Source organism: Chromohalobacter moromii (genome assembly GCF_023091865.1).
Lineage (GTDB): Bacteria > Pseudomonadota > Gammaproteobacteria > Pseudomonadales > Halomonadaceae > Chromohalobacter > Chromohalobacter moromii.
Window position 1 is genome coordinate 112885 of sequence record NZ_JAHXDI010000002.1, and the last position, 57319, is coordinate 170203.

53 protein-coding genes and 1 pseudogene (2 of these 54 running past the window's edge) are annotated in these 57319 nt (G+C 62.1%); 32 read left to right on the forward strand and 22 right to left on the reverse strand.

Features of this window, described 5'->3' with window-relative positions; genetic code table 11:
* Together coaD and KZO83_RS06935 are read right to left on the reverse strand one after the other, a co-directional pair.
* Positions 1-145: the 5' end (the start) of a pantetheine-phosphate adenylyltransferase gene (gene coaD / locus KZO83_RS06930; protein WP_247620254.1), read on the reverse strand. 359 nt of this gene lie to the left of the window's left edge; only the first 145 of its 504 coding nucleotides appear in the window; it begins with the start codon at positions 143-145; the stop codon falls past the left edge of the window.
* Positions 146-229: 84 nt separating this feature from the next.
* A complete protein-coding gene (locus tag KZO83_RS06935) occupies positions 230-2170 on the reverse strand; it encodes a beta-ketoacyl synthase (protein WP_247620255.1) in 1941 nt (646 codons plus the stop codon).
* A gap of 250 nt (positions 2171-2420) precedes the next feature.
* Here KZO83_RS06935 and trmB point away from each other — a divergent pair, with 250 nt between their 5' ends.
* The 3 genes from trmB to dacB all read left to right on the forward strand — a co-directional run bounded on the left by trmB (position 2421) and on the right by dacB (position 5058).
* Positions 2421-3104, forward strand: a complete 684-nt coding sequence (gene trmB / locus KZO83_RS06940; RefSeq protein ID WP_247620256.1) for a tRNA (guanine(46)-N(7))-methyltransferase TrmB — start codon at positions 2421-2423, stop codon at positions 3102-3104.
* Positions 3105-3136: 32 nt separating this feature from the next.
* Positions 3137-3469, forward strand: coding sequence for a DMT family transporter (locus KZO83_RS06945; RefSeq protein ID WP_175575822.1), 333 nt, complete (start codon positions 3137-3139; stop codon positions 3467-3469).
* A 110-nt stretch (positions 3470-3579) separates the two neighbouring features.
* Positions 3580-5058, forward strand: a complete 1479-nt coding sequence (gene dacB / locus KZO83_RS06950) for a D-alanyl-D-alanine carboxypeptidase/D-alanyl-D-alanine endopeptidase (RefSeq protein ID WP_247620257.1) — start codon at positions 3580-3582, stop codon at positions 5056-5058.
* Between the two features lie 13 nt (positions 5059-5071).
* Here dacB and KZO83_RS06955 read toward each other — a convergent pair whose 3' ends face one another.
* Positions 5072-6049 carry an MDR family oxidoreductase gene (locus KZO83_RS06955; RefSeq protein WP_247620258.1) on the reverse strand — a complete coding sequence of 326 codons (978 nt, stop codon included), beginning with the start codon at positions 6047-6049 and terminating at the stop codon, positions 5072-5074.
* Positions 6050-6277: 228 nt separating this feature from the next.
* Between KZO83_RS06955 and KZO83_RS06960 the strand changes: the two genes are divergently transcribed.
* From KZO83_RS06960 to KZO83_RS06990, 7 genes are all read left to right on the forward strand, one after another.
* Complete coding sequence (locus KZO83_RS06960; RefSeq protein WP_075367703.1) at positions 6278-6652, forward strand: diacylglycerol kinase; 375 nt, start codon at positions 6278-6280, stop codon at positions 6650-6652.
* 56 nt (positions 6653-6708) lie between these two features.
* Positions 6709-6888, forward strand: coding sequence for a hypothetical protein (locus tag KZO83_RS06965; protein ID WP_247620259.1), 180 nt, complete (start codon positions 6709-6711; stop codon positions 6886-6888).
* 2 nt (positions 6889-6890) lie between these two features.
* Positions 6891-8369 (forward strand): sodium:solute symporter family protein, encoded by a 1479-nt coding sequence (locus KZO83_RS06970; protein ID WP_247620260.1) that lies wholly within the window; start codon positions 6891-6893, stop codon positions 8367-8369.
* 97 nt (positions 8370-8466) lie between these two features.
* Positions 8467-11499 carry a bifunctional [glutamate--ammonia ligase]-adenylyl-L-tyrosine phosphorylase/[glutamate--ammonia-ligase] adenylyltransferase gene (gene glnE, locus KZO83_RS06975; protein WP_247620261.1) on the forward strand — a complete coding sequence of 1011 codons (3033 nt, stop codon included), beginning with the start codon at positions 8467-8469 and terminating at the stop codon, positions 11497-11499.
* Between the two features lie 215 nt (positions 11500-11714).
* Entirely contained in the window at positions 11715-13295 is a 1581-nt protein-coding gene (locus KZO83_RS06980) for a peptide MFS transporter (RefSeq protein ID WP_247620262.1), read from the forward strand.
* Between the two features lie 3 nt (positions 13296-13298).
* Entirely contained in the window at positions 13299-15116 is a 1818-nt protein-coding gene (locus KZO83_RS06985) for an aminopeptidase P family protein (protein ID WP_247620263.1), read from the forward strand.
* A gap of 141 nt (positions 15117-15257) precedes the next feature.
* Entirely contained in the window at positions 15258-16064 is an 807-nt protein-coding gene (locus tag KZO83_RS06990) for an ion transporter (protein WP_247620264.1), read from the forward strand.
* A gap of 266 nt (positions 16065-16330) precedes the next feature.
* On the opposite strand, the gene KZO83_RS06995 is transcribed toward KZO83_RS06990, so the two are convergent.
* From KZO83_RS06995 to KZO83_RS07015, 5 genes are all read right to left on the reverse strand, one after another.
* A complete protein-coding gene (locus KZO83_RS06995; protein WP_247620265.1) occupies positions 16331-19174 on the reverse strand; it encodes a valine--tRNA ligase in 2844 nt (947 codons plus the stop codon).
* 102 nt (positions 19175-19276) lie between these two features.
* Complete coding sequence (locus tag KZO83_RS07000) at positions 19277-19729, reverse strand: DNA polymerase III subunit chi (RefSeq protein ID WP_040243008.1); 453 nt, start codon at positions 19727-19729, stop codon at positions 19277-19279.
* A gap of 175 nt (positions 19730-19904) precedes the next feature.
* Positions 19905-20645, reverse strand: coding sequence for an SDR family oxidoreductase (locus KZO83_RS07005; protein ID WP_247620266.1), 741 nt, complete (start codon positions 20643-20645; stop codon positions 19905-19907).
* 109 nt (positions 20646-20754) lie between these two features.
* Positions 20755-21855: a branched-chain amino acid aminotransferase gene (locus KZO83_RS07010; RefSeq protein WP_247620267.1), complete on the reverse strand. Its 1101-nt coding sequence runs from the start codon at positions 21853-21855 to the stop codon at positions 20755-20757.
* A gap of 163 nt (positions 21856-22018) precedes the next feature.
* Entirely contained in the window at positions 22019-23542 is a 1524-nt protein-coding gene (locus tag KZO83_RS07015) for a leucyl aminopeptidase (protein ID WP_247620268.1), read from the reverse strand.
* A 208-nt stretch (positions 23543-23750) separates the two neighbouring features.
* Between KZO83_RS07015 and lptF the strand changes: the two genes are divergently transcribed.
* A complete protein-coding gene (gene lptF, locus KZO83_RS07020) occupies positions 23751-24833 on the forward strand; it encodes an LPS export ABC transporter permease LptF (protein WP_247620269.1) in 1083 nt (360 codons plus the stop codon).
* Entirely contained in the window at positions 24830-25894 is a 1065-nt protein-coding gene (lptG, locus tag KZO83_RS07025) for an LPS export ABC transporter permease LptG (RefSeq protein ID WP_247620270.1), read from the forward strand. The genes lptF and lptG overlap by 4 nt, the downstream gene beginning before the upstream one ends.
* A 110-nt stretch (positions 25895-26004) precedes the next feature.
* Here lptG and KZO83_RS07030 read toward each other — a convergent pair whose 3' ends face one another.
* Together KZO83_RS07030 and KZO83_RS07035 are read right to left on the reverse strand one after the other, a co-directional pair.
* Positions 26005-26811 (reverse strand): hypothetical protein, encoded by an 807-nt coding sequence (locus KZO83_RS07030; protein ID WP_246941234.1) that lies wholly within the window; start codon positions 26809-26811, stop codon positions 26005-26007.
* Positions 26812-27083: 272 nt separating this feature from the next.
* Complete coding sequence (locus KZO83_RS07035) at positions 27084-28046, reverse strand: AraC family transcriptional regulator (RefSeq protein ID WP_178999208.1); 963 nt, start codon at positions 28044-28046, stop codon at positions 27084-27086.
* A 225-nt stretch (positions 28047-28271) separates the two neighbouring features.
* Between KZO83_RS07035 and exaC the strand changes: the two genes are divergently transcribed.
* Together exaC and adhP are read left to right on the forward strand one after the other, a co-directional pair.
* Positions 28272-29792 (forward strand): acetaldehyde dehydrogenase ExaC, encoded by a 1521-nt coding sequence (exaC, locus tag KZO83_RS07040; RefSeq protein ID WP_040242999.1) that lies wholly within the window; start codon positions 28272-28274, stop codon positions 29790-29792.
* Positions 29793-29925: 133 nt separating this feature from the next.
* Positions 29926-30954, forward strand: a complete 1029-nt coding sequence (adhP, locus tag KZO83_RS07045) for an alcohol dehydrogenase AdhP (protein WP_178999209.1) — start codon at positions 29926-29928, stop codon at positions 30952-30954.
* Positions 30955-31083: 129 nt separating this feature from the next.
* On the opposite strand, the gene fabF is transcribed toward adhP, so the two are convergent.
* Positions 31084-32349 carry a beta-ketoacyl-ACP synthase II gene (fabF, locus tag KZO83_RS07050; protein ID WP_178999210.1) on the reverse strand — a complete coding sequence of 422 codons (1266 nt, stop codon included), beginning with the start codon at positions 32347-32349 and terminating at the stop codon, positions 31084-31086.
* Positions 32350-32462: 113 nt separating this feature from the next.
* Here fabF and KZO83_RS07055 point away from each other — a divergent pair, with 113 nt between their 5' ends.
* Entirely contained in the window at positions 32463-33110 is a 648-nt protein-coding gene (locus KZO83_RS07055) for a TetR/AcrR family transcriptional regulator (RefSeq protein WP_247620271.1), read from the forward strand.
* Between the two features lie 127 nt (positions 33111-33237).
* On the opposite strand, the gene KZO83_RS16465 is transcribed toward KZO83_RS07055, so the two are convergent.
* The gene (locus KZO83_RS16465; RefSeq protein ID WP_261508393.1) at positions 33238-33612 is read right to left on the reverse strand and encodes a site-specific integrase; all 375 of its coding nucleotides are present in this window, start codon (positions 33610-33612) and stop codon (positions 33238-33240) included.
* A 222-nt stretch (positions 33613-33834) separates the two neighbouring features.
* Here KZO83_RS16465 and KZO83_RS07060 point away from each other — a divergent pair, with 222 nt between their 5' ends.
* From KZO83_RS07060 to bfr, 10 genes and pseudogenes are all read left to right on the forward strand, one after another.
* Positions 33835-34602 (forward strand): hypothetical protein, encoded by a 768-nt coding sequence (locus KZO83_RS07060; RefSeq protein ID WP_247620272.1) that lies wholly within the window; start codon positions 33835-33837, stop codon positions 34600-34602.
* Positions 34603-34689: 87 nt separating this feature from the next.
* Complete coding sequence (locus KZO83_RS07065) at positions 34690-35361, forward strand: hypothetical protein (protein ID WP_247620273.1); 672 nt, start codon at positions 34690-34692, stop codon at positions 35359-35361.
* 125 nt (positions 35362-35486) lie between these two features.
* Entirely contained in the window at positions 35487-35927 is a 441-nt protein-coding gene (locus KZO83_RS07070) for a DUF6082 family protein (RefSeq protein WP_247620274.1), read from the forward strand.
* Between the two features lie 138 nt (positions 35928-36065).
* Positions 36066-37103, forward strand: coding sequence for a hypothetical protein (locus tag KZO83_RS07075; protein ID WP_247620275.1), 1038 nt, complete (start codon positions 36066-36068; stop codon positions 37101-37103).
* 123 nt (positions 37104-37226) lie between these two features.
* On the forward strand, positions 37227-37835 hold the full coding sequence (locus KZO83_RS07080) for a hypothetical protein (RefSeq protein ID WP_247620276.1): 609 nt from the start codon (positions 37227-37229) through the stop codon (positions 37833-37835).
* 103 nt (positions 37836-37938) lie between these two features.
* A complete protein-coding gene (locus KZO83_RS07085; protein ID WP_247620277.1) occupies positions 37939-38355 on the forward strand; it encodes a nucleotide triphosphate diphosphatase NUDT15 in 417 nt (138 codons plus the stop codon).
* Positions 38356-38490: 135 nt separating this feature from the next.
* Positions 38491-38670: pseudogene (locus tag KZO83_RS07090) on the forward strand (LysE family translocator); the annotation flags it as partial.
* Positions 38671-38842: 172 nt separating this feature from the next.
* Positions 38843-39391, forward strand: coding sequence for a nucleotidyltransferase family protein (locus tag KZO83_RS07095; protein ID WP_247620278.1), 549 nt, complete (start codon positions 38843-38845; stop codon positions 39389-39391).
* Positions 39392-39676: 285 nt separating this feature from the next.
* On the forward strand, positions 39677-39880 hold the full coding sequence (locus KZO83_RS07100) for a (2Fe-2S)-binding protein (protein WP_040243348.1): 204 nt from the start codon (positions 39677-39679) through the stop codon (positions 39878-39880).
* Between the two features lie 313 nt (positions 39881-40193).
* Positions 40194-40673: a bacterioferritin gene (gene bfr, locus KZO83_RS07105; protein WP_040242989.1), complete on the forward strand. Its 480-nt coding sequence runs from the start codon at positions 40194-40196 to the stop codon at positions 40671-40673.
* Positions 40674-40754: 81 nt separating this feature from the next.
* On the opposite strand, the gene KZO83_RS07110 is transcribed toward bfr, so the two are convergent.
* The 5 genes from KZO83_RS07110 to KZO83_RS07130 all read right to left on the reverse strand — a co-directional run bounded on the left by KZO83_RS07110 (position 40755) and on the right by KZO83_RS07130 (position 44310).
* Positions 40755-41849 (reverse strand): 5-(carboxyamino)imidazole ribonucleotide synthase, encoded by a 1095-nt coding sequence (locus KZO83_RS07110; protein ID WP_247620279.1) that lies wholly within the window; start codon positions 41847-41849, stop codon positions 40755-40757.
* On the reverse strand, positions 41850-42359 hold the full coding sequence (gene purE, locus KZO83_RS07115) for a 5-(carboxyamino)imidazole ribonucleotide mutase (RefSeq protein WP_247620280.1): 510 nt from the start codon (positions 42357-42359) through the stop codon (positions 41850-41852). It lies immediately after the preceding gene.
* 99 nt (positions 42360-42458) lie between these two features.
* Entirely contained in the window at positions 42459-42689 is a 231-nt protein-coding gene (locus tag KZO83_RS07120; RefSeq protein WP_247620281.1) for a DUF1653 domain-containing protein, read from the reverse strand.
* Positions 42686-43510 (reverse strand): tRNA cyclic N6-threonylcarbamoyladenosine(37) synthase TcdA, encoded by an 825-nt coding sequence (gene tcdA, locus KZO83_RS07125; RefSeq protein ID WP_246895728.1) that lies wholly within the window; start codon positions 43508-43510, stop codon positions 42686-42688. Before tcdA ends, KZO83_RS07120 begins: the two co-directional genes overlap by 4 nt.
* A 14-nt stretch (positions 43511-43524) precedes the next feature.
* Positions 43525-44310, reverse strand: a complete 786-nt coding sequence (locus KZO83_RS07130; protein WP_246895729.1) for a pseudouridine synthase — start codon at positions 44308-44310, stop codon at positions 43525-43527.
* Positions 44311-44375: 65 nt separating this feature from the next.
* On the opposite strand from KZO83_RS07130, the gene KZO83_RS07135 reads away from it, so the two are divergent.
* The 6 genes from KZO83_RS07135 to KZO83_RS07160 all read left to right on the forward strand — a co-directional run bounded on the left by KZO83_RS07135 (position 44376) and on the right by KZO83_RS07160 (position 51433).
* The gene (locus KZO83_RS07135; protein WP_097022125.1) at positions 44376-45263 is read left to right on the forward strand and encodes an EamA family transporter; all 888 of its coding nucleotides are present in this window, start codon (positions 44376-44378) and stop codon (positions 45261-45263) included.
* 58 nt (positions 45264-45321) lie between these two features.
* Positions 45322-46050, forward strand: a complete 729-nt coding sequence (locus KZO83_RS07140; protein ID WP_246939965.1) for an SIR2 family NAD-dependent protein deacylase — start codon at positions 45322-45324, stop codon at positions 46048-46050.
* A 100-nt stretch (positions 46051-46150) separates the two neighbouring features.
* Complete coding sequence (locus KZO83_RS07145) at positions 46151-47101, forward strand: bile acid:sodium symporter family protein (RefSeq protein WP_075368352.1); 951 nt, start codon at positions 46151-46153, stop codon at positions 47099-47101.
* A 55-nt stretch (positions 47102-47156) separates the two neighbouring features.
* Complete coding sequence (locus tag KZO83_RS07150) at positions 47157-47939, forward strand: tRNA-uridine aminocarboxypropyltransferase (RefSeq protein WP_246939968.1); 783 nt, start codon at positions 47157-47159, stop codon at positions 47937-47939.
* Between the two features lie 122 nt (positions 47940-48061).
* Positions 48062-49615, forward strand: a complete 1554-nt coding sequence (locus KZO83_RS07155; protein WP_246919363.1) for a BCCT family transporter — start codon at positions 48062-48064, stop codon at positions 49613-49615.
* Between the two features lie 264 nt (positions 49616-49879).
* A complete protein-coding gene (locus KZO83_RS07160; RefSeq protein WP_247620282.1) occupies positions 49880-51433 on the forward strand; it encodes a BCCT family transporter in 1554 nt (517 codons plus the stop codon).
* Positions 51434-51553: 120 nt separating this feature from the next.
* Here the strand turns inward: KZO83_RS07160 and KZO83_RS07165 are convergent, their stop codons facing one another.
* The 4 genes from KZO83_RS07165 to KZO83_RS07180 form a co-directional block, all read right to left on the reverse strand.
* A complete protein-coding gene (locus KZO83_RS07165) occupies positions 51554-52414 on the reverse strand; it encodes a glycine betaine ABC transporter substrate-binding protein (protein ID WP_247620283.1) in 861 nt (286 codons plus the stop codon).
* 123 nt (positions 52415-52537) lie between these two features.
* A complete protein-coding gene (locus tag KZO83_RS07170) occupies positions 52538-53551 on the reverse strand; it encodes a 2OG-Fe(II) oxygenase family protein (protein ID WP_247620284.1) in 1014 nt (337 codons plus the stop codon).
* Positions 53552-53587: 36 nt separating this feature from the next.
* On the reverse strand, positions 53588-54865 hold the full coding sequence (locus KZO83_RS07175) for a M24 family metallopeptidase (protein WP_247620285.1): 1278 nt from the start codon (positions 54863-54865) through the stop codon (positions 53588-53590).
* An 85-nt stretch (positions 54866-54950) separates the two neighbouring features.
* Complete coding sequence (locus KZO83_RS07180; RefSeq protein ID WP_247620286.1) at positions 54951-55883, reverse strand: HalD/BesD family halogenase; 933 nt, start codon at positions 55881-55883, stop codon at positions 54951-54953.
* A gap of 124 nt (positions 55884-56007) precedes the next feature.
* Between KZO83_RS07180 and KZO83_RS07185 the strand changes: the two genes are divergently transcribed.
* Positions 56008-56904, forward strand: a complete 897-nt coding sequence (locus KZO83_RS07185) for a LysR family transcriptional regulator (protein ID WP_247620287.1) — start codon at positions 56008-56010, stop codon at positions 56902-56904.
* A 276-nt stretch (positions 56905-57180) separates the two neighbouring features.
* On the opposite strand, the gene KZO83_RS07190 is transcribed toward KZO83_RS07185, so the two are convergent.
* A protein-coding gene (locus KZO83_RS07190) for a LysE family translocator (RefSeq protein ID WP_247620288.1) crosses the window boundary here: on the reverse strand, positions 57181-57319 show its end. It continues 575 nt past the right edge of the window; 139 of the gene's 714 nt are visible here — the last part of the coding sequence; its start codon lies off the right edge, out of view; it ends in the stop codon at positions 57181-57183.

Below are 57319 nucleotides of genomic sequence, written 5' to 3' on the forward strand. Positions count from 1 at the left end.
TCGCCAGCGACAATGCGGGCTGCTTGCGTGGACTCGCGGCCACCGCCACCACGACCTTGTCGAACATGCGTGCGGCGCGCTCGATCAGGTCGTAATGACCATGGGTGACGGGGTCGAAGGTGCCGGGGTAGACCACGATATTCATGGATACATCCTGTGCCGAGATACCAACAGGGTAGTGGTTGCCCAAGGCTGGCGGCAATCGTGTCGCCAGCCTTGGGCGAGCCTATTACAGTCGGCCGTAGGGGTTGTCGACCGCCAGCGAGACCGGCTGATCGAAGCCAGGGATATGCAGCGTGTCGCGCGTCATCGAGAGTTCCGGTCCTTCGAGAACGCCTTCGCCGAAGCGGTAGGTGACGTCGAAGTGGCCGCTGTCGGATGTCGCCAGGTATGCCTCGGAAGCGGCTAGGGTCGTCTCGCGACGCTGCTTCCAGTCGTCGATCGCGCGCTGGCCGTGGCGCTGGGTCAGTAGGCGCTCGGTGGCGGCTGGCGAAATGACTAGGCCGGTGGCGTTATTGCCGCCGAATCCCTTGGCATTGATGAAAGCCGCATCGGCCTCGAAAGGAATCGGGTCGCGGAAGAAACGCAGGCGCTCGGCGAAGACATCATCGGCCACCGCATCGAGGGTGAAGATGCCGGGAAGGATGCCGTGGGCGAAGGAACCCAGTGCGCTGGCCATCTGATCGCCCGCCGCGCCGCCTTGTGAGTGACCGACGAAGGCCTTGACGGCGGTCACCGGCCACGACTCGATGCCATGCGCGCGCGCCACCATGTCGAACACATGCGACTCGGTCGTGCGGTTCTTGGGCGTGCTGGTGCCGTGCGCATGTAGATAGCTGCGCTGGCGCACCGTCTCCTCGCCGAGCATATCGCTGGCAAGACTGACCGCCTTGGCCAGGGTAATGTAATTGCCGATGCCCGGTGCGGAGATCGAACGCTTCCAGCCGTCGGCGTTGACGAAGACACCCGGCACGGCGCCGAGGATCTGTGCGCCGGTTTCCAGAGCCAATGCGTCATCCATCAGCAGCAGGAACTGGGTCGACTCGGCGATGGTGAAGCCGCAGTTGCGCGCGAAGGGGCGGCACGCGCGCTGATAGTCACTGTCGGTGAGCAGCGTGAGGGCATCGAGTGCCTTGAGGCTTTCATCGTCGGCAAGCGCCCCCATGGTGCGGAAGCCCTCGACGATCTCCGGGGTGATCGGGGCATCGCTGGTGCCCACCATCACCACCCGGCGCCGGCCACTGCGAATGTCCTCGAGGCCCAGGCGCAGGTTGTACAGAAAGCTGGCGCAGGCGCCGAGTGCTGCGCCGGTAGCGCCGACGCTGCCCAGCACATAGGCGTTGAGGAAGTCGGCGGGCATTTGCCCGTAACCCAGCGGCATCTGCTTGGAGGTGGCGCGCGCACCGCTGACGAAGCTTTGTAGCAGACCGCCCCAGCCTTCATTGTCGAGCTGGCCGATGGAGTTCCCGGCGTACACGGCGATGGCGTCCGGATCGAGACGGTTGCGCAGCGCCGCCCAGTCGAGACCGCTCTGGCCGAGACAGTCGGAGGCGCCAAAGATCGTCATCGCCAAGCCGCGCGGATGGTGCACGCTGCGATACAGCGTGTCCGGCGAAAATCCGCTGGGTAGTTGCCCGGCCGAGCGTACCTGAGCGCTGCGACGTTCGGGGAGCAGCACGTCCAGCGCGCCCGGCGGGACAACGACCTCGACCATGCGTTTGTCGATCTCGCGTACCTGCCAGGTGGCCGGCACGTCGTTGGGAAGCTGGCGACGGCGCACGCGAAAGGTCAGCTCGGTATCGAGATTGAGTTGTGCGGCGCGATTGGCGGGAATGCCTTCGCTGCCGAAGCGTTCGTCCTCGATGCGGCGAATCAGGGTATGATCGAGCACATGTTGGCGATAGCGTGCGACAACATCGGCGTCGTCGAGAATCTCGCCTTGAGGGTCCTGCCAGCCGCCGCTTTCTACGCGCGAAACGAGCTGCATCATGGCGGCCAGGGCGAGAATGGTTTGTGCCTGAAGGGTATCGGGCAAAGCGTCGAGAATCGTTCGGCGATAAGCTTGGTGGCCCGAGGTTCTGCCGGCGGCGTTAACACCGCCCATGCCGACGATCACCGGTAACTGTGACAAGCCGCGTTCCTCGTAATGCTGTGGATGACGATGCGTCATGATTCATGACCGGCACGCGTCGGCCGGATATGTAGCGCCCTCCCGCGCGATATAGGAGATAGACAGGGCGCGTGGCGTCTTAATGAGTCTGGGAATGATAGCACCCGGGTGCGAGCGACGTCATGCGAACACTGTCCGATAAAGTGGAAACGCCGCCAATTACGATCCTCCAAGGGGGATGTCGTGACGCTCGGTCAGCCTGGGCAGTCTGCTAGAATGGCGTTTCGTTCAGTCGTTTATAGAGTCGCCCATGCATGCCAACTCCCGTGCCATCGTCACCCAGCAGACCGCGCCGCATGAGGATCTCTCGCGGCGTGTGTCGCGAGCGCTGACGCATCCCTGGCAAAAGCCGTTGGCATCGCACACGCGCATAGCGTTCGGCGCGGCGCGAACATGGCTCCATGAGCAGGACAAGCCGCTGATTCTCGACGCGGGCTGTGGCGTAGGGCTTTCCACCCGACGTCTGGCCGCGCGTTTTCCCGATCATGCGGTGATCGGCATCGATCGCAGCGCCGACCGTCTTTCCCGGGAGCACGGCGAACTGCCCGACAATGCCTTGCTGATACGTGCCGACCTGGTGGATTTCTGGCGTTTGGCGCTACAAGAAGGATGGCAGCCGGCACGTCATTATCTGCTCTATCCCAATCCGTATCCCAAGCCAGCGCATCTCAAGATGCGCTGGCACGGCCACCCGGTGTTTCCGGCCCTGGCGGGGCTCGGCGGCGAACTGGAAGCGCGCTCCAACTGGCGGCTCTATCTCGAGGAATTGGCCTTGGCGCTGGCGCAAGCCACGGGGCGCGAACCGTATCTCGAGCCCTGCGAGCCATCGGGTGAGTATCTCACGCCTTTCGAACACAAATACCACGCCAGCGGCCAACCACTATGGCGACTGACGGTGACGCTGGCGCACCGTCCCGCGTTGTTGCCCACCTAGCGGATCAGGCAGCACGGGCTTTCAGGAGACCGATTATGGTGTATGTATTTTTGGCCATCGCGATCATCGCCGAGGTCGTGGCCACCAGCGCGCTCAAGGCGTCCCAGGAATTCACTCGCCTGTGGCCGAGCGTGACCGTCGTCGTGGGCTATGCATTGGCGTTTTATATGCTCACGCTGGCGCTTCGCGACTTGCCGGTGGGCATCGCCTATGCGTTCTGGGCGGGACTTGGCATCGTGCTGGTGACATTGATCGGGGTGGTGGTGTATGGCGAAAAACCCGATCTGCCCGCGATTCTCGGTCTAGGAATGATCATCGCCGGGGTTGCCATCATTCAGGTGTTTTCGCGTATGTCCGCGCATTAGGCGCTATCAGCAACGTGCCTAATACGCGCTCTTATGTCGCTATCGCACTCGATTAGGAGCCCTGCTAGCCTGGCGGACGATGTACGTTCGTCCAGGGAAGGAAAAATCTCATGCTGAGTAAGCTGTTTCATTACCGGCGTTGGCGCTCCTCGCAGCGTGCCGGACGTCGTGTGCTCGCGCTTCTAGTTTTGATGAGTTTGCCGTTGGCGGCACAGGCCGAGGGCTTCGATAATCTTGCCACGTTGGCCGACAAGGGCTTCGTGATCGGCGCACAGGCGCAGCTGTTGGGGAGCGGCGAAAGCCTGGGTGCGATGCACCCCACACGGCGGCTATCTCCGGCCTCGGTGACCAAGCTCTACACCGCCGCCGCGAGCCTCGACCGTTGGGGACCGCAGCATCGTTTCACCACGCAGTTGATGGCCACCGGCAATGTCGATGCCCAGGGCGTGCTGCATGGCGACCTGGTTCTCGACGGCGGCGGCGATCCGGCCCTGACCAGCGAAAACCTATGGCGCCTGGTGCAGCGCTTGCGCGAACGCGGCGTGCGTGCCGTCGATGGCCAATTGGTGGTTAGCCAATGGCGCTTCGGTCCGGTGACCTGTGTGACCACCGACCGCTGCGAGGCGCGCACGCGCTCCGACAATGCCTATAGTGCCTCATTGTCATCGGCGGCGGTGAATTACGGCAGTTGGTGTAATCGGGTCAAGCCTGGCGCGGCTGTGGGCGACGCGGCCGCCATTAGCGATTGCGCGACGGTGACACCTCTCATACGCCTCGATAATCAGGTCAAGACCGTAGCGCACGGTAGGGACTCGCGCCTGAGTGCCGAGCGCATCAGCAGCGAGCGCGGCGACACATTGCGTGTCAGTGGTCAGATCGCACGCGATAGCTACTCGCGCGAAATCTATCGCGGCAGTTCCGATCCCGCCGAACAAACCGCCAAGACCTTGATGGCGTTGCTCGGGCAGGCAGGCGTCGAGGTCAAGGGCTACGCAACCAGCACGACACCGCCGCCGACCACTGCCAAGCGCTTGGCGGCGGTGGATGGCAAGCCATTGCAGGAATTGCTGCTGCGCATGCTCAATTATTCCAATAACTTCATGGCCGATACCCTGGCACTGGATCTCGTCGCCAAGCCGCGTGCCGAGTTACAGGACGCCGGTAACGCCCTGATGCGTTTCGCTCAGGAGCTACCGGGCCACGGCGTCCCGACGCTCGCCAGCGGCAGTGGCCTGACCCCCGAGAACCGTGTCTCGGCGCGTGATCTCAATGCCTTGTTGTCAGCGATGTATCAGCGCTCGGCGCTGTTTCCGACCTTTGTGGCCGGCCTGCAACTGCCGACCAACGGGCCCATGCATTTCATTCGCCGAGGCAGCGACACCTTCCAGCAGAGCGTCATGCTCAAGACCGGCACGCTCAACGAGCCGGTTACGGTGCGTGCGGTGGCCGGCTATTTCCGTACCCAAACCGGGCGTTGGGGCAGCTTCGCGGTACTGGTCAACGGCACCTCGCAAACGCCGTATCTCGCCTGGCGGCAGGTATTGCCCCTGGTGGCGGCGGATTTGACGGAGATGATCGAGGCCCACTGAGAGATCATGCCCGTTAGCGCCGTGGGTCGATGAGCACGCGCCCGTGGGTGCGGCCTTCGAGCATGGCCTGGGCTCGGTCGGCCACGTCGTCGAGGCCGATCTCCTCGACCTGCATGTGCGACAGCAGGGCGTTGGGCAGGGCGGCGATGCGTTGCCATGCCGCGCGGCGCCGCTCGAAGGGGATATACACGCTGTCCACACCGAGCAACGATACGCCGCGCAGGATGAACGGCATCACCGTGGTCGGTAGTGCGGCGTCGCCCGCCAGCCCCACGGCGGCGACCTTGCCTGAGTAGCGCATTTGCGCCAGGAGGTTAGCCAGGATCTGGCCACCGACGGTATCCACGGCGCCCGCCCATTGCGTCGATTCCAGCGGCCGGCCGCGTGATTCGAAGTCGGCGCGGGGCAGAATGGCGTGGGCACCCAGCGCCTCGAGCCAGGCATTCTGCTCGGGCTTGCCGGTGATGGCGTGAACCTCGAAACCTTCATGGGCGAGGATCGACACGGCCCAGCTTCCCACGCCGCCGCTGGCGCCGGTCACTACGACCGGTCCATCGCCGGGACCAAGCCCCGCGTCTTTCAGTCGCATGACACTGAGCATGGCGGTGAGTCCAGCGGTGCCGAAGAGCATTGCCTGACGCGTGCTCAGCGGTTGCGGGCAGGGCACTAGCCAGTCGGCATCGACACGCATGGATTCGGCGAAACCGCCCCAATGACGCTCGCCGACGCCCCAGCCGGTAAGGATGACGCGGTCATCGGCGGCGAAGCGCGTATCCGTGGAATCCGTTACCGTGCCGGCGAAATCGATCCCTGGCACCAAGGGATAGTCGCGCACGATCTTGCCCTGGCCGGTGACCGCCATGGCGTCCTTGTAATTGAGGTCCGAATAATCGATTGCGACATGCACTGCGCGTTCCGGTAGCTGGCTTTCATCGAGCATTTCGAGGCGGGCGCGGGGAGCGTCGTCGTGGAGCATGAGTGCACGGGGCATGGAGGACTCCTGCGAATTCGGGTGAAGGCGCTGCGGCGAGCGCGAGATTATTAGCCTAGCGTTGAGCCACGAGTGTCGACAACGAGACTTTTGCGGGATACCGTCCGTCATTCGCGTGGCGTTGCCTGGGGCTACCCCTTTGTTACCATCTCAAGTCGCCGTGTGCGTTACCGTCCTGGCCGTTGCGTGATCGGCCATCGAGAACTCCTTCACTGAGGAAAAAGCGCGATGAAATCCCGCCAGACCACCGGCTTGCGTCACTTGACCGACTCCACGCACTATTCGCTCAAGGGACTGCGCGCCGCGTTTCGCAATGAAACGGCGTTTCGCCAGGAGGTCGGCATCTGCGTGGTACTCTTGCCCTTGGCGTGGTGGATCGGCGCTACGCCAGTGGAATGGCTGCTGCTGGTGGGCAGTTGTGCGCTGGTGCTGATCGTGGAATTGCTCAACAGCGCAGTGGAAACCGTGGTCGATCGCATCGGCCCCGAGCATCACGAGCTGTCCGGTCGGGCCAAGGATATCGGATCGGCGGCGGTGATGATCTCACTGATCATGGCGGGCCTGACCTGGATCTTGCTGGCCTGGCAGAAATTCCTTGGCTGACCCGTACTGTCGACGGGATCGGTTTTTCCACATTCGACCCTCATGCGAGGTGCCCCATGTTCCGACGCGTCGGTTTTGGATTGCTCGGCGTGCTGGTGGTGGCTGCCGTGATTGTCCCCTATACCCTGCTGCGTGATGTTCAGGCCTGGTACGGCAGTATGCTCTTCTGGGGGCTGGTCGGTCTCGCCGTGATCGGTCTCAACCTGCTCGTCACCGCCGATTTCAAGGAGAAGTGAGCATGTCGTCGACGCTCGTGTGGACGTCGGTGCTGGTGTATGTCGTCGTCGCGTTAGGGGTGGCATGGCGCTCGCGCGAGCGTGTTCCCGGTGGGGCGACCGACATGGCGCACTATTTCCTTGGCGGGCGGCGCATGGGCGGATTGGTGTCGGCGCTCAGCTACAGCGCGACGACCTACAGTGCCTTCATGATGGTGGGGCTGGCGGGGCTGACGTACGCCGGTGGCGTCGGTGCGTTGGGCTTTGAAATCGTCTACTTCGCCGGGGTCTCGTTGGTAGCCATCTTCGGGCCGCGCTTCTGGGCGGTGGGCAAGGCATTCGGTTTCGTCACACCCAGCGAGATGCTGGGACACCGCTACGCGAATCGCGGCGTGGCCGTCGCCACGGCGCTGGTCAGCAGCCTGTTTTTGATCCCTTATGCGGCGGTGCAACTGGCGGGCGTGGGGTATCTGCTGAGCGGTATGACCGACGGTGCGATCGGCTTCACCACCGGCGTGGCGGTCGCCACCGTGCTGGCGTTGGTATTCACCTTCATCGCCGGGATTCGCTCGGTGATGTGGACCGATGCGCTGCAGGCGCTATTGATGATCGTCGCCTCGACGGCCGTGGCGCTGCTGGTGGTGGCCTCGCTGGGCGGTTTCGAGACGCTGTTCGCGACCCTCGCCGATGAGCATCCCGAGGCGCTTACCGTGCCGGGCTCGGGCCTGTTCACGCCGGTGACCTTCCTCGGCCTGACGATTCCGTGGTTCTTCTTCAGCCTTTCCAACCCTCAAGTCAGCCAGCGCCTCTTCATGCCGGCTTCGCTCCAGGCCATGCGCCGCATGTTGTTGGGCTTTCTGTGCTTCGGCTTGGTCTATACTGCCGTCTCGGTGCTATGGGGCTTTTCGGCGCTGATTGCCTTCCCCGAGCTGGAAAATTCGGACCTTGCCACGCCGACCTTGTTGGCCTCCGCGCACGTGCCGCCGTTACTCGGCGTGCTGGTGATGGTCGGCATCTTGGCGGCGGCGGTCTCGACCATCGACTCGATCATGCTGACGCTCTCGTCGATGCTGTCGCGGGATGTCTACGCGGTGGCCCGCCAAGGAAGCGACGAACGCCGCCAACTGTGGGTCGGCAAGGCCGTGTTGCCGCTGATCGCGCTGTTGGCGCTGGCCTTCGCCGAATTGCGCCTCGACCTGATCGCGGTGCTCTCGGTCGCCGCTTCGACTGGCCTGGTCGTCACCGTACCGGCGCTTATCGGCGCCTTCTTCTGGCGGGGCGGCAGTGCGGCGGGCGCCCTGGCGAGCATCCTCGGCGGTGGCGCCTGGGTCGTGGCGCTGTATATCACCGGCGCCAAGCCACTAGGCTGGCCACCGGGCATCTGGGCGTTGCCGGTGGCGTGCGTGCTGTTCGTCGGTATTAGCCTGATCACGTCATCGCCGCGCCGCAACGCCGAGGCGTTCATCGCCGCCGCCGAGCGTGGTTTGCCGTGGCGGCGATGAGGGGCGCTTGCCTGTAGCTTCCAAGCGAGCGGCTCCGCTAAGCTGGGGCCATCATGCTTGCCCGGCGTCGAGTGCCGGGACGTTCCAGGAGAGTGTCATGGCCCTGCCCGAAGGATTCCTACCCGACGCCGATATTCCCGCACCGTTGCACGAGGCGCTGGGTGAAGCCACCGAGCGGCTCGACGATGCGCTGTGCCTGGCCGATCGTGTCGCTCAGGCGAAGCGGTCGTCGAGCGAAGCGGATGTTGATGCCGACGAGATGCCGAGTGCTACCTGGCTGGCGCTCTCGAACGTGCGCCGCGCCGAACTGGCGCGGGTCGTAGCGCTTTCCGATTTCGCCACCGAGACGCTGGCGCGCGACCCAGGCTGGTTACCGGTGCTGGATGCCGAGGGCGAACTGGATGAGTCGCCGCCGCGCGAGGCCTGGGAGGCGGAACTCGCCGAGCGCCTCGAAGCCGCCGAAGATGAGGCGGCCATGCAGGCCGCGATACGCCGTTTCCGGCGGCTGCGCATGCTGGGCATCGTGTGGCGTGATCTATGCCGCGCGCCGCGCGGTCAGGGCGGTGAGGCTGGCATGTGGGGCACCGCACGTGATGTCAGCAGCCTGGCGGAGGTCTGCCTCGACGGGGCGCTGAGCTGGCTCGAGCACCACTATGCGCCGCGCTGGGGACGGCCGGCTCTCCGGACTGACGGCACACCGCAACGCTTGGTGGTGCTGGGCATGGGCAAACTCGGTGCGGGCGAGCTCAATCTATCCTCGGACATCGACTTGATCTTCGCTTTCGCCGAAGAGGGCGAGACCGAAGGCGGTCGGCGGACACTCTCGCATCAAGAATATTTCACCAAGCTGGGCCAGAAACTCATCGGTGCGTTGGACGCGGTGACCGACGAAGGCATGGCGTTCCGTGTCGACATGCGTTTGCGCCCACTCGGCGATGGTGGGCCGCTGGTCGGCAACTTTGCCACGCTGGCCAGCTACTATCAGGATCAGGGGCGCGAGTGGGAACGCTACGCCATGCTCAAGGCGCGTCCGGTGGCTGGCGATCTCGAAGCGGGCGCCGAGCTGCTCGCCTCGCTGCGGCCGTTCGTGTATCGCAAGTACCTGGATTTTGGCGCCATCGAATCGCTGCGCGAGATGAAGCGACTCATCAATCGCGAGGTCAAACGCAAGGGCATGGCCGACAACATCAAGCTCGGCTCTGGCGGTATCCGCGAGGTGGAGTTCGTGGTCCAGGCGTTTCAGTTGATCCGTGGTGGGCGCGATACCGAGCTTCAACTGACCTCGCTGGCGGCGGCGCTGCGCTGTCTGACGGACCTGGAGCTTCTGCCGGGCGAGGTGACCGATGCCCTGCGCAGCGATTACGCTTTTCTGCGCGATCTCGAGCATGCCTTGCAGGCCCAGAAGGACCGCCAGACCCAGACCCTGCCGGAAGATAGCTTGGGGCGCGAGCGCTTGGCGTTGGCGCTCGACATGGCCGACTGGCCGGCGCTCGTGGCGCGTTTGGACGAGGCGCGAGGGCGGGTGCGTGAACATTTCGACGCCGTCATCGCGCCGCCCGAGGAAGAAGACGATGAGCGGAACACCGCCGAGGACGCCTCTCATGAGGAATTGGGCGCGCTGTGGCGTGAGGAGCTGACCTTGGCGGAAGCCCGCGAGACGCTGACGACGCTGGGTTTCGAGACGCCCGAGGCCACCTTCAAGCGGCTTGCTGGTTTGCATCGTTCGCGCGCCGTGGCGACCATGCAACGTATCGGTTTCGAGCGTCTCGATGCTTTGATGCCGCTGCTGCTCGAGGCCGTCAGCGAGAGTCACGCGCCGGATGTCGCGCTCGAGCGCGTATTGCCGCTGATCGAGGCAGTGCTACGGCGGACCGCGTACCTGGCATTGCTGCGCGAGAATCCCGATGCGCTGCGTCAGTTGATTCGGCTGTGCGCTGCGAGTCCGTGGATCGCCGAGCAGTTGGCGCGCCATCCCGTGCTGCTCGACGAATTGCTGCATCCCGCCACACTCTATTCGCCCGCCGACAAGGACGAACTCGCCGATGAACTGCGCCAGTCATTGGCGCGGGTGCCTGAGGATGACGAAGAAGGCCAGCTCGACGCGCTACGTATCTTCAAGCATGCCCAGGTACTGCACGTCGCGGCCTCGGATATCGTCGGCGCGCGGCCGCTGATGAAGGTCAGCGATTACCTCACCTTCATCGCCGAAGTGATTCTCGAACAGGTACTGGCGATGGCCTGGAAGCAGGTGACGCGCAAGTACGGCCGCCCCTCGGGCCATCCCGGCGAGCGCGAGAGCGACGAGGCCAATTTCGCGATCATCGGTTACGGCAAGCTGGGGGGCATCGAATTGGGCTATGGTTCGGACCTGGACCTGGTGTTTTTGCACGATGCCGACCCCAAGGGCGCCACCGACGGTGCCAAGGCCCTCGATAATGCGGTTTTCTTTACGCGTCTCGGTCAGCGCGTCATCCATTTGCTGACGGCCATGACGCCCAGCGGCGCGCTGTACGAGGTGGACATGCGCCTGCGTCCTTCGGGTAACGCAGGGCTACTGGTGACGACGCTCGACGCCTTCGCCGACTATCAGCACCAACAAGCCTGGACCTGGGAGCATCAAGCGCTGGTGCGCTCTCGCGCCATTGCGGGCAATGCGGCGTTATGCGAGCGGTTCGAGGTGGTGCGCCGAGAAGTGCTGGGGCAGCCACGCGAGCCTGAAAAACTGCGCGACTCGGTCGTCGCCATGCGCCGCAAGATGCGCAACCACCTGGGTAGCAGCGATCAGGCCGGCCGCCAGGGAACGTTTCATCTCAAGCAGGATCCCGGTGGCATGGTGGATATCGAGTTCCTCTGCCAATACGCGGTGCTGCGGCTGGGCGATGAAGCGCCGGAAATGCTCGCCTTCAGCGATAACATGCGCATTCTCGAAACGCTGGAGGAAAGCGGCCGCCTTCCCGCCGATCAGGCACGCGAACTGCGCGAGGCATACCTCACCTATCGCGGCATCAGCCATCGTGCCTCGCTGGCCAAGGCCGGGAGCCAGGTCGAGATCGCCGATATCGACGATCATCGCCGCCGAGTTCGCGCCATTTGGGCACAATGGATGCAAGAGGACGATGCCTCGCGATGAACTGTGCTGGAAACACATTGTTACTTTTCGTGCTCACGATAACTCGGTGAATGGTTAGTACGACAAAAGTTGGGTATTGATCATTCGCGTGGAAACTTTATAGTCCGCCTCCGGCGATGGCATACGTGCCATCGCCGTTTTGTTTCGCCGCGCGCTCACAAGGCATGGCGATCGTCGGGCACAACCTGAAAGTTCTCAACGAGGCAGATACTCCAATGCGCTCTAACACGGATGTAGCATCGCCCCGCTCCCAAGAGGACCGGGGTTTCGCCGGTCACCCGCGGGCGCTGGGGCCGTTATTTTTCACCGAAATGTGGGAGCGTTTTTCCTACTACGGTATTCGCCCGCTTCTCGTACTGTTCATGGCCGCCACGGTCTTCGAGGGTGGGTTGGGCTTCACGCGTGAAACGGCCTCGGCCATCGTCGGTATCTACGCGGGCGCCGTCTATTTGTCGGCCTTGCCCGGCGGCTGGCTGGCGGACAACTGGCTGGGCCAGCGACGCGCCGTCTGGTACGGCTCGGTCCTCATTGCTTTGGGCCATCTTTCTATCGCGTTTTCTGCCGTCTGGGGCGCGACCTGGTTTTTCATCGGGCTGGTGCTGATCGTGATCGGCTCGGGGCTGTTCAAGTCATGCATCTCGGTCATGGTGGGCAGCCTCTACGACCAGGGTGACGTGCGTCGCGACGGCGGTTTCGCCATCTTCTATATGGGCATCAACATCGGCGCCTTGCTGGCCCCGCTATTCACTGGCTTGCTGATGCGCGAGTACGGCTGGCACTGGGGCTTCGGCATCGGTGGGCTTGGCATGTTGGTGGCCTTGCTGATCTTTCGTTTGTCGGCCATTCCCTCCATGCGCCGCGCCGACAGCCTGCGGGGCCGCGCCGCCAGTTGGGATGCGCCGTCCGTACACCGTCGCGGCGTGGGGTATTACGTCGCCGGATTGGCGATCGCGCTGGCGGGTTTCATCGCGCTGGTGGCAAACGGCGTGATCACCTTGAACGCCGTGGTGATCGCCGAGGCCATGACCACGATCATCATCGTCTGTGCGCTTGGCTATTTCGTCTTTCTCTTCGGTTTTAACGGGCTCGATAAGCAGGAGCGGGCGCGCATCGTCGTGTGTTTCATCCTGATCATGGCGGCGGCGTTTTTCTGGGCGTCCTTCGAGCAACAGCCGACGTCCTACAATCTGTTCGCGCATGACTATACCGACCGCATGTTGTTTGGCTGGGAAATTCCCACTGTGTGGTTTCAGTCGTTCAACCCGGTTTTCATCATACTGCTGGGGCCGCTCTTCGGCTGGCTGTGGCCGGCACTCGGCCGCCGCCGTCTGGAGCCCGGCAGCCCAGTGAAATTCATCCTCGGCCTCTTGTTCGCGGCCGGTGGTTTTGCCTTGATGATGTTCGCCGCGATGCGCGTGGCCGGTGGGATCGATCAGGTCTCGCCGCTGTGGATTACCGCCAGCTTGCTGCTGTTGACGATCGGCGAGCTGTGTCTGAGCCCGGTGGGGCTTTCAACCATGAGCGCGTTGGCGCCGACCAAGCTGCGCGGTCAATTGATGGGGTTGTGGTTCACCGCCTCGGCGCTGGGGAACCTGGTCGCCGGGCTGATCGGTGGGCATGTGAATGCCGAAGAGCTGGAACAGTTACCAGAGCTATTCGGTCGCTGCGCGGTGGCGTTGGTGCTATGTGCCATCGTGTTGGCGCTGCTGACGCCGTTCATCAAGCGTATGCTGAAGGGTAATCCCACCGTCGATCCCGCCGGTGCTTCGTCTTCTAATGCCACCACCGGAGCCTGAGTCATGCCGCTGAGTGAATCTCCCCAAACACCCGCCGCCCGCCTGGCCGCGCTGCGCGATACCATGCGTGAACAGGCCGTCGACGCCTGGTGGCTGCCATCGTCCGACCCACACAGTTCCGAATATCTGCCGCATCACTGGCAAGGTCGCGCTTGGCTTTCGGGCTTCGATGGTTCGGTGGGCACGCTGGTGATCACCCAGCAGGCGGCCGGTCTATGGGTGGACAGTCGCTACTGGGTACAGGCGGAGCAGCAGTTGGCCGGCAGCGGCATCGAGTTGATGAAACTCCAGCCCGGCCAGGCGCAGCACCCCAAGCAGTGGCTTGCCGAGCAGCTTCCGGAGGGCGCCACGGTGGGCTTCGACGGCGCCGTGGTGTCGGCGGCCAGCGTGCGTCAGATGGAGGCGCATCTGGCGCCGAAGGGAATCCGCTGGGAAGGCCATCGGGATCTGCTCGATGCCATCTGGCCGGACCGCCCTGCGTTGCCTGAGGCGCCGGTGCGTGCCCACCCGAGCGCTTACGTGGACATCTCACGGCGCGATAAGCTGGCGACGTTGCGTCAGGAAATGGAGGCTCAAGGCGCCGATACGCATCTGGTGTCGACCCTCGACGACATCGCCTGGCTGACCAATCTGCGCGGATCGGATGTCGACTTCAATCCGGTTTTCCTGTCGCATCTGCTCGTCGAGGCGACGCGCGCAACCTTGTTCGTCGCTCCGGGCAAATTGGATGACGCCTTGGTCGGCGAACTCGCCGACGACGGCATCGATGTTGCCGACTACGCGTTGGTGGCGGAGCGTCTCGCGGGGCTGTCTGCCGACGCGCGCCTGTTGGTCGATCCGGCGCGGGTCAGCCTGGCGCTGACGGAGGCCGTGCCGGAGAGCGTGACCGTCGTCGAGGCCTTCCAACCGAGCACGCTTGCCAAGAGCCGCAAGAGCGACCGCGACATCGCGCATGTGCGCCATGCCATGGAGGAAGACGGTGCCGCGCTATGCGCGTTCTTCGCCTGGTTGGAAGACGCATTGGCCAGCGACGAGGCGGTGACCGAGCTGAACGTCGACGAGCGTATCACCGCCGCACGCGCTGAGCGCGACGGCTTCGTCTCGCGGAGTTTCGCGACCATCGCCGCCTTCAATGCTAACGGCGCGCTGCCGCATTATCACGCTACTCCGGCGGCGCATTCCGTGATCGAGGGCGATGGTTTGCTGCTGATCGACTCGGGGGCCCAATATCTGGGCGGTACCACCGACATCACCCGTGTGGTGCCGGTGGGCGAGATCGACGCGGCGCACCGGCGCGATTTCACCCAGGTGCTCAAGGGCACCATCGCGCTGTCGCGTGCCCAGTTCCCGCGTGGCATCCCATCGCCGCAACTGGACGCCATCGCCCGCGCGCCGCTGTGGGCCGCGGGCATCGACTACGGGCATGGCACCGGGCACGGTGTTGGCTATTTCTTGAATGTCCACGAGGGGCCGCAGGTGATCGCGTGGTACGCATCGCCGACGCCGCAGTCAGCCATGCAACCCGGTATGATTACCTCGATCGAGCCGGGCGTCTATCGGCCGGGGCAGTGGGGCGTGCGCATCGAGAACCTAGTGGTCAATCGTTCGGCTCAGCCCAGCGACTTCGGCGAGTTCCTGCACTTCGAGACGCTCACGCTGTGCCCCATCGATACCCGAGCCATCGATATTGCGCTGCTCGATGATGCGGAAATCGCCTGGCTCAACGCCTACCATGACGAGGTTCGTCAACGCCTGATGCCCAAGGTCGACGGCGAGGCCCGCGACTGGCTCGAGCGGCGTACGGCGGCCATCGCCCGCTAAACGCTTGCCGCACGTTGAAAAATGCCGGGCCCATGGGCTCGGCATTTCTCTTACAGTAGCCTCTCGGTGGCCGATGCTCGAGAATGGAAAGGGCGTATCGCGTCCATCACCATGAGCTATCCGGGCACCAAGGAGACTCGTATGCCGGTCAGTCAGGAACGTATCACGCCCTTTCAACTCGTCGTGCTGGTGCTGTCGTTCTATGTGATTGGCGCCTTGTTGGCGGATCTTTTCCTGACCCTGCCCGCGGAAGTCTCGCGCCTTCTAACGTACATGGACTGGGTGGTGTGCGGGTTCTTCTTCGTGGACTTCTGCCTGCGCTTGCGTGCCGCTCCCGACAAGTGGCGCTACATGCGCTGGGGGTGGCTCGACCTTCTGGCCTGTATCCCGCCGGGGCCTTTCCAGGGGGCGCGATTGTTCCGTGTCGTGCAGATGCTGCGGGTGATCCGTGCGCTGAAATCCCTGCACATGATCTGGCGGGTTCTGTTTCGCAATCGTGCCGAGGGGGTATTTGCTTCGGCGGCGACGGCCACGTTGCTGCTGGTGGCGTTCGGGGCGATCACCATGTTGCTGGTCGAGTCACCGCATCCACAAAGTCCCATCGACACCGCAGAGGAAGCGCTGTGGTGGGCCTTCGTGACGGTGACCACGGTGGGCTATGGCGATTATTACCCGGTCACCACCCTGGGCCGAGTCGTGGCGATCTTTCTCATGGTCGGCGGTGTGGGGCTATTCGGGAGTTTCGCGGCGTACATCGGCTCGTTGGTGGTGTCCGATGACAGCGAGCATGAATCGCGACAGCACAAGGCGGACCGCGAGATGATGCGGCATCTTTCCCGACAGATCGAAAGCCTGAACGCCGAGGTTACGTCCCTGAGGACGCTGCTGGAAGCGCGGGACTCGGAAGGCGCCACGCCTCGGGCACCGGCGACGCGCGACAAGGATTGAAGAGAACTATCGCTATCATGCTAACAATTTATTGGTGGCATGAGACGCGTAGGGATAAAGTAAGCGGCATCTGGTGCTCATCAGATGTTCCATCCCTGCATCGTTTCGCGATGCACCCCTAGTAGTACCCTGCCTCGACCCGCGCAGCCCCCTGGCGCGGGTTTTTTTATGTGCCGTGCCCCTGACATGAAAACGCCCATGCGGTGTGAACCGCATGGGCGTTTTCGGTTTGCGCCGGCGTTGTCCCGACGTTGTGACAGCGGCGCTTACAGCGCGGCGATCTTGTCGCGTTGCTCGCTGAGGTGCTGACGGCTGGCCTGGGCGTCGGCGAGCTTGGCGCGTTCTTTCTCGACGACCTCGGCGGGGGCCTTGCTGATGAAGCCCTCGTTGCCGAGTTTCTTCTCGATGCCGCCGATGAACTTGTCCTGCTTGTCGATTTCCTTGGCCAGACGGGCCAGTTCGGCGTCTTTGTCGATCAGCCCCGCCATGGGCACCAGCACTTCCATGTCACCGACCAATTGGGTGGCGGCGAGCGGAGCCTGGTCGGGATCGTCGAGCCAAGTAATGCTCTCGAGCTTGGCCAGCTTGGAGAGGAACAGCCGATAGGCTTCCAGGCGTTCGTGATCGGCTTCTGCGCCCTTGGTGAGCAGTGCCTCGAGCGGCTTGCCGGGGGCGATGTTCATCTCGGCGCGGATATTGCGCACGGCGATGATCACGCCCTTGAGCCATTCGATATCGCGCGTGGCGTTCTCGTCGATGCGGCTCTGGTCGGCCTGTGGCCAGGGTTGGGCCATGATCGAGTCATCGCCGCCTTTATGGGTGCCGGCAAGGGGCGCGACGCGTTGCCAGATCTCTTCGCTGATGAACGGCATCATCGGATGCGCAAGGCGCAGGACGGTTTCCAGCACCCGCACCAGCGTGCGGCGCGTGCCACGCTTGGCGGCGGCAGTGGCGTTGTCGTCCCACAGCACCGGCTTGGAGAGTTCCAGGTACCAGTCGCAATACTCGTTCCAGACGAAGTCGTAGAGCGCCTGCGAGGCGTGGTCGAAGCGGAACTCCTCCATCGCGCGGGTCACCTGCGCCTCGGTCTGCTGCAGGCGCGAGACGATCCAGCGGTCGGCCAGCGACAGCTCCACTTCTCCCTCGAGGCCGCAGTCCTCGCCCTCGGCGTTCATCAGCACGTAGCGCGAGGCGTTCCACAGCTTGTTGCAGAAGTTGCGGTAGCCATCCAGGCGGCCCATGTCGAACTTGATGTCGCGTCCGGTGGTCGCCTGCGAGAGGAAGGTGAAGCGCAGCGCGTCGGTGCCGTGGGGCTCGATGCCGTCGGGGAACTCGCCACGGGTGGCCTTGGCGATGGCCTTGGCCTTCTGCGGCTGCATCATGTTGCCGGTGCGCTTGTCGATCAGCGCGTCCAGGTCGATGCCGTCGATCAGGTCGATGGGATCGAGCACGTTGCCCTTGGACTTGGACATCTTCTGACCCTGGGCATCGCGCACCAGGCCATGCACGTAGACCTTCTTGAAGGGCACCTCGCCGGTGAACTTCAGGGTCATCATGATCATCCGCGCGACCCAGAAGAAGATGATGTCGAAACCGGTGACCAGCACGCTGGACGGGTGGAAGGTCTCGAGTTCCGGCGTCTGTTCGGGCCAGCCGAGGGTGGCGAAGGTCCACAGCCCGGAGCTGAACCAGGTGTCCAGCACGTCTTCGTCCTGGGTGAGGGCCGCGTCGGCGGCGAGGCCGTACTTGTCGCGGGCTTCCTCGGCGCTGCGCGCGACATAGACGTTGCCATCACCGTCGTACCAGGCCGGAATGCGATGCCCCCACCACAGTTGGCGCGAGATGCACCAGTCCTGGAGGTCGCGCATCCAGGCGAAGTACATGTTCTCGTAGTTCTTGGGCACGAACTCGATGTCGCCGTTCTCCACCGCGGCGATGGCCGGCTTGGCCAGTTCCTCGACGGCCACGAACCATTGATCGGTCAAGAGTGGCTCGATGACGTCGCCGGAGCGGTCGCCATAGGGCAGGGTGTTGTTGACGGTTTCGATCTGCGCCAGCAGCCCGGCGGCCTGCATGTCGTCGACGATGGCCTGGCGCGCCGCGAAGCGGTCGAGCCCGACGTAGGCGGACGGCAAGGCGGTGTCGATCTCGCCGAGCGGGCGGCCCTGGATATCGAAGGCTTCGGCGCGCGGCAGGATGCTGGCGTCCGGGGTGAAGACGTTGATCAGCGGCAGTTGCTGGCGGCGACCGACCTCGTAGTCGTTGAAGTCGTGGGCGGGGGTGATCTTCACGCAGCCCGAGCCCTTGTCCATGTCGGCATGCTCGTCGGCGACGATCGGAATGCGACGCCCAACCAGCGGCAGTTCGACGAACTTGCCGATCAGCGAGGCGTAGCGCGGGTCCTCGGGGTTGACGGCCACGCCGGTGTCGCCGAGCAGCGTCTCGGGACGCGTGGTGGCGACGATGAGGTGATCTTGACCGTCATCGGTGGTCACGCCGTCGGCGAGCGGATACCGGAAATGCCAGAACTGGCCCTGCTGGTCCTTGTTCTCGACCTCCAGGTCGGAGATCGCGGTGTGCAGTGTGGGATCCCAATTGACCAGGCGCTTGCCGCGATAGATGAGTCCCTCGTCGAACAGCCGCACGAAGACTTCCTGCACCGCCTTGTAGAAGCCGTCGTCCATGGTGAAGCGCTCACGCGACCAGTCGACGCTGGCGCCCATGCGGCGCAACTGCCGCGTGATATGGCCGCCGGATTCGTGCTTCCATTCCCAGATCTTGTCGGTGAAGGCCTCGCGCCCCAGGTCGTGGCGGCTCTTGCCGTCTTCCGCCGCGACCTTGCGCTCGACCAGCATCTGCGTGGCGATGCCGGCGTGGTCGGTGCCTACCTGCCACAGCGTGTTGTATTGCTGCATGCGCCGCCAGCGGATCAGGGTATCCATGATGGTGTCCTGAAAGGCGTGGCCCATGTGCAGGCTGCCGGTCACGTTGGGCGGCGGAATCATGATCGAGTAGGGCTCGCCCTGGCCGGCGGGCGCGAAATGATTGGCGTCTTCCCAGCGCTGATACCAGCGGGTTTCGATCTGATCGGGTTGGTAGGTCTTGTCCATGGGCGTCGGTCGGCTCTTGAAATACGGTCAGCACGGCGCATGGCCGTGGCGAAAAATGCCGACAAGTATAACCCCGCAAGCGGGGTGACGTCATGGCGGGGCTTAGCCCGCAGCGTTGCGTGAGGTGTTGGTGAGGTCGTTGGCTTTGACGGGGTAGCCGCGCTTTTTATAGGTCTGCCAGCAGGCGCGCTTGGCGGTCAGCACGTCCTGGTGCTGATTGATGATCTCGGCGACGCGCTCGAAGCGCGAGAACCATTCCGGGATCTCGGGATGCAGGTTGAGCATCGCCTCGACGCCGGGCGCCGGCGGCGCTTCCCAGCCCAGAGTGACGGGAGGCAGGGGCTCGACCTCGTCGGCCAGCACTGCATGGGGCAGGTAGCTTTCGGGCTTGAAGGTCCACAGCCGATCGTCGAGGTCACGCGCCATGGCTTCGTCCTCGGTGTGGATATGCAGCCGATAGCCCTTGCGGTGGATGGTCTCCGCCAGCCGGCACGCGAAGTCCAGCCGCGCGCCGAGCGTGGTGTCGGGCAAGATGTAGAAATCGACTTGAGTCATGGGCCCCTTCGGGGAGTCGTAAGTTGTAAGAGCGGCGCTACGCGCCTGGAAGCTGGAAGAAAGACAATCCCGGCTACGAGCTACGAGCTACGAGCTACGAGCTACGAAAGGTAGATTATCTGATTCTTTGGCTTACAGCCCAACACCCGGGCGATGCGCAGCCAATCGATGGCGACTAAACGCCGCCGTCGATATCGATCAACGCCCCGGTGGTGAAGCCGGCCTCGGCCAGCCACAGCACGCCGTTGGCGATTTCCTCGGGCTCGCCGATGCGGCCCATGGGAATCACCGAGCCGGCGACATCGGGCTTGTCGGGGTTGCCGCCACTGGCGTGAATGGTGGTGCGAATCACGCCGGGGCGCACGCCGTTGACGCGGATGCCTTCGCCGGCGACTTCCTTGGCGAGGCCTTCGGTCATGGTGTCGATGGCGCCCTTGGAGGCGGCGTAATCGACGTATTCGCTGGCACCGCCGAGGTGCGAGGCCGCCGAGCCAACGTTGACGATGGCGCCGCCTTGCCCGCCGTGCTGGGTGGACATGCGCTTGATCGCCTCACGGGCGCAGACGAACGGGCCGGTCACGTTGATGCGCATCATGCGGTCGACACGTTCGAAGCTCATCGCGTCGACGCGGCTGATCTGGTCGACGATGCCGGCATTGTTGACCAGCACGTCGAGGCGCCCCAGCTCACGGTCGACGGTTTCGAACATGGCAACGATATCCGCCTCGTTGGCGACATCGGCCTGAATGGCGATGGCGCGTCCGCCCGCCGACTCGATGTCACTCACGACACCCTCGGCCGACGCCTTGTCGCTGCGATAGTTGATGGCTACGGAATAGCCTGCTTGCGCGGCGTGCTTGGCAGTGGCGGCACCGATGCCGCGACCGGCGCCGGTAATCAGCATCACTTTCGTCATCGTGACCTCTTTGCCGAAAAAAAGCGGACGACACGGCCAGGCCGTGCCGTCGTATGAGGGACTCTTGTCAGGCTGATTCAGCCGAACCGATTCAGTCAGCCTAGACGTCTCAGGCCAGACGCGTCAGCCAGTTGCGCGTATCTTCGCTGCGGCCGTACTGCAGGTCGAGCAGTTCCTTGCGCAGGCGCTTGCCGACTTCGCCGCCGCTATCCGCCTTGAGACGAATGCTCTCGTCTTCGCTGCGTAGCTCGCCGACCGGGGTGATGACGGCCGCCGTGCCACAGGCGAAGACCTCGGTGATCTCACCGGAGGCAGCGCCGTCGCGCCACTCGTCGATACTGATGTGACGTTCCTCGGGCGTCAGGCCCTGGTCGCGGGCGAGCTCCAGGATGGAGTCACGGGTGACGCCTTCGAGGATGGTGCCGGTCAACTTGGGCGTGACGATGCGCCCGTCCTTGTAGACGAAGAACAGGTTCATGCCGCCGAGTTCCTCGATCCACTTGTTCTCGGCGGCGTCGAGGAAGGCGACCTGGGCGCAGTCGTGCGCTTCGGCTTCTTTCTGGGCTGCCAACGAGGCGGCGTAGTTGCCGCCGCACTTGGCGAAGCCTGTACCGCCGGATGCGGCCCGCTTGTAATGCGAGGACAACCAGATGGAGACCGGATTCACCCCACCCTTGAAGTACGCCGCCGCCGGCGAGGCGATGACGTAGTAGTCGACCTCTTTGGAGGGCCGTACACCGAGGAAGGTCTCGCTGGCGATCATGAACGGACGCAGATAAAGGCTCGACTCCTCGGCGGCACTGGCCGGCGTTGGCACCCAGGTATTGTCTTGGGAGAGCAACGCCTTGAGTGAGCCGATGAAGTCCTCGTCGGACAGCTCGGGCAGTGCCAGGCGCCGCGCGGAAGCGCGGAAACGCTCGGCGTTCTTCTCGGGGCGGAAGGTCCATACCGAACCGTCGGCATGACGGTAGGCCTTGATGCCCTCGAAGATTTCCTGAGCGTAATGCAATACCGCCGCTGCCGGGTCCAGCGTCAACGGTCCGTAGGGGCGGACTTCGTGGCCATGCCAGCCGACATCGCTCGTCCAGCGGATATGAGCCATGTGATCGCTGAAATGACGACCGAAACCGGGGTTCTCGAGAATCGTCTCGCGCAGGGCGGCATCCTTGGGATGCGCGTTAGGCCGTATATCGAAGCCTGAAGGGGTCACTGAAGTTCTCCGTTACATCTAAGCGCTCGGCGAAAGACGCCGGTTGAAAAGCCGTCAAATTCGGCGATTGGTTGGATGCCGAGAATGACACAGGCGCGTCGGACGAGGAAAGGCCGGCGCGCCTGCTACTTACGTTAGCATGCAAATTGTTTGCTGCGAAGGGTCACTCGACGCTGGGGCGCGTCTCGTTGGCCTCGGTTTCGCGGTCGAGCAAGTATTGGGTCAACAGGCCCACGGGGCGGCCGCTGGCGCCTTTCTTGTCACCCGAAGTCCAGGCGGTACCGGCGATATCCAAGTGCGCCCAGGGATAAGCATCGGTGAAGCGCGACAGGAAGCAGGCCGCCGTGATGGTGCCGGCGGGGCGACCGCCGATGTGGGCCAGGTCGGCGAAGTTGGAATCGAGCTGGCTCTGGTACTCGTCCCACAATGGCAGATGCCAGGCACGGTCCCAGGCGTTCTCGCCGGCGTCGAGCAGGTCCAGCGCCAGATCGTCGTCGTTGGACAGAAGTCCCGAGGCATGATGGCCCAGGGCGATGACCGCCGCACCGGTCAGGGTGGCGATATCCACCACGCTGGCAGGCTTGAAGCGCTCGACGTAGCTCAGCGCGTCGCACAGCACCATACGCCCTTCGGCGTCGGTGTTGAGGATCTCGACGTTGAGCCCCTTGAGAGTCTTGACGATGTCGCCGGGCTTGAAGGCGCGGCCATCGGGCATGTTTTCGGCGCTTGCCACCACGCCGATGATATTGATCTTGGGCTTGAGCGCGAGCACCGTCTTCATGGTACCGAAGACGCTGGCGGCGCCGCACATGTCGAACTTCATCTCGTCCATGCCGGCCCCGGGCTTGAGCGAGATGCCGCCGGAATCGAAGGTGATGCCCTTGCCGACGAGGACGTGCGGGGCTTCGTCCGGGTCCTCGGCGCCGCGATACTGCATGATGATCAGACGCGAGGGTTCTTCGCTGCCCTGACCGACAGAGAGCAGGGCGTTGGCGCCCAGCGCTTGCAAGGCCTCTTCGTCGAGGATCTCGACGTTCAGCGCGCCGTCGGCGTCTGCTGCCAATGTTTGCGCCTGCTCGGCGAGGTAACGCGGCGTGCAGACATTGCTGGGCAAGTTGCCCAGGGTACGCGTCAGCGCGACCCCTTCGCCGACGGCGGAACCGATGCGCGCGCCTAGCTCGGCCTGAGGCGTTTCGTCCGCATCGCTGACCAGCAGCGTCAGGCTCTTGAGGCGCGGTGCGGGGGCCGGCTGCGACTTGAAGTCGTCGAAGCGATAGCAGGCGCGATGCGCGGCTTCCAGCGTGACGCGTGCCTTCCAGGCGGTGTCGCGTTCGCCGACCGGTACGTCGGTGAAGGCGGCGGCCACGTCGTCGAGCGGCAGTTTGATGACGGTAGCGAAGGCGGCATCGAGGGCCTTGATGAGTTGGCCTTCGCCAAACTTGGCGCGCTCGCCGAGGCCGACGAGCAGCAGACGCTCGGCACCGAGCCCCGGCGCGAAGGGAATCAATTGCACATTGCCGAGGCTAGGGTCGAAGTCGCCCCGGTCGAGAAGCTGGCCGATCAGACGTTCACTGGCGTCGTCGAGTTTGTCCGCCGCCGGCAGCAGATCCCCATCCTGGAAGACGGGCACGATCAGGCATGCCGTTTCGACCTTGGCCGGGTTGACGTTGATTACGGGGGATTCCATGAAGTCTCCACACGACTGAGCTGACATGACTTGTCTCGTGGCGAGACAAGTGTCCGGGTATTCTGGATAATGCCGACAAGGATGCCGGTGCTGAACGTACTCCAGTGTACGCAAAGCCGGAACGCAATGCATGGGGAGGGTGGTCGAAGGCTGCATTGGGCCCGCAAGGGGCCGTCGTGGACCAGGGAACCGACCCGGGAGAAAACGCTTGATCGTATTCCGCTATCTGACGCGCGAGATCCTCGCCACCATGGCTGCCGTGGCCGGTGTGCTATTGCTGGTGATCATGGGCAGTCGCTTCATTCGCTATTTCGGCGATGCCGCGCAAGGGGATATTCCCGCCAACATTCTCGGCACCCTGATGCTTTTCCACTTGCCCGGGTTCATGGAGCTGGTGCTGCCGCTGTCGTTCTTTCTCGGCATTCTGCTGGCGTTCGGGCAGCTTTATCTCAATAGCGAGATCACCGTGCTGGTGGCTTGTGGCATCAGCCCCAATCGGCTATTGCGGGTGACGCTGTGGCCGGCAGTGCTGGTGGCCATCCTGGTGGCGGTATGCAGCCTGTGGCTGACCCCAAGCGGTGCTCGCCACAACGAGATGGTGCTCGAGGAACAGAAAAGCCGGCTCGATTTCTCGGTGCTGCAGCCGGGGCGTTTCCAGGAGTTCGGTAGTGGGCGCACCGCTTATACCGAGAGTCTCAGCGATGATCGCTCGCGGATGGAAAACGTGTTCATCAGCGAGCGCCAGCCACGCAACGATGGCACACCGGAGACGGTGGTCACCCGCGCCGACGGAGGCTATCAGACCGTCGACGAGGATACCGGCAGCCGGTTCCTGGTGTTGACCGATGGTGAGCGTTACAGCGTCGAGCCAGGCAAAAACGTCGCCGAGCGGGTGCAGTTCGACACCTATGCGGTGCGTCTATCGCGCGCCAGCGAGCGGGTCGACCTCGATGCCGCCGAGCTGACCTCGACCCCGCAGCTCATCGAGCGCGGCGATAACGAAGCTTGGGCCAATCTGCAGTGGCGGCTTTCCATGCCGTTGATGGTGCCGATCCTCACCTTGCTGGCGCTGCCGTTGTCGCGCGTCAATCCACGCCAAGGGCGTTTCGCCAAGCTGATGCCGGCGATTTTCCTACACATCAGTTACTTGAGTTTATTGCTGGCGGCTCAGGACGCCATCTCGCGTGGCTCGCTGGCGCCCTCCATCGGCATGTGGCCGATTCACTTGGGATATCTACTGTTGGGGATCTGGATGACACGCCGTGATCAGCGCCGGGGGGGCCGCACATGATTTTCGACCGTTTCGATCGCTACATCGCGCGCAATGTGCTGGCGGCCATGCTGGTCGTGCAGGTCATGATCCTGGGGCTGGACCTTGTCATTTCCTATATCAACGACCTCGGTGACGTCGAAGGTAACTACGGCGCTCTGGACGTCTTTGTGTATCTGCTGATGCGCCTGCCGTGGCGGTTTTATCAGTATGCGCCGGTCGGCGTGTTGATCGGCGCCTTGATCGGCCTGGGCAGCATGGCATCGAGCAACGAGCTGACGGTGATGCGCGCCTCCGGGCGTTCGCTGGGCCGCATTCTGTGGGGCGCCATGAAGCCGTTAGGTCTCGTGATCATCCTGACCATGGCGATCAGCGAGTGGGTCAGCCCGGTGACAGAGCAGTACGCGGAAGCCTGGCGTCTGGAACAACTCGAAGGCGAGGGCGCGATTCTCTCCGAGCGTGGCGGCTGGCAGCGCGAGGGCGACGATTTCTATCGCTTCGGCACCATACGCGCGGATGACGTGGTCATCGATGTCACGCGCTACCACTTCGATGGTACGCAGTTGGTGAGTACCACGCATGCCGACCGTGCGGTATGGGAAGAGGGGAGCTGGCAATGGCAAAACATCGAGGAAACCCGCTTCGAGGACGGTCAGACCGTCGTCGATACCACTGACAAGCGTACCTGGGAAACCTCGTTCACCCCCGAACAGCTCAATCGCCTGTTGCGCCCGCTGGAGAGCCAGTCGCCCAGCGACTTGTGGCGCTACGCCAGTTACCTGGGCAATCAGGGGCTCGAGGCGACGCAGCCGCTGCTGTACTTCTGGCAGAAAATGCTGCTGCCCTTCACTCTGGCGGGCTTGATGCTGGTGGCTGCATCGTTCGTGTTCGGTCCGCTGCGCACCGTGGCCGCCGGTACGCGAGTGTTCTACGGCATCATCGTCGGTGTCTCGTTCAAGTACCTGCAGGACCTGCTGGCGCCGGCGTCGATGTTGTTCGGCTTCTCGCCGGTGTTCGCGGTGCTCGTACCCACTGTGGCCTGCTATGTGCTGGGCATCGTATTGCTCAGACGCACCGGCTGACGGAAACGACACGCAGGCCCCAACGCATCGCCCCCGGCGCCGTAAATTCGGCACCGGGGGCGTTTTCGTTCATTGACGCGCGTGTCGCACAGGCCGCTTTCGTAAAAAGCCTAGTCGGCGAGCGCGCGATCCAGGCGTGTGAGGATGGTGTCGACCTGGCGTGCCGGAACCACCAGAGCGTCGTCCAACGACGCCAGCGTCTCGATGCGGTGCGGTAGTTGCGTGATCGCCAGCCCCATGCCCTCGTGGCATTCCCCATGTTGATAACGCACGAAGGAAAGCTCTCCGAGGGCGTCGCGGCCACCGAGATCGAGGCGCGCCAGCTTGCTGAAAGCATCGACGCTATCGAACACCGGTGCGCGTGTCAGCGGTAGATGGGTCAAGTGCCAGGCCAGCCAGCCGTCGCCGAGGCGCTCGGCATCGTCGCGCAGGGCGCGAAACCAGAGCTGAACCTGTTCGAGGCGATAGCGTGCCCATGCGGGCTTATCCATCCACAGCACGTCGGTGCTCTGGGTCGTGGCGGCATCGAGCTGGCCGGGCATGTACACCCATGACTCGGTGAGCTGTGCCAAGCCGGTGGGCAGTGGTTCCTCGAGCATGCGCTCGCCGAGCGAGTCCAGCGCCGAGTCGAGCTGGCTGGGCGCTTCCGAGTAGCCAACGTTATAGCGCCACACGCGTCCGGAAATCTCTTGAGTGACGATATGGTCTTCGTCGAGTGCCATATGGCTCATCAGGTCGCGAGCCTCGAGCGATGCATCCGCGAGGCCGGCGCGGCGCGCTTCTATGCACAGGCGCTTGAGCATCGGGTTGAGTGGCAGGCGGTGGTAGTCGCCGTAGCACTGGCCGTCTTCCTGAAAGGGAGTGAGGTCGAGGTGCAATCGCGGAGCGTCGCCGCTTTCGGCGTGACGTAATGTCATGATGTCTCTCTTGTGAACACTAGGCATTGTCTATGTGCATCGCGGCGCGATGCAGGAAATGCCTACCCCGGTCACGAATTCCGCGTGACACTCATATTGCCTAGTACTTATGGCTTAGTACTATGAACGTGCATCACGAGGAATTCTTGCCTTGCGCGGGTAGAATAAAATTTCGTTATCTACTTTATCGGATTGACGCTGAAATGCAAGCACACTCCTTGAGGAGGCGCTGATAGAAGATGCGTTTTAAGCGTCTTTGGGGCGCCGCGCGCTCAGGCGATGAGTAGACGGCGATAGTCGCCCGGTGTGAGCCCATAGGCTGCCTTGAAGCGCCGCGTGAAGTGGCTGAGGCTGCGATAGCCCAGCGAGTAGCAGATTTCGGTGATGGGGGCGTCGGCCTCGCGCAGCCACTGCCGGGCGCGTGCCAGGCGCAGGCGCTGCTGGTACTCGCCGGGGGTATAGCCGACCTCGCGCTGAAACAGCCGGTACAGGCGCGCTTTGCTCATGCAGGCCTCGCGGGCCAATTGCGCCCCATCCAGAGGCAGCTCGGGGTGGCGTTCCAGCCAGGAAAGCGCCGCCGCGAGCCCGTGACGCGGCGGCGCCTGGCGGGCGTCGGCGAGCAGCAACTCACGCGATTGGGTCCGCAGCAAACGTACGATCAACTCGTCGATGCCCAGCCCGATCAGCGCGTCGCGGTCGGGGTGATTCTCGCGGAAGAGCCCCATCAAGCGTTCGATAAGCGCCTGGGTGGTTGGACTGTGCGGTACGTGCAGTGCCTGGGGATGATAGTGCCACTCGCCGAGCTCCCGCTCGCGTGGCTGGGTCTGGTTGAGGCGTTCGCTAAGGGCGTGAATGCGCGCGGGATCGAGATCGATGGTCAGGCAGGTAGTGGGCGCATCGGGGTGCGCATCGGGGAAGTCGATGCGCACTTCCTGGTGCGGCGCCAGTACGAAGCTCTCGCCTGGCAAGAAAGTTTCCGGTCCTTCGGTGGCGCCATTCATGACCTTGCGCCCTTGCAGCATGCCGCAGTAGAGCACCCGCTCGGCGCTCAGGGCGACATCCTGCGCGGGCCACCAGGTGTCGTAGATCGAAAGCTCCGCATGCGGGCCGGCATAACAGATGCGATTCTCGATCAAGCGCCGTGTGCGGGGCGTGTCCGCCAGTTGCTCGAGCGCGCTGGCGTTGTCCACTTGGGATGCCCGGGAGCGCGAATCGGGAGGCGTGACAGCGTGCATGGCGAACTCCTCAGCGGTACCGACGGTATGGGCGTGGATGACGCCCGTTACCTTGCAGTGTAGGCAAATTCAGTATCTGAGACTGGCAGACAAACGTCGGAGACTGGCAGGCAAACCGACGCCTGGCTGACAGGCCATGCTGAGGGCGATGCGTACTCATTTTCCAAGGGGCAGGGTCGCACACCAGACGATTCGCCCCGGCGCATTCACCCAAGGAGACACGCCATGATTCATGCACGTCCCGGCACCCCGGGTGCCGTCGTCGACTTCAAGTCGCGTTACGAGAATTTCATCGGCGGCGAGTGGGTGGCGCCCGCTGATGGTCGCTATCTGGACAACATCACCCCGGTCACCGGTGAAGTCTTCTGTCAGGTGCCGCGTTCATCGGCAGCGGATATCGACCGTGCGGTGAAGGCGGCACAGAAAGCCGCTCCGGCCTGGGGCAAGATGCCACCCGCCGAGCGCGCCAAGGTGCTGCTCCAGATCGCTGACCGTGTCGAGCAGAACATCGACAAGCTCGCCGTGGCCGAAACCTGGGACAACGGCAAGCCGATCCGCGAAACCAGCGGTGCCGACATCCCGTTGGTGGCGGATCACTTCCGCTATTTCGCCGGTTGCTTGCGTGCCCAGGAAGGCACCATCAGCGAAGTCGATGAGAACACCGTCGCTTATCACTACCACGAGCCCTACGGCGTGGTGGGCCAGATCATTCCCTGGAACTTCCCCATCCTCATGGCGACCTGGAAGCTGGCGCCCGCGCTTGCTGCCGGCAACTGCTCGGTGCTCAAGCCGGCCGAGCAGACCCCGGCCTCGATCAACATCTTCCTCGAACTCATCGCCGACCTGGTGCCGCCGGGCGTGATCAACGTCGTGCATGGCCTCGGTGAAGAAGCCGGCGAGGCGCTGACCACGCATGAAGGTGTCGCCAAGATCGCCTTCACCGGTTCCACGCCGGTAGGCAGCCATATCATGGCCAATGCCGCCAAGCGCATCGTCCCGGCCACGCTGGAACTGGGCGGCAAGTCGCCCAACGTCTACTTCGAGGACGTGCTCTCGCATGGCGACGCCTTCGCCGAGAAGTGCATCGAAGGCCTGCTGATGACCTTCTTCAACCAGGGCGAAGTGTGTACTTGCCCCTCCCGCGCGCTGGTCCACGAGTCGATCTACGACGAGTTCATGGCCCGCGCCATCGAACGCGCCAAGACCATCCGCCAGGGCGATCCGCTGGACACCGAAACGCAGATCGGCGCGCAAGTCTCCAAGGAGCAGTACGACAAGATCCTCTCGTACATGGACATCGGCCGCGAGGAGGGCGCCGAATGCCTGCTGGGCGGCGGCAAGACCACGCTCGAGGGCGAGCTGGCCGGTGGTTTCTACGTGCAGCCCACCATTCTCAAGGGCCGCAACGACATGCGCGTCTTCCAGGAGGAAATCTTCGGCCCCACGCTTGCCATCACCACCTTCCGTGACGAAGAAGAAGCGCTGGCCATCGCCAACGATACCGAGTTTGGCCTGGGCGCCGGGGTCTGGACCCGCGACATGAACCGCGCCTACCGCATGGGCCGGGGCATTCAAGCCGGACGCGTGTGGACCAACTGCTACCACCAATACCCCGCGCACGCCGCCTTCGGTGGCTACAAGAAATCAGGCATCGGCCGTGAGACCCACAAACTTATGCTCGACCACTACCAGCAAGTGAAGTGTGTGCTGGTCTCCTACAGCGACGACCCGATGGGGCTTTATTGAGCCTGGGCCGTTCGGGGCACTGCCCCGAACGGCATTCCCGTTTCATCAATAGTGGAGTCACCGCTCCATCACGGCTTCGGCGCACTCAAAGGCGCGCAGCGTTCGGCTGCCCGCCAACCGAGGAGAAATGACAATGGACAAGACGATGAAAGCTGCCGTGGTACGCCAGTTCGGCGAACCGCTGGCGCTCGAGGAGGTCGCGACCCCGCGACCGCAGCAGGGTGAGATCCTGGTCAAGATAGCCGCCTCGGGCGTGTGCCACACTGATCTGCATGCCGCCCACGGCGACTGGCCAGTCAAGCCCAGCCCACCCTTCATACCCGGTCACGAGGGCGTCGGCCATATCGTGGCGGTGGGCGAGGGGGTCAAGCACGTCAAGGAGGGTGACCGTGTCGGCGTGCCGTGGCTCTATTCTACCTGCGGCCATTGCGAACACTGTCTAGGGGGCTGGGAGACCCTGTGCGAGTCACAGCAGAACACCGGCTACTCGGTGAACGGCGGTTTCGCCGACTACACCCTGGCCGATGCCGGCTACGTGGGGCGGCTGCCCGACAACGTCGACTTCCTGGAGATCGCGCCGGTGCTGTGTGCCGGCGTGACGGTCTACAAGGGACTCAAGATGACCGATGCCCGTCCTGGCCAGTGGGTGGTGATCTCGGGTATCGGCGGTCTCGGTCACATGGCGGTGCAATATGCCAAGGCCATGGGCTTTAACGTGGCCGCGGTGGATATCGACGACGGCAAGCTGGCGCTGGCCGAGCGCCTGGGGGCCACCGTTGTCGTCAATGCCTTGAAGGCCGATCCGGCCGAGACCCTCAAACGCGAGGTCGGCGGTGCTCATGGCGCGCTGGTCACCGCGGTGTCACCCAAGGCCTTCGATCAGGCCCAACGCATGCTGCGTCGCGGAGGCACCCTGGTGCTCAATGGCCTGCCGCCGGGCGACTTCCCGTTGCCGATCTTCGATACGGTGCTCAACGGCATCACCGTACGCGGCTCCATCGTCGGCACTCGACAAGACCTTCAGGAAGCGGTCGATTTCGCCGGTGAAGGCAAGGTCGAGGCCACCATCGCCACCGAGAAGCTGGAAAATATCAACGACGTCTTCCAGCGCATGATCGATGGCAAGATCGAAGGGCGGATCGTGTTGGACATGACGGGCTGAGCCGCCATGCCTTCGCTTCCACGTACTGAGTCGCGTCCGACTCATGCTTTGCCGCTTCCCCGGAAGCGGCATTTTTGTGGGTGATGGCTGAGCCTGATCCGAAGTGCCTGGACCGAGTCCGAAAAGCGCTCAGGCCTTGCTGACGATCAGCGCGGCATTCACCCCACCGAAGCCGAACCCATTGCAAAGCACGTGCCGGCAGCGGTGCTCGCGTGCCTCGCCCGAGACGAAGTTCAGATCGCTCAGGTCCGCGTCGACGTGTTCCAGATTCAGGGTCGGGGGCAGGCGATCCTGGATGGCCGCCAGGGCCGAGAAGATGCTCTCTACGCCGCCGGCGGCGCCGAGCAGGTGGCCGGTGGCCGACTTGGTGGCGGAGATCGGAATGCCGGGCAGAGCGTCACCAAACGCATTGCGTAATGATGCGATCTCCGCCCGGTCGCCGACCGGCGTCGAGGTGGCGTGGGCGTTGATGTGATCGATGGCCTCGGGTGCGAGCCCCGCCATCCTCAGCGCGGCCCGAATGGCCGCCGCGGCACCGGCGCCATCTTCCGGCCCGGCCGTGATGTGGTGAGCGTCCGCGCTGGTGCCATAGCCGCTGAGAAAAGCCAGTGGCGTCGCCCCGCGCGCCTCGGCGTGGGCCAGGGTCTCGATCACCAATAACCCCGCGCCTTCGCCCATGACGAAGCCGTTGCGGGCCTGATCGAAAGGACGCGATGCCTTGGCGGGCGCCTCCTGCTCGGTGGAGAGCGCCTTCATGGCATGGAAGCTGGCCAGCGAGAGCGGGTCGATACAGGCCTCGGCGCCACCCACCAGGGCCACCTCAGCCTCGCCGCTGCGGATCAGGCGCATGCCGTCACCGATGGCCTGCACACCCGCCGCGCAGGCCGTGACCGGGCAGCCCAACGGCCCGCGTAAACCATAGCGAATCGACACATTGCCCGCCGCCAAGTTGGCCAAAAAGGCCGGCACGGTAAACGGCGAGAGTCGGCGATGGCCGCGCGTCGTGAGCGTGTTCTGCGCCTGGGTGATGGTCGGGAAGCCACCGATGCCGGAGCCCACGATGGTGGCGGTTGCCAGCCGGTCCTCATCGCTCGAGGGGAACCAGTTCGCCTGGGTCAGCGCCTCGTCGGCGGCGGCCATGGCATAGAGGCTGAACAGCTCCATCTTGCGGCGTTCCTTGGCATCGGCCACGCGGTCGGGGTCGAAGCCCGCCTCTGGGTCGCTCTCCATGCCGGGAACCGAGCCCGCGACCTTGATCGGCAGCTCGCCGGTCTCGAAGCGCGTGATCGAGGAAACGCCGGAGCGGCCCGCCAGAAGGCGCTCCCAACTGGCATTGACGCCGCAACCAAGGGGACTGACCATGCCCATGCCGGTGATAACGAGCGGTGATGACATGCGAGTGTCCTGAACTGTTGGAATTTACGCCACGCTAGCACCGGGCTTGATATGATCAAGATAATATTCAGCGTGTATTCAGCACCTATTCTGAGTAGCAGCGTGAGGTCGCCATGTCCGACTCGACGAATCGCAAGGCCAGGTCGCGCGAGCGAATCCTTAAATCGGCCGTCGAACTGTTCAGCCGCCAAGGCTTCGAGAAGGTCTCCATCGGCCAGATCATGAAACTGGCCAAGATGACCCACGGCGCCTTCTATGCCCACTTCGCCTCCAAGGAAGCGCTGTACCACGCCTCGGTGCGAGACACCCTGGAAAGCAGCCGCGCGGCCAGGCTGGTCAAGGGGCCGCTTTCGGTGAAGCACCTCACGGAACTGGTCTCCAATTGCTGGAATCTCCAGGAGCTGGAACGCAAGCACCAACCCGGGCCGGAGACCGTGCTGTTCAACGAGATCGGCAACGAGAACGCCGAGATCCGCACGCTCTTCGAAGCCTCCTATCTGCGCATGAAGAAGATGCTGGAAACCCGCCTCATCGCTCTCAGCCGCCTCAAAAAACTCCCCTTCGAACCCGACCGCGACGTCATCGCCGACAAGTCCCGCGTCATTCTTGCCTCCCTGGTGGGCGCCGTCGCCCTCGCCAAGAGCCTGCCCGGCGAGCAAGAGCGTCAGCACATCCTCGAAGCCGCCCAGCGCAACATCCTGCAGATGCTCGGCGTTGACGAAAGCGAACTGGAAAACATGCTGGGCGACGCTAGCCAGTAGCCCCAGTACCCCCAGCGTGAAACGCCTTGCGCTTTATCCTTTCGTGGGCATTGCTCTCCCTGTAACGGCTGGTTACGGTACAGCAAAGACTACTTAAGAAGACTTATGACCAAGCAGTACGCAGAGACTATCGCATGGATGACAGCCTCTCATCGCCGCATGCACAGGTAGGGGCGGTAGCGTTCCTGAAGGGCCTTGCCCTCATCCCAATAGGCCCCGCACTCCGGTAAAGCTTCTCCCAGTACATGCCGATAGAGGAAATAAGAGCATCAGGGGGCTGATTCTGCGTGGCCGCGGCCACATGGCGCTGTACCGCAAGATGCTCCAGAAAAGCCTTCACCTCAGGGCCACCCATGCTGGCGGGGTGACGCAACCCATTGAAACGAATGAAATAACGTATCCAGTAGCAGTAAGTCTTCACGGTGCGTGGGCTGTAGCGTTTCACCCTCATGATGGCTTTCACGCGATCCATCAGTTTTGGCGGTTGGTTGTGAGTATCCATGAGCCCTCGTATTAGTGTATTTTTATACAGTATTATTGGATTCAGAAAAACGCGCAAGCACGCGAATCCTGTATAACGCGCCGAATTATGCTTAGCACAATGTAAAATCAATGAGTTAGGTGCGAAAAGGCGGGCTTGATAAGATTTCTTGAACGCGCGCGCTCGTTCAAGTGGCAAAACGAGCGCGCTATCTAATACCTGTTAAAAATTCAAGGAGGAGTCTTGGAGCTTCTTAAAAAGGTTCTTGCCTTTGATGTCTTTCCTTTTCTCTGCAGATTAGCGGCAGTATTTTTCTTTCTGCTCGCTGTCTACGGAATAGGAGTGCCACCGAGGAATAACATAGACTCCCCTTCGTTCATATTGTTGGTCTTTTCTCTGTTCTTCTTGCTGCTTCCCGTTGCCAAAAAGATCAGCATTGGAAAGCTCCTCACCTTCGAACGTGAAATTGGAAAGGTGAAAGAGGATGTGACTGAATTTAAGGCTGAAACTCGTGAGTTCCTCAATGTTTACAGCAGCATGATTACTGCCATATCGAATACCGTAAACCAAACTGTAAACGTACATCTTCCTGGACAGGCAGAAGCGCAAGAAGCAAAGGAAGAACTTAAATCGACTCTGGGCGAGGAGAGTGATCAGTTCAACTCAACTGATCAGGTCGAGGAATACCTCACCCAGTCTGGAAACGATATTAACTTCGCCTTGGCGAGGTTGCGGATGGATTTGGAGAGAAAGCTGCGTGAAATTCTTGGAAAAAGAATATCCACGGGCGATCCACTGAGCATGAAAGGCGGATTTCTCTCAGCAAGGCAACTATTCAGGCAATTTGTAGATCGTTATCCAAAATACAAGGGTATGCATAGCTCATTCGACTATATCCTTAAGGTCTGCAATGCGGCTATCCATGGGCAGCAGGTTCTAGACGGACATGGCATGGAAGCGCTGTACATGGGGTTGAAAATGCTCAATGAGTTAGAGCGACTCGAGCAGTGAATTTTTAACAAATGGGTCAAGCCGACCGGTACTCCGCTGCGCTCCGTCCCGGCGGCTTACCCACGGCGTTAAAAATAGGGGACTCGCGTGGCAGACTATATAAATAAGAACATTCTTGCTCAGGCCTATCTGCACATCGAGCCCGAGGATATTGAAAGCATCGATTTGGATGCTGTATCTGAGCACCTGAATGAATTTCTAAGAAGTCGAACCGATTTCTTTTTCACTTCCTCAGCCGACATTTCAGTCGAGTTCGCCGAGGGCTCGATAAAAGTTTATGGGACGGTTCTCGGCACGATCGCGGCAATTTATAGCGGAATAGCCACTTATCCAAGTTTTAGAGAGGGTGTTCTTCTCCTCTATGAAGATTCTAAGCGGCTGTCCGAGTATATGGTCGCTGAGGGCCTGTTTACAACGAATGCTCGCCATCAAAATGTCGTGCGGTTGGAGGCTCGAACAGGCGTCATTGGTTCTCTTCGAAAAGTGGTCGGCCTCATAGATCAGGCAAGAAACATGAATGGCGTAAAATCTGCCGATAAAATCGAAGAAAAGCTTGTCGAGGCGGACACGGAACTGCGGCTATTGCTTTCGAATCTCAACTCTGAAGAAGATCTTCAACTGGTAAAAAACGGATTCAAAAATCTATTTGAAGAATTGCCGGAGGTTCCCGCGCCTCCACCTCGGAGTTTCAATTCACAGATTGCTATCCGGCGATATCAGGTTGCACGAAACCAAGCGGTCCAAACTTGTACATTATGACAATGAAGTTTTTAACAAGGCCAGTCACGGCGACGTCTACTCCATTGCGGCTTCGCCTCCATTCCGTAGCCGCGCATGCTGGCTGGCGTTAGACGAGAGCGTTCGTAGGTTAGAGGAGGTACGAGTTGAGGATTATCTTATATTGGTTTGTCTCAATCGCGGCGCTTTTTGTCGTAATGGTGCTTTATCCATATGTCGCTTTCCGCGTTTTTGATGGCTCTTGGGAAAAGATGGCGTTTCTAGGAGGAGCCTTTGGTGCTGTCAGCGCTCTATTTTCGTCACTAGCGTTTATAGGCGTTGCAATCTCCCTATTCATTCAAAGGAAAGAGCTGGCGCAGCAGCGCAGATCGGCTGAGGTTCAGTCAAAACAGAACCTCCTTTCATGCAAAATATCCGCAGCCATATCGAAGCAAGAGATACTTGCTCAGTTCTTGGTCGGAGGTAGAGTGCATCCGCATTTTAAAATTAGCGATCAACCCGGTGACTACCGAGAAACGCTAGCGAAAAATTTGGCCGAGACCGAAGGGCTCGTCTCAGAAGCAGAGCACTTGCTTAAAGATGATTAAATGTCTAACAAGTGCAGGCAAGGCGACGCCCACTACATTGCGCCTTCGGCTTCATTGCGTGGGCGCGCATGCTGCAAGCGTTAATTGAGTGGGTCGATCGGGCCCTACGTTTAGAATCAAATCACTAATGAGGAACTCATGACGGAAATAGATCATTCAAGGAACGGTGATGGACAGCCAAGCACGGGCAAACCCGGTACCGTGATGGCCGCGTTGGATAAGAACGACCTGAGGTCGATGTTTCATTTGCTGGTTGGTAAACCTGACTCAACCCAACAAATGTTCAAACGCCGGGTTCATGTGAACATAGCAGCTATTCATGACTTACATGGACAGATGGTAGAGAAACTACGCAATCATCGTGTGGAGGGAATGATTGCTACCGTCGATGTAAGTTTCGAAGACAAAACATCCTTAGAGTTTGGGACGTGGGCGGAATTTGAGCAACATCGTTGGACAAGTCCAAAAGTCACAAGGGAAGTGCGGTTGAGGTGGGAGTTTTTGGTAACTGTGGATGGTTATGACGTCCCACAAAGGCACACGGTGACAGTAAAGCTTTCGCCTCATCTCAAACCGATAGATGTGATGCGCGCAGTACTCTCTAAAGATCCTTCCGAGGCAGACTCCTTTGAGATTGAGAGTGTTCCAATATTTTGCCGAGTAGATTTTGTAAACCATATTCTGAGCAAGGAGCTTTTAGCACTTGTTGACGAATGGGTTCATAGTTTGCCTCAACCCGCTGTTGAAAATTCGTGGTTTTCTTGGTTTGAAGAACGCGCCAACCCTTTTTGTGCTCTGATTAGATATTCGGCGCCTTTGCTTACCGCTTTAGCCGCTCTTTTATGCTTGAGTTTGGTGGCCCCCCTGGATGAAAACCCTGAAGCGCCGCTGACCAAGGGATATTTGGTTATGATCGCCCAGTGGGCATTTATTTCCCTAATAATCCTGTATGTGGTCGACAAAAGCTCCGGATTCATCGCTGGAAAGACCTTTGAGTCGATTCAGAAGTACGGTGCTTTTAGAATGTTCAAATTGACAAGCGGAGATGATGAAGGCGAGCAAAAGCTTGCACAACGGAACAAGAAACAAGTCAGAAATTTTTTGATCAGCTCCGGATTCTCCCTTTTGATAAATATCATTGGTGGTGTCATCGTCTATCTGGGTTTCACCAATTAACAAATGCAGGCACGGCGACACCCTTTCCATTGCGCCTCTGGCTCCATTCCAAGGGCGCGCGTGCTGCAAGCGTTATACACTATGAGTAGAAAAAATCGAGTAGCTCGGCCAAAAGGCGAGTTATTGAAAGAGTTCAATGAGCAAATACTGCTTCTGACTCATGCTTGCTCAACTTTTGATCAAGGCCTAGAGCCAATAGGTAAGCATATTGCGTTGAGTCTTCGGTTGCTCCTTCATCATCACGGGCAGTCCCAAGCGCTCATGCAGCAGCTCAATTTACGTGCGAAGCGATTCATGGATACCGCACATGATTTAAACCCGCGCAATCTTATGACCGATTGTCCGCTAACTTTGATGCGAGTCGGGGGTGGAAGCAAATATTTGGCTTTATGCCAAGGCGGCGGAGGGCCGCGTGGGTATCGATGGATCAAGTTCGAGGATTGGTGGAATAACAGCGTTGTGAAGGACGAGACGGGGCGTTTCTTTAATCGGCGCGAACTTATATTAAATGTCGCAAATACCGACGGCGGGGGTCATGTCGATCCAACTCTAGACGAAGCATACCTAGATCTTTCTCGAAATAATTCGCTAGGTTGGGTGATATCTGAAGGGGACGTACAAAGACCTTTCCCACCGCCCGTCATGGCATGTATACGGCAGATTGCTCATGAAACACTTGAAACTATAAAAGCTAAAGCTGATGCCTCGGTAGTCTGCGAATATGAAGTATAACTAAATGGACTTCCCCCGCTCTAGTGGACACTTCTGCCCTATGATGAGTGCATAGGAGGGAACGTCATCGTTAGGCTAATCGGTATTAGAAAAGGATGAAAAATTGAAGAAGGAAGTGCGAGTAGGTGTGGCTGCGGTCATTCTACGCGAAGGGCGTGTTTTACTTGGAGAGCGTATAGGCTCTCATGGAGCCCATACTTGGGCGACTCCTGGCGGGCACCTTGAATGGGGTGAAAGTATTGAAGAATGTGCACAACGGGAAGCTTTCGAAGAAACAGGCTTGGTTGTGGGCACTTTTAAAAAGCTAAGTTTCACCAATGATGTCTTTGAACAAGAAGATAAGCATTATGTGACATTGTTCGTTGTAGCTTGTTGCTCTAGTGGTGAGCCTCAGGTTGCTGAGCCGGATAAATGTAAGCAGTGGAAGTGGTTCGAGCTAGATAAGTTGCCGGAGCCGCTTTTCTTACCCCTGGCTAATTTACTGAAAGAGCCCGTAAACCTCAGAGAGTTTGTTGGATAAGTTGTTTAAGAGATGTTTTCAGTGCGTGGCATTTTTACAATGCGTTGGTTCGCGTGCTTAAGTTAATTTGCATCGTTTTTACTGTTGTATTGCTTGTTCTCTTGGTAATCATTTGATTAAAAGTGATAATCAATCATGACCTTGTCGACAATCCTTTTGTTTATACCAGCGAGCTTTGCTTTAAATATGTCTCCTGGCCCGAATAACCTTCTTTCAATGGCGAATGCCAAACGTTATGGGGTTAAGGTGGCCTACTGTGCTGGCATTGGTCGGCTTGTTGCTTTTGTGGGTATGATTACTCTTGCAGCTCCTGGCTCGCCGTGAGTGAACACTAGCCAGCCGCGTAAGGCGGACGTCCCGTCCCTGACGGGTCGCGCTTCGCTTTATAAGGCCACTGGTGCGCTTCGCGATGCCATGCTGGCATCGGAGTTCTCGCGTCACTAGGCGTTGCATTGAACAAGGCGGTGAACGAGGCATCAGGTACCCAATGGACTACGAAGCACAAATCAAAAAATGGATAGAGCAGGACGCAGAACGCATGGAGGCGCTTTCTATAGCCGCTGACCTGTGCCTGCCGGATTGGTGCCTTGCCGCGGGGTTTGTTCGCAACCTTGCTTGGGACAAGGTGCATGGTTTTTCGGCCGCGACGGCTCTCAACGATATCGACTTGGTCTACTTCGATCCGAAGGATATTAATGAAGCTAGGGATCGGCGTATAGAAGCGAAGCTCAGAAGCTCTTCTGATTTTCCGTGGTCGGTAAAGAACCAAGCGAGAATGCATGAGCGCAACGTCGATGATCCCTATACGTCAACCACCAATGCCATGAGCTACTGGGTCGAAGTCGAGACAGCCGTCGGCGCTACACTGGATGCCAGCAGGGAGGTCGTCTTAGTCGCTCCCTTTGGCGTCGAGCCTTTGTTCAATTTCACCATCACCTTGAACCCTAACAGGCCAAAGCCCGTTGATTTTAGGAAACGTGTAGCAGGGAAAAGGTGGCAGGAAATCTGGCCAAAACTAACGGTGGTAAATGCCTAGCCACATACAGCACCTGACAAGCCGCCGTGCATAAGCGTTATCGCCCCACATCTTTTCCTCTTTAAGCCAAGGTTGCGCCATGGGCTGTTGAGGCGACAAAAGCCTCCCAATCCCTTCCATCTCAGCCCACCCGGCAACTCTCCGTTTAGCCCTACTTTTCAGCCACTTGGCTTCACGTTAGCCGAAAGTCGAGCCTCCGCCGAGCGAAAAGATAGTGATTGGGGGTTGAAAGTCTTTATGCGAATCATTTACATTCCCTATCAGAGCGATCAGCGAGGTGATGGAATGTACGTGTGCATATGCCGAGGCGTGACCGACAATGCCATTCGCGAGGCCGTTGAAGACGGCGCGCGTAGTTGGAGAGAAGTGCGCGAGCGCACCGAGTGTGCGACTCAGTGCGGCCGCTGTGCCTGCACGGCCAAGGCCATCACGCGTGATGCCATCACCCAGGAAATGATGCCGAGCGCGGATCTCGCCTACGCCGTCTAGCCGTTGCATCGCTTATAAACGCTTCGCTGTGTACCGATCATCGCCAACGCCGCTATCCCATTGGGTAGCGGCGTTTTCGTGTCTGGACTGAGTCATGCTTGTCTCCGCGAGGCGAGAGCGGAGTGGCAATCGTTCTCGCCTGTTATTTCCAATCCTTCACAAATGCGGCGTTTTCGCGGCAAGATCTTGTCTTAATTCGACTTTTTCGGCGAAATAGTCGATACTCCCTGTATCCCATGGCGGTGGCGGCTGGGCCGTGTCTGGCTGGCCATCTCGCCTTAAAACCAAATGAATCTGCAAGGGAGACGTGACGATGAAAGGTGATGCCAAGGTCATTCAGTACCTCAACACCGCACTGGGCAATGAGCTGGTCGCCATCAACCAGTACTTCTTACACGCCAAGATGTACAAGGACTGGGGGCTGGCTAAGCTTGCCAAGTGGGAATACGACGAATCCATCGAAGAGATGCGCCATGCCGACGAGCTGATCGAGCGCATCCTGTTCCTCGAGGGCATTCCCAACCTGCAGGATCTGGGCAAGCTGCACATCGGCGAGAACACCAAGGAAATGCTCGAGTGCGACCTCGCCATCGAGAAGACAGGCTGGCAGGATCTGGTCGACGCCATCGCTTATTCCGAGGAAGTGCGCGATTACGTCAGCCGTGACCTGTTCCGCCGCATCCTCAACGACGAGGAAGAGCACATCGATACAATCGAGACTGAACTCGGCCTGATCGACAAGGTGGGAATCCAGAACTACCTGCAGCAGCAGATGAGTGCCGACGACGAGTGATCGCGTCGCTGCCATGCTGATACGAGATGCCCGCCAATTGGCGGGCATCTTGCGTTACGGCGGATGGAACGAGGCGAGGCCTTAGCCTAGGTCGTTGACCAGTAGCGCTTCGATATCGGCGGTGCGTTCGGCCAGCGTGGCCGCGTCGGGGGCGAGCACCGTGATATGGCCGATCTTGCGGCCGGGGCGGGGCGCCTTGTGGTAGTCGTGCAGGTGCGCGCCGGCAACGCTGAGCACGGCGTCACGCTCGGGGAAGGCGCCGATGATGTTGAGCATGGCGCAGGGCACGAGCCGCGTGGTCTCGCCAAGCGGCAAGCCGGCGATGGCGCGCAAGTGGTTCTCGAACTGGCTGGTCGTCGCGCCTTCGATGCTCCAGTGCCCGGAATTATGCACGCGCGGGGCGATTTCGTTGGCCAGCAGTTCGCCGTCGCGGGTGACGAAGAATTCGAAGGCCATGACGCCGACGTAATCCAGTGCCTCGAGCACGCGTGTGGCGTAATCGGTGGCTTTGGCTTGCAGCGGGTGATCGGGCTGCGGCTCGGCGCGATGCAGCATGCCCTGGCGATGCTCGTTGCGCGACAGCGGCCAGACCCGCACTTCGCCGTCGCGACCGCGCACGGCGATGGCCGAGACTTCGTGGTCGAAGTCGACGAAGCCTTCCATGATCAGCGGTACATCGCCTAGCTCGGCGACGCTACCGGGGACGTCCTCGGCGTTGCGCAGCACCTTCTGGCCCTTGCCGTCGTAGCCCAGGGTGCGCGTCTTGAGCACCGCCGGCAGGCCGATCTCGGCCACTGCGCGGTCCAGGTCGTCCTGGCTCTCGATCAGCGCGATGGGGGCAATGGCGATGTCCAGCGACTGAAACAGCGATTTTTCGGCGCCACGGTCGCGTGCGGTTTCCAGCGCTTTGGCCGGCGGAAAGGCCGGGCGCTGTTCGGCGAGCTGCGTCAGCGCCATCGTCGAGACATTCTCGAACTCGAAGGTGATGACGTCGCTAGCTTCGATCAGCGCCTGATGCGCCTCGTCGTCGTCCCACTCAGCGCAGAGATGGACGCCGTGGATGGCGGCGCAGGCTTGGGTCGAGGGGTCGAGAAAGGTGAAGCGCATGTCCAGCGGCGCGCCCGCTTGCGCCAGCATTCGACCCAGTTGGCCGCCGCCCACGATACCGATATTCATTCATGCCTCCTGCGTGTCGTCGGTGGGACGCGGGTCAGGCGCGTCGAGCACCTTTTGTGTCTGTGCGTCGCGATAGGTTTCTAGCGCCTGACGAATATCCGGATACTTGTTGCCCAGCATGGCGGCGGCGAGCAGGGCGGCGTTGATGGCGCCGGCCCGGCCGATAGCCAGGGTGCCGGTGGGAATGCCCGCCGGCATCTGGACGATGGAGAGGAGCGAGTCGACGCCGCTGAGCATGCTCGATTGCACGGGCACGCCGAGTACCGGTAGGGGCGTCTTGGCAGCGGCCATGCCGGGTAGATGCGCGGCACCGCCGGCCCCAGCGATGATGACTTCCAGGCCGCGGTCGGCAGCGCCGGCAGCGTAGTCGAACAGCAAATCCGGCGTACGGTGGGCCGAGACAACCTTGACCTCGTGCTCGATCCCCAGTGCCTCGAGCGTATCGACGGTGTGACACAGGGTCGCCCAGTCAGACTTCGAGCCCATGATGACACCAACCAGTGCGCTCATGCGTTCTCTCCTTCGGATGTGTGGCAACGTCATGGCGTCGCGCGAAACGAGAAGCGCGGCATTATAGCATCAGCGCCCTCGCTCAGCGACGCACGCCGCTCAGCGGAAGGCGGCTTCGAGTTCGAAGCGTGGCACCGGTTCGCCGGCGACTTCGACGGTCTCGCAGAACATCGTCAAGGGGCGCACCCAGAGGCCGTAGTCGCCATACAGCGCGCGATAGACCACCAGCGGTTCTTCGGTCTCGCTGTGGTGCGCGACGCCCAGCACTTCATAGCTGGCGCCCTTGTAATGGCGATAGATGCCGGGGATCGGGCGTGTCTCATGGCTCATGAGGGTATCTCCGTGACGTGGGAATCGGCCGGTTCGCGTTCGGCCTTGGCGGCGAGCCGTGCCAGCGTGCGCGAGGCGGCCACGAAGCCGAAGCTCCCGGTGACGAAGGTCGCCGCGCCGAAGCCGGAAGCGCAGTCGAGACGCGTAGACTCGCCATTGCCGGGTTTTTGCTGGCAGACCTCGCCATCGGCGCCGGGGTAGACGAGCTGCTCGTCAGAGTAGACGCATTCGACGCTGAAGCGTCGCTTGGGATTGCGTGAGAAGCCGAAATCCCGCCGCAGGCGCGCGCGCACCTTGGCTAGCAGCGGGTCGTGCTCGGTGCGTGTCAGGTCGGCGACGCGGATCCGCGTGGGGTCGGTCTGGCCGCCTGCCGCACCGGTGACGGTCAGGCCGATCTTGCGGCGCTTGCACCAGGCGATCAATGCACTCTTGGCGATGACGCTGTCGATGGCGTCGATGACGTGGTCGGCGTCCTCGGGCAGGCGTTCGGCGAGATTGGTCGGCGTCACGAAGGCGGTGTCCGCATGCACGGTGATCCCGGGCTGAATGGCGCGGCAGCGCTCGGCCATCACCTCGACCTTGGGCCGGCCGATGGTGCCGTCCAGCGCGTGCAACTGGCGATTGACGTTGGACACGCAGACATCGTCGAGATCGATCAATGTCAGGGTGCCGATGCCGGCGCGTGCCAGGGCTTCCACGGCCCAACTGCCTACACCGCCCACGCCGATGACCACCACGTGCGCACGGCGGAAGAACGCGGCGGCTTTGGCGCCGTACAGTCGGCGGATGCCGCCGAAGCGGAAATCGTAATCGTCGTGCATGTGATCGTTCCTCGTTACCGGTCGTGGCCGGTGGGCCATAGCGAAGCAGGGCGCGTCGCGTGCCAATCGACGCGTGTCGCCGGGGCGTGGCCCTGCCAACCGAAGCGCGCGAACAGTGTGTGCATGTCGTCGGCCAGGGGTGCATCGAGCTGCAGCGTGCGCGCTTGCTCGGGGTGCCAGATCGTCATGCCCACGGCCGCCAGCAACAGGCGCGGGCTTTCCAGATGATCGCGGAAGAAGCGGTTGTGGGCGCCCTTGCCGTGTTTGGCATCACCGATGATCGGGTAGCCGCGCCGTGAAAGGTGGCGGCGAATCTGATGCCGTCGGCCGGTCCAGGGCTGTGCTTCCATCAAGGAATAGCGCACCTGGGGATAACGGTCGATGCGTACCGGCAGTTCGACGCTATCCAGGCGGCGCACAGCGGTCCAGGCGGCAAGCTCGGGCATTTCCGACTTGGGGCGTTTGCCGTCTTCCTCGCGCAGGCCGTAATCGAGCACGTCTTGCTCCGGGCCGACGCCCCGCACCACCGCCAAGTACCGCTTATGGACGCGATGCGCGGTGAATTCCTCGCCCAGCGCCTTGGCCATCTCCGGGTCGAGGGCGAACAGCAACAGCCCCGAGGTCGGCCGGTCGAGCCGGTGCACCGGATAGACGTGGCGCCCTAGCTGATTGCGCAGGGTTTGCAGGGCGAATACCTGCGCATCGGCGGCGATCGCACTGCGGTGGACGAGCATGCCCGAGGGCTTATGCACGGCAACCATGCGCTCGTCCTGATAAAGTATGGGCAATTCCGACGTCATGAAGGGGCCTTCGGTTCGCTCGAAGGGCGCCTATTGTCGATCTTGCCACCAAGGATGTACAGCCGATGATGCTAGGGGTCGTCACGGGCCTATTGGGTGCTCTGTGTCAGGCGATTTATTATTTCGTAGCCGCCTATGTGGGCAGCCGTTACACGCTATCCACGCGCGCCATGCTGGTGTTTTCCCATCTGTTGATGGGCGGCGTCTCGTTGCTGGGAGTGGCGCTGCTGCTGCCGGGCAGCGGTGCGCGCCTGGAGGCGGTATGGTTGCCGCTGCTGGCGATGAACGTGTGCTACCTCGGAGGCCAGGCGGCGCTGTTTCGTGCGCTGCGGCGAGACGTGGCGTCGCGCGTCTCGCCGCTGCTGGGTCTCAAGGTCGTGCTGCTGGCCGGCGTGACGGCGCTGGCGGCGGAGCAGGCGTTGAGCGTTCTGCAGTGGGCGGCGGTGATCCTGTGTGGTGGCGCGGCGCTTGCCATGAGCCTGGCGGGCGGACGGCTCAAGCCTTCGGCGGCGGGCTGGATCCTGGTTGCGGTGGCCGGTTATTCGGGCTGCGATTTGGGCGTGGTCGCGCTGACCCGCGGCATCGAGGTGCCGGGCCTGCACGGCGCGTTGCTGTCGGTGTTCCTGGCGTATAGCGTGGCCGGCCTGCTGGTGGCCCCGGTGGGCATCGGGCTCTCCAAGCGCCAGTGGCGCAAGGCGCTCAAGACGTGGCCGGTGGCGTCTGCGTGGCTGGTATCGATGCTGCTGATGTTCATCGCCTTCAATATTCTGGGCGCGGTCCACGGCAATATCATCCAGTCGTCGCGGGGCATCCTGTCGATCGCCCTGGCGTTGCTGGCCACGCGGTTGGGCGTGGGCCTGGCCGATCCGCTCAAGCGCGGGCGCGTGTTCTATCAGCGTCTGGCGTGCGCGGTGGTGATGGCGGGCGCCATCGTGTTATTTCAATTGGGTTGAATCACATTCATTTCCTTGAACAACATTCACTTCTTGAACCACATATCGCGAGGTAGGCATGAGCGAGCATCAGGCACCGCATCTCGTTGTCCTCACCGGGGCGGGTATCAGCGCCGAGAGCGGCCTGAAGACGTTCCGCGACGGCGACGGTCTGTGGGAAAACCATCGCGTGGAGGATGTCGCCACGCCCGAGGCCTTCGACCGCGATCCCGAAAGCGTGCTGCGCTTCTACGACGAGCGCCGCGAGCAGACGCGTCAGGCATCGCCCAACGCCGCGCATCACGCATTGGCCGAACTCGAACGAGCCGGGTTCCGCGTCAGCGTCATCACCCAGAACATCGACGACCTGCACGAGCGGGCTGGATCGCGCGATGTGCTGCACCTGCATGGCGAGATTCTCATGGCGCGCTCGAGTGCCGACCCTAGCTTGCGCTACCCGGTGGGGCGGCAGGGCATCCGGATGGGTGAGTTATGCGACAAGGGCAGCCAACTACGTCCGGACGTGGTGTGGTTCGGCGAGCCGGTGCCGCGTTACGCCCAGGCCTGCGACGTGGTCGCCGAAGCGGATTTCGTGCTGGTGGTGGGCACATCGCTGGCGGTGATGCCGGCGGCGATGCTGCTCGATCAAGCGCCGATTGAAGCGCCATGCTTGCTCGTCGACCCTCAGGCAGAGTCTCTCGCGCCGCGTGGCGTGCGCGCCATTTCGCAACCGGCGAGCCAGGGCGTGCCGCCGCTGATCGAGCATTGGCGTCACGCGGGCGCGCTGTGGATGCCGGACTGGGCCTGACGCCGAGGCGCTTCGCCTGCGCCACGTTTTACGGCACACTATTGCCTCCCTTCGATACAACAAGGTGCATAAAGCACCGACGAAACACGCTAGGACACTCATGCCAATCTTCGAACGTATCAATCGTCTGTTTCCCGTCTGGGCCATCTTGCTGGCGGTCATCGCCGCCCTGGTGCCGGAGCTGTTTACCGGCTTGGCCGGCTATATCAAGGCGCTATTGGTGATCATCATGTTCGCCATGGGGCTGACGCTCACCAAGGGCGACTTCGCACGCGTGGTGAAGTCGCCCAAGCCCATCGCCGTGGGCGTCATCCTGCAGTTTCTGGTCATGCCGCTGGCGGCACTGCTGGTCTCTCGGGTGCTGGGCCTGTCGCCCGAATTGACCATCGGCATGGTGCTGGTCGGCGCCACGGCGGGCGGAACTTCCTCCAATGTGATGACCTGGCTGGCCGGCGGCCATGTGGCGCTGTCGGTGTCGATGACCATGGTCTCGACACTGATCTCGGTGGTCGCCACGCCGTTGATCACCTTGCTGCTGCTGGGCCAGAGCATCGATGTGCCGGTGCTGGGCATGCTGCTGAGCATCGCTCAGTTGGTGGTTGCGCCCATCGTGCTGGGCGTGGTGATTCATCACCTGCTGGGTACGCATATTCAACGTGTGGAACCGGCCTTGGCCACACTGGCCATGGCGTCCATCGTTTTGATCATCGCCATCGTGGTGGCGCTCAATGCCGGACGCTTGAGCACGCTGGGGCCCATCGTGGCGCTGGCGGTCATCGCGCATAACGGCATCGGCCTCGCGGCGGGCTACGGTCTGGCGCGGGCGCTGCGCTTCGACACGCGTACCGCGCGCACCATCGCCTTCGAGGTTGGCCTGCAAAATTCAGGGTTGGCGGTGACGCTGGCGAATCAATTCTTCACCGCAGGTGCGGCGCTGCCCGGCGCCTTGTTCTCGGTGTGGCACAACGTTTCCGGTTCGCTGCTGGCGGGATACTGGAAGCGTCGGCATGCTTCGAACGCGCCGCCCGCAGCCTCGACACCGCGTGGATGAAAGCCTGGCCGGGCATGCTAGAATGCCCGGCCTTTTCGACCCAGCCTGATGTCTCATGCATGAATCCCACGATGCACCGGCCGATTCAGCCACGACGGTCTCCGGTTATGACCCCGATGCGCCGCGCAAGCCGTTCAATGCGCGCGGTAGCTTCGTCTCGCGCTGTCCGGAGTGCCGGCTGCCCAAGCTCAACTGCTTGTGTCCGTACCGTGTGGCAGCCGAGAGCCGCGTACGTTTCTGGCTTTTGACGCATCCCATCGAGCACTACAAGCCGACCAATACCGGTCGTTTGATTAGCCATATCCTGCCTGAAACCGAAGTCTTCACCTGGTATCGCACCGAACCCGATCCGCGGCTTCTGGCACTGCTCGATGACGACCGCTTTGCGCCGTTCGTCGTCTTTCCCGACGACCAGGCGGATTACGCCGAGCGCGTAGTGGGCCCCGAGGCCGTCGATGCGGCACTGGCCGACTCGCGCACGCCGGTGTTCATCCTGCTCGACGGCACCTGGCGCCAGGCGCGACGGATCTTCCGGCGTAGCGAGTACCTGGCCTCGCTCCCGGTACTACCGCTCAAGACATCACGCCTGACGCGCTACCGGCTGCGCAAGGCCGCCTCCAGCGAGCATCTATGCACCGCCGAAGTCGCCGCCGAACTGTTGCGCATCAGCGGCGACACCGAGGCCTCGGCGATCCTCGACGACTACTTCGAAGTGTTCAACGAAAACTACGCCTCCAGCCGGCGTGATCGGCCCGGCGAGGCACCTTCCGGCGCGATGCAACGTTTGCTCGAGCGGCGTGGCGACGCAGATGGCGCAAGCGATTCGAATCGCACATGATCGGCGACCTTGTCTGCTTTTATGGCGCTGGACGCCCCCCGATGTTGAAATTTCGATTTGCCGTCTAAGACCAAGGTCGGTAGGGTGTGCGCCCCTCACGCGACTATCGGAACCGGAAACAGATGACTCAAGACAACACGAGTGCCACGCGCTCGGGTATTCGCTATGGCGACCCGACGGTGCTGGGGCTGACTATTGGCTTTATCGTGTTATTCGTGGCGTTCTCGCTGACCGATCCCGAGGGCATGACGGCGGTGATCGGCGCCGGGTTCGCCTGGACGGCGAAGACGCTGGGCGCCTATTTCCAACTCCTGCTGCTGCTGACCTTCCTGATCGCCGTGGGCGTGGCCGCCTCGCCGGCAGGCCGCGCGCGCATCGGTAATCTTGAGCGACCGGACATGGGCACCTTCAAGTGGGTGTCGATCATTTTGTGCACCCTGCTGGCCGGGGGCGGTGTGTTCTTCGCCGCCGGTGAGCCGGTCTATCATTTCGTGGTCACGCCGCCGGCATTTTCCAGCGAGGCGGGCACCGCCGCGGCCGTGCCCAATGCACTGGCGCAGTCCTTCATGCACTGGGGCTTTCTGGCCTGGGCGGTGCTCGGCACCCTGGCGGCCATCGTGCTGTCGCATCACCATTACGACCGTGGCCTGCCGCTGCAGCCGCGTACCCTGTTGGCGCCGCTGTTGGGTGAGGAACGCATGCGCGGCGTGTTCGGCGGCGTGGTGGACGCGGTCTGCGTCATCGCCGTGGTCGCCGGTACCGTGGGCCCCATCGGCTTTCTGGCGACCCAGATGAGCTTCGGCCTGCATACGCTGTTCGGCGTCGCCGAGGGCTACGGCACGCAACTGGTGATTCTTCTCGTGCTGGGCGGTGTCTACGTGACGTCGGCGATCACCGGGGTCGACCGGGGCATTCAGATGCTGAGCCGTTTCAATGTCATGCTGGCATTGGCGATCGGCGCCACGATCCTGCTTCTGGGGCCGACGCAGTTCCTGTTCGATAGCTGGTTCCAGGGCTTTGGGACTTATGTGGGATCGTTCTTCGAGATGGCGACCATGACCTCGCAGACCGCGCCGGACTGGTGGATGAAGTGGTGGACGGTGTTCTTCTTCGCCTGGTTCATCGGCTACGCGCCGTTGATGGCGATCTTCGTGGCGCGCATCTCGCGGGGACGCACCATTCGCCAGATGATCGTGGCCGTGGCCGTGCTCGCCCCCGTGGCCACTTCGGTGTGGTTCACGCTGTTGGGTGGCTCGGGCATCTTCTACCAGATGAGCGGCGCTATCGATCTTAGCGAAGCGCTCAACAACTTCCAGTTCGATGTCGCGACGTTGACGGTGGCCCAGGCGCTACCGGGCGGAAAGCTGATGGCGCTGGCGGTGCTGGTGCTGACGACGATCTTCGTGGCCACTACCGGCGATTCCATGAGCTATGCGATCTCCGTGGTCAACGCCGGTCATGACGAGCCGCAGCCCGCGCTTCGCGCGTTCTGGGGCGTGGCCATGGCGTTGATGGCGGCAATTTTGCTGTACATGGGCGCAGGGCAGATCAGTGTGTTGCAGCAGTTCATCGTGATCACCGCGATCCCCGTGTCGCTGGTGTTGCTGCCCTCGCTGTGGCTGGGGCCGCGCGCCGCGCAGGCCATGGCCAAGCGTCAGGGAATCGTCGCCTCGTAACCGACGGCCGATGCCTTGCATGTAAAGCGCCCCGGCATATCGCGTGCCGGGGCGCTTGTCGTTGGACGCGAGATTTTTACTCGCTGGCCCCAGCCATTCGTCGATCACCCGAGTGGGCGATGCGAACGACGTGGATGGTACATGATCGGCGACTTTGTCTTCTTTTGCGGCGCCAGACGCGCCCGAAGTTGAAATTTCGATTTGCCGTGTTCGACGAAGGTCGGTAGTGTGCGCGCCTCACGCGACGATCGGAACTGGACATTGATGACTCAACACGATGCGAGCGCCACGCGCTCGGGCACGCATTTTGGCGACCCGACGGTGATGGGGCTGACGATCGGCTTCATCATCCTTTTTGTGGCGTTTTCGTTGATCGACGCCGACGCGATGACCGCGGCGATCAGCGTGGGGTTCGCCTGGACGGCGAAGAACCTGGGGGCCTATTTCCAACTGCTGCTGTTGCTGACCTACTTTATCGCCGTGGGCGTGGCGGTATCGCCTGCGGGGCGTGCGCGCATCGGCGATCGGCAACGTCCGGACATGGGCACCTTCAAGTGGGTGTCGATCATCCTGTGCACGCTGCTGGGCGGAGGCGGTGTCTTCTTTGCCGCCGGCGAACCTATCTATCATTTCGTGGTCACGCCGCCGGCATTTTCCAGTGAGCCAGGCACGGCGGCAGCGGTGCCCAATGCGCTGGCACAGTCCTTCATGCACTGGGGGTTTCATGCCTGGGCGGTGCTCGGCACCCTGGCAGCCATCGTGCTGTCGCATCATCACTATGATCGCGGTTTGCCGCTACAGCCGCGCACGCTGTTGGCGCCGCTATTGGGTGAGGCGCGCATGCGCGGCGTTTTAGGTGGCGTGGTGGATGCCGTCTGCGTCATCGCCGTGGTCGCCGGCACCGTGGGCCCCATCGGCTTTCTGGCGACCCAGATGAATTTCGGCCTGCATACGCTATTCGGCGTGGCCGAGGGCTATGGCACCCAGTTGATGATCCTCGTCGTACTGGGTGGGCTCTATGTGAGTTCGGCGATCACCGGCGTCGATCGTGGCATCCAGTTTTTGAGCCGCTGCAATGTCATGCTGGCATTGGGTATCGGCGCCGTGATCCTGCTCTTCGGCTCCACCCAGTTTCTGTTCGATAGCTGGTTCCAGGGCTTTGGCACCTATCTGGGGTCGTTCTTCGAGATGGCCACCATGACCTCGCAGACCGCGCCGGACTGGTGGATGAAGTGGTGGACGGTGTTCTTCTTTGCCTGGTTCATCGGCTACGCGCCGTTGATGGCGATTTTCGTGGCGCGTATCTCGCGGGGGCGTACCATTCGTCAGTTGGTCGTCGCCGTGGCCGTGCTCGCTCCCGTGGCCACCTCGGTGTGGTTCACGCTGTTGGGCGGCTCGGGGATCTTCTACCAGATGAGCGGTGCCATCGATCTCAGCGAAGCGCTCAAGAACTTCCAGTTCGATGTTGCCACGCTGGCGGTGGCCCAAGCGCTGCCGGGCGGTAAATTGATGGCGCTGGCGGTGCTGGTGCTGACCACGATCTTCGTGGCGACCACCGGCGATTCCATGAGCTATGCGGTTTCCGTGGTCAACGCCGGCCATGACGATCCCCAGCCGGCGCTGCGCGCGTTCTGGGGCGTGGCCATGGCGTTAATGGCAGCGATTCTGCTGTACATGGGCGCAGGACAGATCGGCGTGTTGCAGCAGTTCATCGTGATCACGGCGTTCCCCGTGTCGCTGGTGCTGCTGCCCACGCTGTGGCTGGGGCCGCGCGCCGCGCAGGCCATGGCCAAGCGTCAGGGGATCGTCACGCCGTAATCGACGGGCGATGCCTTGCATGAAAAGCGCCCCGGCATATCGCATGCCGGGGCGCTTGTCGTTGCGGGGAGGCCCCGTGTGGACCAGGCCTCGTGTGGATCGGGCGCGGTGACTAGCAGGTCATTCGCTGGCGGCGAGCCACTCGTCGACGAGGTCCTGGTTGTCTTCGATCCAGCTCTTGGCCCCTTCCACCGGGTCGCCGGCCTGTTCGATCTCTGCCATCAGGCCGCCCAGGCTGTCGTCATCCATGTGCCAGGCGTTGAGCACCTCGGTGAGCCAAGGGTCGTCCTCGGTGAAGCCCGGGCGCGAGAACCAGTAGATGGTTTCGTTGTCGCCGTAAACGTTCTTGGGATCCTCGAGGTACTTGAGGTCGTACTCGGCAAAGGCCCAGTGCGGGCTCCACAGCGTCACGACGATTGGCTCTTCCTGCTGGTAGGCCGCATCCAGCGCGGCCATCATGGCCGGCCCGGAGCTGTTGACCTGTTCCATGGGGAGTTCGTATGCGTCGATGGCCTCGTCGGTCAGGCCGGCGATCGCCGAGCCGGAGTCGATGCCCAGAATGCTGGGGCTGCCCTGGTAGCCGTAGTCCTCGGCTTGCGCCTTGAGTTCCGGGATGGTGTCGATGTCGGCATAGCTCGGCACTACCAGGCCGAGCCCGGTGCCTTCGTACCAGGCGCCGTTGATTTCGAGCTGGTCCTTGTAGGGCTCGAGGTAGCGCGCGTCGGTGTTGGGGAGCCAGATTTCGAGCGAGATGTCGAAGTCGTTGTTGGCAAGGCCGCTGTAGAGGGCGTTCTTGCTGACATCGGAGAGCTCGACATCGTAGTCGTAGCGGTTCTCGAGGATGAGCTTCCACATGTTGGCGACCGCGACGTTCTCGGCCCAGTTGTTGGTGCCGATCACCAGCGTCTTGTCCTCGGCTTGGGCGGTCGTGGCGGCCGTGAAGATTGCCGCGGCGGCCAGGGAGCACAAAGTCGTTTTCATGTTGTCATTCCTCGGTGGGTGGTAGAAAAAAGCAAGCGTCTATAAAGCATTACCCGGTCAGGGTGGCGACATTGTCGTCGCGTCGTTCGGTCGCCGGGGACGTCCGGCGCTGCCGATTCAGTGTCAGTCTCGTGCGGCGGGCGCGCGTTCCAGCCCCTGGAATTCGACGAAGGCCTGCATGCGCTGCCATAGCCGGTCGCCGTAGACATAGCCGCCGTCGCCATCGGCGTTCGGGGCCTCGATGGTGGCCTCGACCGCGGGCTCGAAGAAAAACGGAATCGAGTGCCGCGAGCGTGTGCCGCCGACGATGCGGTGTTCCGTGGCCTGGATCCGCCCGCCGGACCAGTCCGACAGCAGGCGGCCGAAATTGACCACCAGGGCGTTGTCGCGCGGTGCGACGTCTTCCCAGTCGCCGCCGGGCGTTTGCACTTGCAGGCCGCCGACGCGGTCCTGCCAGAGCAGGGTGATGAAGCCGTTGTCGCAATGCGGCACGCCGACCATCCAGCGCCGTGCATCGCCTTCGCCATCGACGGCCGGCATGCTGGCCAGTGTCTCGGCGGGACGCTCGGGGTAATGAATCAAGCGTAGCGTTGAATTGCCGTTTTCGAAGGGCTGCATGAGCGTGTTACGCGGAATGCCGAGGCCTTCGGCGAGCGCCGCGGCGATTACGCCGCCCAGGGATTCCATCGCCGTGTAATAGGCGGCGACATCGTCCGACCAGCCCGGCAGGGACGCTGCCGGCGGCTGCGGCGTGGGCTCGCGCAGCGGATCGCCGCTCGCCGCGTCGGCGCGCTCGGGATGAGCGACATCCGCGCCGAGGTCGATGCCTTCCTTCCAGGTCGGGTCCTGGTTCTGCGGCGGGAAGTAGCCGCGGTACACATTGCGGTTGGCCGGTTCGAACTTGTGCCGCGCCAGGCGGTGCTTGGCGGTGGCATCGAGCTCGAAAAAGCGCAGCAGCCGTGCATGGATGTCATCGGGCAGATCCAGTTGCCCCGGCGCGATGCCCACGGTCATGAAGCCGGAATGGCAGGCGGCATCGACGATGGCTGCGACGCTATCGGCGTACGCGGGATCGTCGCCGCCGGCGCCACCGAGAAGTGGCGTGAGATCGATATGCGGGATCAATGTCTGGGTCATGGCGTTCGCTTCTGTCGGAATGAGACGGCTGGCCCCTCAGTCGGCCAGCAACCGCGCGTCGAGCGGATAGTCGGAGAGCAATTCGACCTGACCGTCGTCGCGAATGTAAAGCTGCTCCTCGAGCTTGACGCCTTCGCCACCGTCTTCGTGGCCGATGTAGCTCTCCACACACAGCGTCATGCCGGGTTGCATGATGCCGTCGTAGCCCTTGTCGTCGATGTCTTCGCGATGAACGATATACGGATATTCGCCGGTCATGCCGACACCATGCGCCAGCGCGAAATAGCGGCGCGCCTTGTAGGGCTGGGGAATCTGCCAGGCCTTCTCGGCGTATTCCTTGAATGACATGCCCGGTGCGATCAGGGCCATGTTATGGCGCACCTGGTCGAAAGCCATGCGATACAACTCGCGCTGGGTGGACGTCGCCTGGCCGTCGCCGCACAGGAAGGTCCGCGAGAAATCGGCGTAATAACCGTATCGGCCCACGACGTCGGTATCCAGTGCCACCAGCTCACCGTCCTGGATGACGCGGTTGGAACATTCCTGAAACCAGGGGTTGGTGCGCGGCCCGGAATTCATCAGCCGGGTTTCGACGTAGTCCGCATCGGTGGCGATGATGTGCTGGTGCAGCTGCGACCAGACCTCGTTCTCCGTGGCGCCGGGGCGAATCGTCGCTTCCAGCTTGCGGACTCCGTCCTCGACCGCGCGCAGTGAGCTGCGCACCATCTTGATCTCGTTGGGCACCTTGATGGCGCGTGCCCGTTCCAGCGGAATCTGGGCATCGCAGATCTGCCAGCCGCGTTCGCCTAGTGCGAAGGCGGCATGCGAGGTGGCGCTTTCGATGGCCACCTTGTCGCCCTTTTGGCCGCCGCATTGGCGTACCAGTTCGTCGATCTCGTCCGCCCACGCCTCGGTGGTCTGCTGAAGGTTATCTTCACAGAAGTAATAGGAGATCGCCGTCGCCGGGCGTGTTTCGTCGATGCCGGGCAAGCCCTCGGTCAAGTGACTGCAGCCGGAGAACTCGAACATCACCACTGGGCCTTCCGCCGGCACGAAGGCGTAACGCGCCGGGTTGCGCGCCGAGTAGACCTGCATGTTGCGCGCGCCGGTCGCGTAGCGCACATGGGTCGGATCGAACAGCACGGCGGCGACGATATCGCGTTTCTTCAGCTCGGCCCGGGTGCGGGCCAGGCGGTCGAGCAGAATCTGGCGGCTCTCGGCCTGCGTGGGCTCGCACTCGGCGGGATCGTGCGTCGGCGCCAGAATATCGGTGCCTTCCAGCAGGGAAGGCAGTGTGGATGACAAGCGGGTCATGGTCGTCGGTCCCGTCATGAAAGTGGAATCAGCGTGATTTATCTAGACAGAAATACCGAAACGCGCGGGAACGCAGGCGTTCCGATCAGTCGAGCAGTCCGTCGGCACGCTCTTCACGGCGCTTCTCCGCCTCGATGTGTGCTTCCGAGACCCGGCCGTAGAGCTGGCGCGTGCGCTCGAGACGCCCCACCACGCCGGGCTGTTGCGAATAGGCGAAGATCGCGGTGTGACGCTCGCGCTGGCCGCCGACGCGTGTCACGCGGTGCAGCGAGTAACGGCCCTTGAAGAGTTGCAGGTCGCCGGGACGCAGCAGCAGCGTGCGGGGCGTGGTGGTGTCCTCGCCGCGGATCACCGCGCCGACGCCGTCGTAGTTCTCGCCCGCCGGAGTGCGGATGTTGGGGCAATACTGGAACTCGCCGCCGCTGTCCGGTATGTCGGTCATCATCGTGACGATGTATTCGTTGGTATCGTAGTGCCAGGGTTGCTCGGTGCCCGGCGGAAGCACGTTCTGCACCAGGCCGGCGAACGGATCGGCATATTCATAGACCTCGTCCTCCTGCAGGCACTCGGCCACCAGGCGCTTCATCGCCGGCGAGACGTAAAGCTGCTGGATCACCGTATCCGCCGGAATCATGTCGCGGGTCACGAAGCCGCTGGTGCGCTCCATGAAATGCCGCCGGGGATCGCTCTCGGGGAGGCTTTCGTCGTCGCTGGTGAACCAAGCGTTGACGCGGCGGCTGGCGTAATAGCTCTTGGCCGAGAGTTCACGCCCCTCGTTGCGGGCCTGCTCCAATGCCTCGGGGCGCAGGAAACCGCGCAGCACGGCGCAGCCCTCGCGATCCAGATCCTCGCGCACCCGGGCGATCTCGGCCTGAAGGCGCGGATCGTCGACGTCATGCAGCGGGTAGCGGTCGGTGTCGACCAGTTCGCTCAGGTCGGTGCGCTCAGCATCGGCGAGCCGGCGCTGGGTCGGCTTGGCGTCGACGGCGGAGTCGATCGCGGCAGCGGTCGTCGGCATGGCAGGTGTCCTCTCGATCAGCAAGGTGTCAGGTAACGGGACGTTGCCGCCGTGAAGGTTGGGCGGCCCGTCGATGTCCTCTATGCTGGACAGAACCCTCCCATCAGTAAAACGAGTCATTTCAATGGCAGTCATCGGAAATGCCGATAGCACGGCGCTGGCCGCGCTGGACAGCGACCTGCTGCTGGCCTTCGTCACCGTGGCCGACAGCGGCGGTTTCACCGCCGCGGCGCGTTATCTGCACAAGACGCAGTCGACCATCAGCCTGCGCATCAGCACGCTCGAGTCACGCCTCGATACCTTGCTGATCGAGCGTGGCAGCCGTCGGCTCACGTTGACCGGCGATGGCGAGACCTTCCTCGTCTACGCGCGGCGCCTGCTGCAGCTGCAACGCGAGGCGATCGCGGCGCTGGGGCGTTCCCAGCCCGTGACGCTGCGCTTCGGCCTCCCCGAGGACTATGCCGATACCTGGTTGCCGGCCTTGCTCGAACGCTTCGGCGCCCGGCATCCCGACGTTCATGTGCATATTCACTGCCGCATGTCGACGGAACTGCTGGAACAATTGGAGAAAGGCTCGCTGGATATCGTGATGGCGGTGCAACACGCCGCGGACAGCGGAGGACGACCCGTGGCCACGGAGGACGTGGTCTGGGCGGCGCATCGGCGTTTTGTGCTCGACCCCGGGCGGCCGATTCCGCTGGCGCTGTTTCCGGAGCAGTGCATTTACCGGCGCCGGGCACTGGCCGCGCTGGCCGGCATCGGTCACGACTGGCAACTCGACTCTACCAGTCAGAGTCCGAGTGGTTTGCGCGTCATCGTCAATCAGGGCCAGACGCTGACCGTGACCGATCGCCGCTCGCTACCCGAGAACTGGCGAGCGCTGGGAGAAGAGGAGGGGCTGCCGTCGCTGCCCCCCGCCGTGATCGAAGTACACCGTTCCCCGAGCCTGACGCACCCCGCCTTCGACGATTTCGTCGCGCTGATCGACGAGGTGCTGGAGGAGAGCGTCGTGGTGGAGTGAAAGGTCAGGGCACTTTTGCTGGCTCAGGCCACAATCCTTGGACGTCAACGGGCTCCCCGTCGATGGATGCGACCACCACGTCGATTTGCGGCACACGCGAGAAAAATTGATGAGGTCCGGTGAAATCCAGGTGCGTTACGCCGGGGTAGATCGGTATGACGACACGTATCTTCGAGTCCACGATAGCTTCCTCTGTAGAACGGATTCGAGGTATAGATTAGCGTGAACCGTAATAGCCTAGAATGACTTGTTGCATCGAATCCTCTATCTCCCGGCTTAAGCTTGGCGTTTCGCCAACGCCAACCACCCGGCCAGGCTAACCATTAGCGAGCCGCTGATACCATCCAGCCAGCGTTGCCGGCTCAGACTGATGCGGCCGCGCCCGAGTAGATGTCCCGCGCCGGCATAGAGCAGC

Bases quoted from the DNA above. Each gene is read 5' to 3' on its own strand.
- KZO83_RS07130 (WP_246895729.1), bottom strand. From the start codon at position 44,310: ATGACGTCGGAATTGCCCATACTTTATCAGGACGAGCGCATGGTTGCC.
- KZO83_RS07150 (WP_246939968.1), top strand. From the start codon at position 47,157: ATGCATGAATCCCACGATGCACCGGCCGATTCAGCCACGACGGTCTCC.
- KZO83_RS07140 (WP_246939965.1), top strand. From the start codon at position 45,322: ATGAGCGAGCATCAGGCACCGCATCTCGTTGTCCTCACCGGGGCGGGT.
- KZO83_RS06960 (WP_075367703.1), top strand. From the start codon at position 6,278: ATGAAATCCCGCCAGACCACCGGCTTGCGTCACTTGACCGACTCCACG.
- KZO83_RS07180 (WP_247620286.1), bottom strand. From the start codon at position 55,883: ATGCCGACGACCGCTGCCGCGATCGACTCCGCCGTCGACGCCAAGCCG.
- KZO83_RS07030 (WP_246941234.1), bottom strand. From the start codon at position 26,811: ATGACATTACGTCACGCCGAAAGCGGCGACGCTCCGCGATTGCACCTC.
- KZO83_RS07145 (WP_075368352.1), top strand. From the start codon at position 46,151: ATGCCAATCTTCGAACGTATCAATCGTCTGTTTCCCGTCTGGGCCATC.
- dacB (WP_247620257.1), top strand. From the start codon at position 3,580: ATGCTGAGTAAGCTGTTTCATTACCGGCGTTGGCGCTCCTCGCAGCGT.
- KZO83_RS07185 (WP_247620287.1), top strand. From the start codon at position 56,008: ATGGCAGTCATCGGAAATGCCGATAGCACGGCGCTGGCCGCGCTGGAC.
- KZO83_RS06965 (WP_247620259.1), top strand. From the start codon at position 6,709: ATGTTCCGACGCGTCGGTTTTGGATTGCTCGGCGTGCTGGTGGTGGCT.
- lptG (WP_247620270.1), top strand. From the start codon at position 24,830: ATGATTTTCGACCGTTTCGATCGCTACATCGCGCGCAATGTGCTGGCG.
- KZO83_RS06955 (WP_247620258.1), bottom strand. From the start codon at position 6,049: ATGCCCCGTGCACTCATGCTCCACGACGACGCTCCCCGCGCCCGCCTC.
- KZO83_RS07035 (WP_178999208.1), bottom strand. From the start codon at position 28,046: ATGCACGCTGTCACGCCTCCCGATTCGCGCTCCCGGGCATCCCAAGTG.
- KZO83_RS07110 (WP_247620279.1), bottom strand. From the start codon at position 41,849: ATGAATATCGGTATCGTGGGCGGCGGCCAACTGGGTCGAATGCTGGCG.
- fabF (WP_178999210.1), bottom strand. From the start codon at position 32,349: ATGTCATCACCGCTCGTTATCACCGGCATGGGCATGGTCAGTCCCCTT.
- KZO83_RS07175 (WP_247620285.1), bottom strand. From the start codon at position 54,865: ATGACCCGCTTGTCATCCACACTGCCTTCCCTGCTGGAAGGCACCGAT.
- KZO83_RS06990 (WP_247620264.1), top strand. From the start codon at position 15,258: ATGCCGGTCAGTCAGGAACGTATCACGCCCTTTCAACTCGTCGTGCTG.
- KZO83_RS07000 (WP_040243008.1), bottom strand. From the start codon at position 19,729: ATGACTCAAGTCGATTTCTACATCTTGCCCGACACCACGCTCGGCGCG.
- KZO83_RS07170 (WP_247620284.1), bottom strand. From the start codon at position 53,551: ATGACCCAGACATTGATCCCGCATATCGATCTCACGCCACTTCTCGGT.
- KZO83_RS06935 (WP_247620255.1), bottom strand. From the start codon at position 2,170: ATGACGCATCGTCATCCACAGCATTACGAGGAACGCGGCTTGTCACAG.
- KZO83_RS06995 (WP_247620265.1), bottom strand. From the start codon at position 19,174: ATGGACAAGACCTACCAACCCGATCAGATCGAAACCCGCTGGTATCAG.
- KZO83_RS07095 (WP_247620278.1), top strand. From the start codon at position 38,843: ATGGACTACGAAGCACAAATCAAAAAATGGATAGAGCAGGACGCAGAA.
- KZO83_RS07120 (WP_247620281.1), bottom strand. From the start codon at position 42,689: ATGAGCCATGAGACACGCCCGATCCCCGGCATCTATCGCCATTACAAG.
- KZO83_RS07015 (WP_247620268.1), bottom strand. From the start codon at position 23,542: ATGGAATCCCCCGTAATCAACGTCAACCCGGCCAAGGTCGAAACGGCA.
- glnE (WP_247620261.1), top strand. From the start codon at position 8,467: ATGGCCCTGCCCGAAGGATTCCTACCCGACGCCGATATTCCCGCACCG.
- tcdA (WP_246895728.1), bottom strand. From the start codon at position 43,510: ATGCACGACGATTACGATTTCCGCTTCGGCGGCATCCGCCGACTGTAC.
- KZO83_RS07165 (WP_247620283.1), bottom strand. From the start codon at position 52,414: ATGAAAACGACTTTGTGCTCCCTGGCCGCCGCGGCAATCTTCACGGCC.
- adhP (WP_178999209.1), top strand. From the start codon at position 29,926: ATGGACAAGACGATGAAAGCTGCCGTGGTACGCCAGTTCGGCGAACCG.
- KZO83_RS07100 (WP_040243348.1), top strand. From the start codon at position 39,677: ATGTACGTGTGCATATGCCGAGGCGTGACCGACAATGCCATTCGCGAG.
- KZO83_RS07055 (WP_247620271.1), top strand. From the start codon at position 32,463: ATGTCCGACTCGACGAATCGCAAGGCCAGGTCGCGCGAGCGAATCCTT.
- KZO83_RS06970 (WP_247620260.1), top strand. From the start codon at position 6,891: ATGTCGTCGACGCTCGTGTGGACGTCGGTGCTGGTGTATGTCGTCGTC.
- purE (WP_247620280.1), bottom strand. From the start codon at position 42,359: ATGAGCGCACTGGTTGGTGTCATCATGGGCTCGAAGTCTGACTGGGCG.
- exaC (WP_040242999.1), top strand. From the start codon at position 28,272: ATGATTCATGCACGTCCCGGCACCCCGGGTGCCGTCGTCGACTTCAAG.
- KZO83_RS07075 (WP_247620275.1), top strand. From the start codon at position 36,066: ATGACGGAAATAGATCATTCAAGGAACGGTGATGGACAGCCAAGCACG.
- KZO83_RS07135 (WP_097022125.1), top strand. From the start codon at position 44,376: ATGATGCTAGGGGTCGTCACGGGCCTATTGGGTGCTCTGTGTCAGGCG.
- KZO83_RS06985 (WP_247620263.1), top strand. From the start codon at position 13,299: ATGCCGCTGAGTGAATCTCCCCAAACACCCGCCGCCCGCCTGGCCGCG.
- bfr (WP_040242989.1), top strand. From the start codon at position 40,194: ATGAAAGGTGATGCCAAGGTCATTCAGTACCTCAACACCGCACTGGGC.
- KZO83_RS07160 (WP_247620282.1), top strand. From the start codon at position 49,880: ATGACTCAACACGATGCGAGCGCCACGCGCTCGGGCACGCATTTTGGC.
- KZO83_RS07005 (WP_247620266.1), bottom strand. From the start codon at position 20,645: ATGACGAAAGTGATGCTGATTACCGGCGCCGGTCGCGGCATCGGTGCC.
- KZO83_RS07155 (WP_246919363.1), top strand. From the start codon at position 48,062: ATGACTCAAGACAACACGAGTGCCACGCGCTCGGGTATTCGCTATGGC.
- KZO83_RS06980 (WP_247620262.1), top strand. From the start codon at position 11,715: ATGCGCTCTAACACGGATGTAGCATCGCCCCGCTCCCAAGAGGACCGG.
- KZO83_RS16465 (WP_261508393.1), bottom strand. From the start codon at position 33,612: ATGGATACTCACAACCAACCGCCAAAACTGATGGATCGCGTGAAAGCC.
- trmB (WP_247620256.1), top strand. From the start codon at position 2,421: ATGCATGCCAACTCCCGTGCCATCGTCACCCAGCAGACCGCGCCGCAT.